The sequence below is a fragment of the Stagnimonas sp. FW305-C-60 genome (genome assembly GCF_058782965.1).
Genome location: NZ_JBYSYF010000002.1, coordinates 340,113 through 395,844, shown reverse-complemented (window position 1 = coordinate 395,844; position 55,732 = coordinate 340,113). Strand labels below are relative to the sequence as shown.

51 protein-coding genes and 2 tRNA genes (2 of these 53 only partly in view) are annotated in these 55,732 nt (G+C 67.7%); 28 read left to right on the top strand and 25 right to left on the bottom strand.

Annotation, left to right across the window (positions count from 1 at the left end; all coding sequences use genetic code 11):
• From AC3WT6_RS08700 to chrA, 4 genes are all read left to right on the top strand, one after another.
• On the top strand, nucleotides 1-728 hold the 3' portion of the coding sequence (locus tag AC3WT6_RS08700; RefSeq protein ID WP_492653185.1) for an acyl-CoA dehydrogenase family protein. It extends 412 nt beyond the left edge of the window; 728 of the gene's 1,140 nt are visible here — the last part of the coding sequence; its start codon lies off the left edge, out of view; it ends in the stop codon at nucleotides 726-728.
• Between the two features lie 11 nt (nucleotides 729-739).
• Nucleotides 740-1,540 carry an enoyl-CoA hydratase-related protein gene (locus tag AC3WT6_RS08695; protein ID WP_492653184.1) on the top strand — a complete coding sequence of 267 codons (801 nt, stop codon included), beginning with the start codon at nucleotides 740-742 and terminating at the stop codon, nucleotides 1,538-1,540.
• Between the two features lie 2 nt (nucleotides 1,541-1,542).
• Nucleotides 1,543-2,814, top strand: a complete 1,272-nt coding sequence (locus tag AC3WT6_RS08690) for a CaiB/BaiF CoA transferase family protein (protein ID WP_492653183.1) — start codon at nucleotides 1,543-1,545, stop codon at nucleotides 2,812-2,814.
• 124 nt (nucleotides 2,815-2,938) lie between these two features.
• A complete protein-coding gene (gene chrA / locus AC3WT6_RS08685) occupies nucleotides 2,939-4,282 on the top strand; it encodes a chromate efflux transporter (RefSeq protein WP_492653182.1) in 1,344 nt (447 codons plus the stop codon).
• A 17-nt stretch (nucleotides 4,283-4,299) separates the two neighbouring features.
• Here chrA and AC3WT6_RS08680 read toward each other — a convergent pair whose 3' ends face one another.
• Complete coding sequence (locus AC3WT6_RS08680) at nucleotides 4,300-4,905, bottom strand: TetR/AcrR family transcriptional regulator (RefSeq protein WP_492653181.1); 606 nt, start codon at nucleotides 4,903-4,905, stop codon at nucleotides 4,300-4,302.
• 246 nt (nucleotides 4,906-5,151) lie between these two features.
• Between AC3WT6_RS08680 and AC3WT6_RS08675 the strand changes: the two genes are divergently transcribed.
• From AC3WT6_RS08675 to dmpG, 6 genes are read left to right on the top strand one after another with little or no spacing between them, the layout of a single operon-like run.
• A complete protein-coding gene (locus AC3WT6_RS08675; RefSeq protein WP_492653180.1) occupies nucleotides 5,152-6,033 on the top strand; it encodes an alpha/beta fold hydrolase in 882 nt (293 codons plus the stop codon).
• A gap of 9 nt (nucleotides 6,034-6,042) precedes the next feature.
• A complete protein-coding gene (locus AC3WT6_RS08670) occupies nucleotides 6,043-7,050 on the top strand; it encodes a VOC family protein (protein WP_492653179.1) in 1,008 nt (335 codons plus the stop codon).
• Nucleotides 7,051-7,063: 13 nt separating this feature from the next.
• Nucleotides 7,064-8,779 (top strand): bifunctional 3-(3-hydroxy-phenyl)propionate/3-hydroxycinnamic acid hydroxylase MhpA, encoded by a 1,716-nt coding sequence (gene mhpA, locus AC3WT6_RS08665; protein WP_492653178.1) that lies wholly within the window; start codon nucleotides 7,064-7,066, stop codon nucleotides 8,777-8,779.
• A gap of 27 nt (nucleotides 8,780-8,806) precedes the next feature.
• Nucleotides 8,807-9,601 (top strand): 2-keto-4-pentenoate hydratase, encoded by a 795-nt coding sequence (locus AC3WT6_RS08660; protein ID WP_492653177.1) that lies wholly within the window; start codon nucleotides 8,807-8,809, stop codon nucleotides 9,599-9,601.
• 3 nt (nucleotides 9,602-9,604) lie between these two features.
• On the top strand, nucleotides 9,605-10,546 hold the full coding sequence (locus AC3WT6_RS08655) for an acetaldehyde dehydrogenase (acetylating) (protein ID WP_492653176.1): 942 nt from the start codon (nucleotides 9,605-9,607) through the stop codon (nucleotides 10,544-10,546).
• A 14-nt stretch (nucleotides 10,547-10,560) separates the two neighbouring features.
• Complete coding sequence (gene dmpG / locus AC3WT6_RS08650) at nucleotides 10,561-11,616, top strand: 4-hydroxy-2-oxovalerate aldolase (protein ID WP_492653175.1); 1,056 nt, start codon at nucleotides 10,561-10,563, stop codon at nucleotides 11,614-11,616.
• Here dmpG and AC3WT6_RS08645 read toward each other — a convergent pair.
• Complete coding sequence (locus AC3WT6_RS08645) at nucleotides 11,592-13,268, bottom strand: AMP-binding protein (RefSeq protein ID WP_492653174.1); 1,677 nt, start codon at nucleotides 13,266-13,268, stop codon at nucleotides 11,592-11,594. The genes dmpG and AC3WT6_RS08645 overlap by 25 nt on opposite strands.
• Entirely contained in the window at nucleotides 13,265-13,960 is a 696-nt protein-coding gene (locus tag AC3WT6_RS08640; RefSeq protein WP_492653173.1) for a TetR/AcrR family transcriptional regulator, read from the bottom strand. Before AC3WT6_RS08640 ends, AC3WT6_RS08645 begins: the two co-directional genes overlap by 4 nt.
• A 173-nt stretch (nucleotides 13,961-14,133) precedes the next feature.
• Between AC3WT6_RS08640 and AC3WT6_RS08635 the strand changes: the two genes are divergently transcribed.
• The 4 genes from AC3WT6_RS08635 to AC3WT6_RS08620 are packed head-to-tail and all read left to right on the top strand — an operon-like array spanning nucleotide 14,134 to nucleotide 18,557.
• Complete coding sequence (locus tag AC3WT6_RS08635) at nucleotides 14,134-14,649, top strand: TlpA family protein disulfide reductase (RefSeq protein WP_492653172.1); 516 nt, start codon at nucleotides 14,134-14,136, stop codon at nucleotides 14,647-14,649.
• A complete protein-coding gene (locus tag AC3WT6_RS08630; RefSeq protein ID WP_492653171.1) occupies nucleotides 14,646-14,864 on the top strand; it encodes a DUF4266 domain-containing protein in 219 nt (72 codons plus the stop codon). Before AC3WT6_RS08635 ends, AC3WT6_RS08630 begins: the two co-directional genes overlap by 4 nt.
• Before the next feature lie 10 nt (nucleotides 14,865-14,874).
• Entirely contained in the window at nucleotides 14,875-16,158 is a 1,284-nt protein-coding gene (locus AC3WT6_RS08625; RefSeq protein ID WP_492653170.1) for a DUF3570 domain-containing protein, read from the top strand.
• Nucleotides 16,155-18,557 carry a c-type cytochrome gene (locus AC3WT6_RS08620; protein ID WP_492653169.1) on the top strand — a complete coding sequence of 801 codons (2,403 nt, stop codon included), beginning with the start codon at nucleotides 16,155-16,157 and terminating at the stop codon, nucleotides 18,555-18,557. Before AC3WT6_RS08625 ends, AC3WT6_RS08620 begins: the two co-directional genes overlap by 4 nt.
• 3 nt (nucleotides 18,558-18,560) lie before the next feature.
• Here the strand turns inward: AC3WT6_RS08620 and AC3WT6_RS08615 are convergent, their stop codons facing one another.
• A complete protein-coding gene (locus tag AC3WT6_RS08615) occupies nucleotides 18,561-19,592 on the bottom strand; it encodes an AraC family transcriptional regulator (RefSeq protein ID WP_492653168.1) in 1,032 nt (343 codons plus the stop codon).
• Between the two features lie 114 nt (nucleotides 19,593-19,706).
• Between AC3WT6_RS08615 and AC3WT6_RS08610 the strand changes: the two genes are divergently transcribed.
• The 6 genes from AC3WT6_RS08610 to AC3WT6_RS08585 all read left to right on the top strand — a co-directional run bounded on the left by AC3WT6_RS08610 (nucleotide 19,707) and on the right by AC3WT6_RS08585 (nucleotide 24,862).
• A complete protein-coding gene (locus AC3WT6_RS08610) occupies nucleotides 19,707-21,179 on the top strand; it encodes a flavin-containing monooxygenase (protein WP_492653167.1) in 1,473 nt (490 codons plus the stop codon).
• Nucleotides 21,180-21,252: 73 nt separating this feature from the next.
• Nucleotides 21,253-22,866 carry a GMC family oxidoreductase gene (locus AC3WT6_RS08605; protein WP_492653166.1) on the top strand — a complete coding sequence of 538 codons (1,614 nt, stop codon included), beginning with the start codon at nucleotides 21,253-21,255 and terminating at the stop codon, nucleotides 22,864-22,866.
• Nucleotides 22,867-22,919: 53 nt separating this feature from the next.
• A tRNA-Leu gene (locus tag AC3WT6_RS08600) sits at nucleotides 22,920-23,006 on the top strand.
• A gap of 128 nt (nucleotides 23,007-23,134) precedes the next feature.
• A complete protein-coding gene (locus tag AC3WT6_RS08595; RefSeq protein WP_492653165.1) occupies nucleotides 23,135-23,665 on the top strand; it encodes a cytochrome b in 531 nt (176 codons plus the stop codon).
• A gap of 17 nt (nucleotides 23,666-23,682) precedes the next feature.
• Entirely contained in the window at nucleotides 23,683-24,231 is a 549-nt protein-coding gene (locus AC3WT6_RS08590; RefSeq protein ID WP_492653164.1) for a YceI family protein, read from the top strand.
• Nucleotides 24,232-24,298: 67 nt separating this feature from the next.
• Nucleotides 24,299-24,862, top strand: coding sequence for a YceI family protein (locus AC3WT6_RS08585; protein WP_492653163.1), 564 nt, complete (start codon nucleotides 24,299-24,301; stop codon nucleotides 24,860-24,862).
• Between the two features lie 65 nt (nucleotides 24,863-24,927).
• Here AC3WT6_RS08585 and AC3WT6_RS08580 read toward each other — a convergent pair whose 3' ends face one another.
• Entirely contained in the window at nucleotides 24,928-25,275 is a 348-nt protein-coding gene (locus tag AC3WT6_RS08580; protein ID WP_492653162.1) for a hypothetical protein, read from the bottom strand.
• Between the two features lie 52 nt (nucleotides 25,276-25,327).
• Entirely contained in the window at nucleotides 25,328-26,605 is a 1,278-nt protein-coding gene (locus AC3WT6_RS08575) for an ammonium transporter (protein ID WP_492653824.1), read from the bottom strand.
• A gap of 268 nt (nucleotides 26,606-26,873) precedes the next feature.
• On the opposite strand from AC3WT6_RS08575, the gene htpG reads away from it, so the two are divergent.
• The gene (htpG, locus tag AC3WT6_RS08570; protein WP_492653161.1) at nucleotides 26,874-28,739 is read left to right on the top strand and encodes a molecular chaperone HtpG; all 1,866 of its coding nucleotides are present in this window, start codon (nucleotides 26,874-26,876) and stop codon (nucleotides 28,737-28,739) included.
• 8 nt (nucleotides 28,740-28,747) lie between these two features.
• Here htpG and AC3WT6_RS08565 read toward each other — a convergent pair whose 3' ends face one another.
• The 6 genes from AC3WT6_RS08565 to AC3WT6_RS08540 form a co-directional block, all read right to left on the bottom strand.
• Nucleotides 28,748-29,560: an ion transporter gene (locus AC3WT6_RS08565; protein WP_492653160.1), complete on the bottom strand. Its 813-nt coding sequence runs from the start codon at nucleotides 29,558-29,560 to the stop codon at nucleotides 28,748-28,750.
• On the bottom strand, nucleotides 29,557-30,333 hold the full coding sequence (locus AC3WT6_RS08560) for a sulfite exporter TauE/SafE family protein (RefSeq protein WP_492653159.1): 777 nt from the start codon (nucleotides 30,331-30,333) through the stop codon (nucleotides 29,557-29,559). The genes AC3WT6_RS08565 and AC3WT6_RS08560 overlap by 4 nt, the downstream gene beginning before the upstream one ends.
• A 19-nt stretch (nucleotides 30,334-30,352) precedes the next feature.
• Complete coding sequence (locus tag AC3WT6_RS08555) at nucleotides 30,353-30,685, bottom strand: hypothetical protein (RefSeq protein ID WP_492653158.1); 333 nt, start codon at nucleotides 30,683-30,685, stop codon at nucleotides 30,353-30,355.
• Nucleotides 30,686-30,712: 27 nt separating this feature from the next.
• Nucleotides 30,713-32,152: a PhoH family protein gene (locus AC3WT6_RS08550; protein ID WP_492653157.1), complete on the bottom strand. Its 1,440-nt coding sequence runs from the start codon at nucleotides 32,150-32,152 to the stop codon at nucleotides 30,713-30,715.
• Between the two features lie 134 nt (nucleotides 32,153-32,286).
• A complete protein-coding gene (locus AC3WT6_RS08545; protein ID WP_492653156.1) occupies nucleotides 32,287-32,754 on the bottom strand; it encodes a peroxiredoxin in 468 nt (155 codons plus the stop codon).
• Between the two features lie 9 nt (nucleotides 32,755-32,763).
• On the bottom strand, nucleotides 32,764-33,300 hold the full coding sequence (locus AC3WT6_RS08540) for a glycine cleavage system transcriptional repressor (protein ID WP_492653155.1): 537 nt from the start codon (nucleotides 33,298-33,300) through the stop codon (nucleotides 32,764-32,766).
• 127 nt (nucleotides 33,301-33,427) lie between these two features.
• On the opposite strand from AC3WT6_RS08540, the gene dapA reads away from it, so the two are divergent.
• From dapA to AC3WT6_RS08510, 6 genes are all read left to right on the top strand, one after another.
• Nucleotides 33,428-34,312: a 4-hydroxy-tetrahydrodipicolinate synthase gene (gene dapA, locus AC3WT6_RS08535; protein ID WP_492653154.1), complete on the top strand. Its 885-nt coding sequence runs from the start codon at nucleotides 33,428-33,430 to the stop codon at nucleotides 34,310-34,312.
• Entirely contained in the window at nucleotides 34,309-34,635 is a 327-nt protein-coding gene (locus AC3WT6_RS08530; RefSeq protein WP_492653153.1) for a hypothetical protein, read from the top strand. Before dapA ends, AC3WT6_RS08530 begins: the two co-directional genes overlap by 4 nt.
• 28 nt (nucleotides 34,636-34,663) lie before the next feature.
• Nucleotides 34,664-34,753: transfer RNA gene (locus tag AC3WT6_RS08525), tRNA-Ser, on the top strand.
• A gap of 310 nt (nucleotides 34,754-35,063) precedes the next feature.
• Complete coding sequence (gene mgtA / locus AC3WT6_RS08520) at nucleotides 35,064-37,556, top strand: magnesium-translocating P-type ATPase (RefSeq protein ID WP_492653152.1); 2,493 nt, start codon at nucleotides 35,064-35,066, stop codon at nucleotides 37,554-37,556.
• 70 nt (nucleotides 37,557-37,626) lie between these two features.
• Nucleotides 37,627-38,067: a MerR family transcriptional regulator gene (locus tag AC3WT6_RS08515; protein WP_492653151.1), complete on the top strand. Its 441-nt coding sequence runs from the start codon at nucleotides 37,627-37,629 to the stop codon at nucleotides 38,065-38,067.
• Nucleotides 38,064-40,409: a copper-transporting P-type ATPase gene (locus AC3WT6_RS08510; protein ID WP_492653150.1), complete on the top strand. Its 2,346-nt coding sequence runs from the start codon at nucleotides 38,064-38,066 to the stop codon at nucleotides 40,407-40,409. Before AC3WT6_RS08515 ends, AC3WT6_RS08510 begins: the two co-directional genes overlap by 4 nt.
• Here AC3WT6_RS08510 and AC3WT6_RS08505 read toward each other — a convergent pair.
• The 11 genes from AC3WT6_RS08505 to AC3WT6_RS08455 form a co-directional block, all read right to left on the bottom strand.
• Nucleotides 40,406-41,347, bottom strand: a complete 942-nt coding sequence (locus AC3WT6_RS08505) for a ribose-phosphate pyrophosphokinase (RefSeq protein ID WP_492653149.1) — start codon at nucleotides 41,345-41,347, stop codon at nucleotides 40,406-40,408. The two genes, AC3WT6_RS08510 and AC3WT6_RS08505, sit on opposite strands and share 4 nt — an antisense overlap.
• On the bottom strand, nucleotides 41,348-42,859 hold the full coding sequence (locus AC3WT6_RS08500) for a thymidine phosphorylase family protein (RefSeq protein ID WP_492653148.1): 1,512 nt from the start codon (nucleotides 42,857-42,859) through the stop codon (nucleotides 41,348-41,350).
• Nucleotides 42,856-44,232: an MBL fold metallo-hydrolase RNA specificity domain-containing protein gene (locus AC3WT6_RS08495; RefSeq protein ID WP_492653823.1), complete on the bottom strand. Its 1,377-nt coding sequence runs from the start codon at nucleotides 44,230-44,232 to the stop codon at nucleotides 42,856-42,858. Before AC3WT6_RS08495 ends, AC3WT6_RS08500 begins: the two co-directional genes overlap by 4 nt.
• 128 nt (nucleotides 44,233-44,360) lie before the next feature.
• On the bottom strand, nucleotides 44,361-45,062 hold the full coding sequence (locus AC3WT6_RS08490) for an alpha/beta fold hydrolase (protein WP_492653147.1): 702 nt from the start codon (nucleotides 45,060-45,062) through the stop codon (nucleotides 44,361-44,363).
• Nucleotides 45,063-45,067: 5 nt separating this feature from the next.
• Nucleotides 45,068-45,436 carry a VOC family protein gene (locus tag AC3WT6_RS08485; protein WP_492653146.1) on the bottom strand — a complete coding sequence of 123 codons (369 nt, stop codon included), beginning with the start codon at nucleotides 45,434-45,436 and terminating at the stop codon, nucleotides 45,068-45,070.
• A gap of 22 nt (nucleotides 45,437-45,458) precedes the next feature.
• Complete coding sequence (locus AC3WT6_RS08480) at nucleotides 45,459-46,232, bottom strand: glutathione S-transferase N-terminal domain-containing protein (RefSeq protein WP_492653145.1); 774 nt, start codon at nucleotides 46,230-46,232, stop codon at nucleotides 45,459-45,461.
• Complete coding sequence (locus AC3WT6_RS08475; RefSeq protein ID WP_492653822.1) at nucleotides 46,229-47,182, bottom strand: MBL fold metallo-hydrolase; 954 nt, start codon at nucleotides 47,180-47,182, stop codon at nucleotides 46,229-46,231. Before AC3WT6_RS08475 ends, AC3WT6_RS08480 begins: the two co-directional genes overlap by 4 nt.
• A 20-nt stretch (nucleotides 47,183-47,202) precedes the next feature.
• Nucleotides 47,203-47,844 carry a lysophospholipid acyltransferase family protein gene (locus AC3WT6_RS08470; protein WP_492653144.1) on the bottom strand — a complete coding sequence of 214 codons (642 nt, stop codon included), beginning with the start codon at nucleotides 47,842-47,844 and terminating at the stop codon, nucleotides 47,203-47,205.
• Between the two features lie 105 nt (nucleotides 47,845-47,949).
• Entirely contained in the window at nucleotides 47,950-48,270 is a 321-nt protein-coding gene (sugE, locus tag AC3WT6_RS08465) for a quaternary ammonium compound efflux SMR transporter SugE (RefSeq protein ID WP_492653143.1), read from the bottom strand.
• Nucleotides 48,271-48,318: 48 nt separating this feature from the next.
• A complete protein-coding gene (locus tag AC3WT6_RS08460) occupies nucleotides 48,319-49,761 on the bottom strand; it encodes an alanine/glycine:cation symporter family protein (RefSeq protein WP_492653142.1) in 1,443 nt (480 codons plus the stop codon).
• Between the two features lie 164 nt (nucleotides 49,762-49,925).
• Nucleotides 49,926-52,847, bottom strand: a complete 2,922-nt coding sequence (locus tag AC3WT6_RS08455) for a CehA/McbA family metallohydrolase (protein ID WP_492653141.1) — start codon at nucleotides 52,845-52,847, stop codon at nucleotides 49,926-49,928.
• A gap of 127 nt (nucleotides 52,848-52,974) precedes the next feature.
• On the opposite strand from AC3WT6_RS08455, the gene AC3WT6_RS08450 reads away from it, so the two are divergent.
• Nucleotides 52,975-54,672 (top strand): proline--tRNA ligase, encoded by a 1,698-nt coding sequence (locus tag AC3WT6_RS08450; RefSeq protein ID WP_492653140.1) that lies wholly within the window; start codon nucleotides 52,975-52,977, stop codon nucleotides 54,670-54,672.
• 98 nt (nucleotides 54,673-54,770) lie between these two features.
• Here the strand turns inward: AC3WT6_RS08450 and AC3WT6_RS08445 are convergent, their stop codons facing one another.
• Nucleotides 54,771-55,112 (bottom strand): 4a-hydroxytetrahydrobiopterin dehydratase, encoded by a 342-nt coding sequence (locus AC3WT6_RS08445; protein WP_492653139.1) that lies wholly within the window; start codon nucleotides 55,110-55,112, stop codon nucleotides 54,771-54,773.
• 33 nt (nucleotides 55,113-55,145) lie between these two features.
• On the bottom strand, nucleotides 55,146-55,732 hold the 3' portion of the coding sequence (locus AC3WT6_RS08440) for a trans-sulfuration enzyme family protein (protein ID WP_492653138.1). It continues 571 nt past the right edge of the window; the window shows 587 of its 1,158 coding nt (coding positions 572-1,158); its start codon lies beyond the right edge, outside the window; the stop codon is at nucleotides 55,146-55,148.

The following is a 55,732-nucleotide window of genomic DNA, read 5'->3' as shown; positions in this document are numbered from 1 at the left end:
TGAAGGCCCGCGCGGAGGACAAGGGCGACCACTGGCTGCTCAACGGGGCCAAGACCTATATCTCCAACGGCATCCTCGCCGATCTGGTGATCGTCGCCGCCCGTACCCAGCCGGACAATCCGCACGGCGTGACCCTGTTCCTGATCGAGCGCGGCATGGAGGGCTTCGAGCGCGGTCGCCTGCTCAAGAAGATGGGCATGAAGTCACAGGACACCGCCGAGCTGTTCTTCCGCGACGTGAAAGTGCCCAAGGCGAATGTGCTCGGTCAGGCGCACGCCGGCTTCTACCAGTTGATGAAGGGCCTGGCCGAAGAGCGGCTGATCGCCGCCTGCGGCAATGTCGCCGCTGCCAGGGTCGCGCTCGATCTCACCCGCGAGTTCGTCAAGCAGCGCAAGGTGTTCGGCAAGCCCTTGTCGAAGATGCAGAACACCCGCTTCAAGCTGGCCGCGCTGGATGCCGAGCTGGACCTGGCCCAGGTCTATGTCGACCGCTGCGTGGAGCAGCACAACCTCGGCAAGCTCGATCCGGTGGACGCCGCCCGCGCCAAGCTTTTCACCAGCGAGCTGAATGGCCGCATGGTCGACGAGGGCGTGCAGCAGCACGGCGGCGCCGGCTACATGGAGGAATACCCGATCTGCCGGCTCTACCAGGACGAGCGCATCCACCGCATCCTGGCCGGCACTTCGGAGATCATGAAAGAAATCATTGCCCGTTCCACTTTGGACTAAGCCGCCTGCCCATGAACTTCCAGGACATCCTCTACAGCGTTGAGGACCGCGTCGCCCTCATCAAGCTCAACCGGCCAAAGGCGCTCAACGCCATGACGCTGCCGCTGATGGAGGAGCTGGGCCAGGCCTTCGACCAGGCCGCCACTGATCCGGCAGTGAAGGTGATCGTGCTCACCGGCGAGGGCCGTGGTTTCTCCACCGGCGCCGATCTCGCGGCCACCGCCGCCAAGCCGCCGCTGGATGTGCAGGGCCGGCTCGATCTTGGCTACGCGCTGGATCGCTACTACAACCCGCTGATCCTGAAGATGCGCAGCCTGCCCAAGCCGGTGATCGCGGCGGTCAATGGCGTTGCCGCCGGGGCCGGCGCCAATCTGGCGCTGATGGCCGATCTCACCATCGCCGCGCGCTCCAGCTACTTCCTCCAGGCCTTCGTCAACATCGGCCTGATCCCCGATGCCGGCGGCACCTGGATCCTGCCGCGCGCGCTCGGTCAGCAGCGGGCGATGGGCCTGGCCCTGCTGGGCGAGCGCCTGCCCGCCGAACAGGCCAGGGACTGGGGCCTGATCTGGGAGGTCATGGACGACGAGCAACTGCTGCCCGGCGTGCTGACGCTGGCGCGCCGTCTGGCCGACGGCCCGGCCATCGCCATCGAGCGCATCAAGCGCGCGGTGCACGCCGCGGCCGGCAACGACCTCGCCAAGCAGCTTGATCTGGAAAGCGATCTGCAACGCGAATGCGGACGCTCGCTGGACTTCCAGGAAGGCGCGATGGCCTTCGTGCAGAAGCGCAAACCCAACTTCAAGGGGCGTTGAACATGAGTAACCCCCTGCTTGCCGGCCTGCGTGTGCTCGATCTCTCGCGCCTCTTGCCCGGTCCGTTCTGCACGCTCTACCTGGCGCAGATGGGCGCCGAGGTCATCAAGATCGAGGAGCCCGAGGGCGGCGACTATGCGCGCGGCTCGCGCGAGATGTTCGCGCTCATCAACCGTGGCAAGAAGTCGGTGACCATCGACCTGCGCCAGCCCGAGGACCAGGCGCGCTTCAAGGAGCTGGTGAAGACCGCCGACGTGCTGATCGAGTCCTTCCGCCCTGGCGTGATGGCGCGCTTCGGCTGCGACTACGAGAGCCTGAAGGCGATCAACCCCCGGCTGGTCTATGCCTCGCTCACCGGCTATGGCCACAGCGGCCCCTACCGCGACTGGGCCGGCCACGACATGAACTACCTGGCCATCGCCGGCGTGCTCGACCAGATCGGCCGCGCCGGCGGCGGGCCGGCGCTTTCCAACCTGCAGGTCGCCGATCTCGCCGGTGGCGCACTGACCTGCGCGATGGGCGTACTGGCGGCGGTGCTGGGCGCGCGCGCCAGCGGTGAAGGCAGCTTCGTCGATGTGGCGATGATGGACGGCGCGCTGGCCTTGCAGCCCATCGCCCTGGCCAGCTTGCGCAGCGAGGGCCGCGCGCCGCAGCGCGGCGCCGATCTGCTCACCGGTGCCTTGCCCAACTACAGCCTCTACCGCTGCCGCGACGGCGGCTATCTGGCGGTGGGCGCGCTGGAGCCGAAGTTCTTCACCGGCCTGCTCAAGGCCCTGGCCGAGTCGGCGCCGGCGCCCCTGCGCAAGGGCCTGGAGCGGGCCCTGGCCGGCGGCGGCGCGCGCAAGCCCAATGCTGGCAGTGCCGGCAAGCCGGGGGAAAACAAGAAGAGCGATCCCTTCGGCAAGCTGCAACAGCTGTTCGGCGATCCGCGCCGCGCGCGGCTGACCACCGCGCCGATCCGCTGGGCCTTGCAGGCGGTGTTCCTGACCCGCAGCCGCGACGACTGGGCGCGACTGTTGGCCGGGCGTGATGTCTGCGTCACGCCCATCCTCAACATCGAGGAGGCACTGAAGAACGAGCAGGTGCTGGCGCGCGGCATGGTCGAGGACGATGGCGGCAAGCCGGCCTTCGCGCTGCCGGTGCAGTTCAGCCTGCCGCGTCCGAAGCTGGGGCCAGCGCCGGAGCTGGGTGCGGACAACGCGGCGGTGCTGGGCGCCTTGCGCGGCCAGGTCAAGACCAAGACCAAATCGCCGGCGAGCAGGGCGCGGCGCTGACCGCCTGCTGGCGGCGCCGCCAGCAAGTGCCAGCCGCTAACATCGCGGCTCGGCGCCGTGGCCAAGCTGTAGTACAAGGCTTTAGGCGCCGAATCTGCCGCCAAGCTCGCCACCGCTCCCGCTCATGAACTCACCAGCCCACATGTCGCCGCCAGTCCCGTTCTGGGAGGCGTTTCGCGTCTGGCTGCGGATCGGCTTCATCAGCTTTGGCGGTCCGGCCGGGCAGATCGCGCTGATGCACAAGCTCCTGGTCGAGGAGCGTCGCTGGCTCAGCGAGACGCGCTTTCTGCACGCGCTCAACTACTGCATGTTGCTGCCGGGCCCGGAGGCGCAGCAGCTCGCGGTCTACATCGGCTGGTTGCTGCACAAGACCTGGGGTGGTCTGGTGGCGGGCCTGCTGTTCATCCTGCCCGGTTTCCTGCTGATGGTCGGCATCGCCATGCTCTACGTGAGTTTCGGCGAACTGGACTGGATGCAAGGCCTGCTCTACGGCATGCAGGCGGCGACGCTCGCCATCGTCGTCGAGGCGCTGTTGCGCGTCGGCAAGAAATCGCTGAAACAACGCGGGTTGTATGTGCTGGCGGCCTTGGCCTTCATCGCCATCTTTTTCTTCGCACTGCCGTTTCCGCTGGTGGTGCTCGGCGCCGGCCTGATCGGCCTGCTGGGCGCGCGCTGGCGGCCGGAGCTGTTCCGGCCCTCCGGGAAAACTCCGGACCTCGATGCGGCGGAGCCGGTGCCCGCGCATGCGCGACCGCGGCTGTCTTGGCTGCTGGGCGTGCTGGGCATTGGCCTGCTGCTCTGGTTCACGCCGCTGGTCCTGCTCTGGCTCAGCCTGGGGCCAGACCATGTTTTTACCCAGGAAGCGCTGTTCTTCAGCAAGATGGCGGTGGTCACTTTTGGCGGCGCCTATGCGGTGCTCGCCTACATGGCCCAGCAGGCGGTGCAGCATTATGGCTGGCTGGCGCCGCAGGAAATGGTGCAGGGCCTGGCGCTGGCCGAGACCACACCGGGGCCGCTGATCCTGGTGCTGAGCTATGTCGGCTTTCTCGGCGCCTACCGTGCGCCGGGCGGGCTGGACCCGCTGCTGGCCGGTGTGCTGGGCGCGACGCTGTCCACCTGGGTCACTTTCGTGCCCTGCTTTCTGTGGATCTTTCTGGGCGCGCCCTACATCGAGCGTCTGCGCGGCAATCGCTGGCTGTCGGCGGCGCTGACCGGCATCACCGCCGCGGTGGTGGGCGTGATCGCCAACCTCTCGCTGTGGTTCGCGCTGCATGTCTTGTTCAAGCGCGTCGACAGCTGGCAGGGCTATGGCCTGTCGCTGCCGCTGCCGCAGCTGGCGACGCTGGACTGGACGGCGCTGCTGCTAGCCACCGGCGCGATGCTGGCCATGCTGCGCTTTCACATAAGCCTGATCCGCACCCTGCTGGCCTGCGCGGCGCTGGGCTGGGCCTTGCGCCTGGCAGTTTGACCAGGGCAGTCCCGAGGTCAGCCCGATTCGGGTAGGGCCGGGAGTTCGCCGCTGGCCACGCGTCTAGCCTCGTCGGCCGGCAGTCCCATGCCCCGCAACACCAGCTCGGCGATGTCGCTGCCGGCCTCGCGCCAGGTGCGGTGTCCTTCCAGCACCAGCAGCATCGAGGTCAGCACGCCACCGGTAATCATCGCGATCACCGCCGGCAACTGCTCGGGCCGGAAGTTGTAGCGGCCCTGGCTCATGCCGTTCAGCACATCGCTCATCGGCGGGCCGTTCCACAGTCCCTGGAGGCCGGTGTTGTTCATCGCAAAGCGGACCACGAAGCGGCCCCAGTGCGGCTCCTCGTGCGCACGGCGGATGAAAAAGCGCATGCCGTTGGCGAGCCGCTGCGCCGGGTCCTCGACGGTCGCGAAGCTGGCGACCACGCGCTCCACCATCTCGGTGGCCAGCTGGCTGGCGACGTTCTCGAACAGCGACTCCGGCGATTCCAGGTTGTTGTAGATCGTGCCGCGCGCGATCCCGGCGGCGGCGGCCAGCTCGCTGACGGTGATCTGGCTCGAACCCTTTTCGGCGAACAGCTGCAAGGCAGCGCGGTGAATACGGATCTGGGCGGGGGTCATGGTGGCGGCAGGAGCTAGGGAAATCTGGCCGCGCACATTGGACAAGCATGTCCAAGCCAAGTCAAACGAGTAGTAAATAGATACTCAGTGTTTGACAATATTGAACAATACTGTTCAAATCGAGTCATCGAATCAGGGCCGAGGAGCCCGAAGACCTGCCAACTAGGAAACCGGCCCGCCTGCCGGCCCGGTTTACGCGGCGCGCCTGGTCGCCGCCCAAAAAGACCAATCGAGGAGACCCCCATCATGAGCACAGAGAACGCCATCCCCGGCCTGCAATCGCGCACGGTGCGCTTCGGCAGGCGCCATATCCATGTCAGCGAGCTTGGCTCCGGCTACCCGCTGCTGATGCTGCACGGCGGCGGCCCCGGCGCTTCCGGCCTGTCCAACTACTCGCGCAACATCGAGGCGCTGGCACGGCACTACCGGGTGCTGGTTGCCGATATGCAGGGCTATGGCCAGTCCAGCAAGGGCGTGAATCGCCAAGACCCGTTCGGCGATCTCGCCGAGGCGATGCTGGGCCTGCTCGATGAACTCGGCATCGAAAGCGCCCATGTGATCGGCAATTCCCTGGGCGGCGCCTGCGCCCTGCGCATGGCGCTGGACCAGCCCAAGCGCGTCTCGGCCATGGTGCTGATGGGGCCGGGCGGCATCAACACCACCCGCGCGCTGCCGACCAAGGGTTTGAAGCTGCTGCTCAACTACTACACGGGCGCGGGGCCCTCGCTGGAAAAGCTGCGCAGCTTCATCCGCGAATACCTGGTGTACGACGGCAGCCAGGTCAGCGAGGCGGTGATCAAGGAGCGCTACCAGGCCAGCCTCGATCCCGAGGTCGTCGCCGCGCCGCCACTGCGGCGTCCGCAGAACCTGGCCGCGGCGATCCGCATGGACTTCACCCGCGACTCCCGCCTGGCCGACTGCAAGGCGCCGACCCTGGTGCTCTGGGGCTGCGAGGACAAGGTCAATCGCCCCAGCGGCGGCCCGACGCTGCAAAGGATTTTGCCCAACTGCGACCTCTACCAGTTCAGCAAGACCGGCCATTGGGTGCAGTGGGAGCGCGCCGAGGAATTCAATGCGGTGGCGCTGTCGTTTCTCTCGCGGCACACGCCCACGAGCGCTCGCGGCTAGGGGGCGGCCATGACCAAGACAGCGACTCCGGCCGCGGAGCTCGACCTCTTCGGCGCGACCCGTCTGGGCTATGTGCTCATCGAGTCCGAACGCCTGGAGGCCTGGCGCCGCCTCCTGCTCCAGGGCCTGGGGCTGCATCTGGAGGCCGAGAGCGAGCAGGAACTGGCGTTCCGGATCGACGACCACGCCCGTCGGCTCATCATCCGCAAGGGGCCGGCAGAGGACTTCGTCGGCCTCGGCTGGCAGCTCAGCGACGCGGTCGCGCTGCAAGCCGTCCTCGCGCGCCTGGACGAGCGTGGCATCGCCTACCGGCTCGTCGGTGGTGAGGAGGCCGCGCAACGCGGCGTCGCCTCCTGCTGGCGGCTCGTCGGCCCCAAGGGCTTGCCGATCGAGCTGTACACGCAGCCGATCCTGACTCCACGCCCGCTGCGCATGCTGACCTCGGCCTTTGTCACCGGCGCGGAAGGGATGGGCCATGTCGCGATCACCTCGAAGCGGCCGGAGAAGCAGCTGCGCTTCTGGCAGGAGCTGTTCGATGCGCGCCTGAGTGATCGAATCTCGCAGCGGATGCCGGGCGCGATGCTGGACATCAGCTTTCTGCGGCTCAACGCGCGGCATCACTCGCTGGCGATCGCCGCGACCCGCGGCCTGCGTATCGACCCGATCCGCACCCAGGTCCAGCACCTGAATCTGCAAGCCGCGACCCTGGACGACCTCGCCTCGGCCTTTCGGCGTTGCCGCAGCCTGGGTTTCGAGATGGCCCACGAGATCGGTCAGCACCCCAATGACCTGGAGCTGTCGTTCTATGTGCTGAGCCCCTCCGGCTTCGAGATCGAGCTGGGCTGGGCGCCGATCACGGTCGACGAGTCGCACTGGCAGCCCAGCTCCTACAACGCCATCAGCCTCTGGGGCCACAAGCCGCAGAACCATGGGCTCGCCCACGGCGCCATCACCAATCTCGGCAACTTCGGACGCGGCGCCCGATCGCTGCTCCGCCCCGAGTATTCACCGATCTGAGGCTCAAACCGCCATGAACAGCACTGCATCCGCCGATTCGGCGGACGTCATCATCTGCGGCCTGGGCCCCACCGGTCTGGTCCTTGCCCACCTCCTGGGCATGCGCGGGCACCGGGTGGTGGTGCTCGAACGCGAGCCGGTTTTCTACGGCAATGCGCGCGCCGTCTACACCGACGACGAGTGCATGCGGATCTTCCAGTCCGCCCAGCTCGCCGAGGAGCTGCAAGCGCGGATGCTGCCGGAAACCCCGGTGCAGTTCGTACGCCCGGACGGCCGCGTGATGGGGCAGTACATCCCGCTGCGGCGGCCCTTCGGCTGGCCGGTCGTCAACTTCTTCTACCAGCCCTATCTGGAGACGACGCTGACCGAACTCATGAGCCGCTACCCCAAGGTCGAGGTCCGTCGCGGCCGCGAACTGGTTTCCTTCCAGCAGGATGCGAGCGGGGTGACGGTGCGTCACCAGGCGACCCAGGTGGTCCGCTACACCGACAGCAGCGACGCCAAGGTCGAGCGCGGCGGCGATGCCGATGTGCAGAGCCTGCGGGCCCGCTACCTGATCGGCGCCGACGGCGGGCGCAGCGCGATACGCGCGCAGCTGGGTATCGAGATGACCGGGCAGAACTTCCCCGAGCCCTGGCTGGTGGTGGACCTCAGGCTGAAGGCCGGCGCCGAGGCGCTGCGCCACATCCCCTATTTCAACTTCGTGGTCGATCCGAAGATGCCGGTGGTGAGCTGTACCCAGCCCGATGGCTTTCATCGCTTCGAGTTCATGCTGATGCCGGGCGTGACCAAGGAGCACATGGAGAAGCCGGAGACGGTGCGCGAGCTGATCTCGCGCTGGGTCGACCCCGACCAGTTCGAGGTCAAGCGCAAGCTGGTCTACACCTTCAATGCGCTGATGGCGACGCGATGGCGCGAGGGGCGGGTGCTGCTGGCCGGCGATGCCGCCCACATGACCCCGCAGTTCATGGGTCAGGGTGCCAGCTCCGGCGTGCGCGATGCCTGCAACCTGGCCTGGAAGCTGAGCGCGGTGCTGAACGGGCAGGCGGGCGAGGCGCTGCTCGACAGCTATCAGCGAGAGCGGCAAGACCACGCCCAGGCGATGATCGACATCTCGGTGCTGCTCAAGAACGTGGTGTCGATGACCAATCCGGTCTCGACCACGCTGCGCGACTTGGCACTCCGGGCGATGCAGGCGATCCCGGCGACCCGGGCTTGGTTCCAGGAAGGCGGCTTCAAGCCGATGCCGATCTACACCCAGGGCCGGTACCTGGGTCTGCCGCGCCGGCGCCGCAAGGGGCCGGAAGGCGCGCTGGCGCCGCAGCCGCTGGTGCGGCGCTCCAACGGCCGGCGGGTGCTGCTCGACGAGCTGCTCGGCAACGACCTCGCCCTGGTCGGCTACAACTGCGATCCGCGCGCGAGTCTGTCCGACGCCAGCCGCCAGCTGCTGGCCTCGATGGGCGCGAAATACCTGACGCTCTATCCCTACGCCGGCCGGCCGCAAGGCCAGAAGGCGCTGGGGCGCGGCGCTGCGGCCGAGCTGGACGAAGTCGAGGATGTCGATGGCGACATGGTCGGCTGGTTCCGCAAGGCGGGCTGCAAGGCCAGGGGCGTGGCGGTGCTGCGGCCCGACAAGTTTGCGTTCGCGGTGGTGGCGCCGCAGGGCCTCGACGCCGCCATCGCCGAGCTAGCCCGGCAGTTGCACTGGCAGGCCGGCCAGGCCGCCTGATCCCGCCGACCATCAACCGAGACTCCCATGTCCAATCGACTCCCAGAGGCGCGGATCAGCGTCGCCGCCGATGCCCTGCGTGAGGCGCGCACCAGCCGCAGGCCGATCGCGCCGGTTTCCGCCAGCCACGGCATCGTCGGGTTAGCCCAGGCCTATGCCGTCGCCGAATTGAACACCGCGGCGCGGGTCGCCGGCGGTGCCCGCATCGTCGGCAAGAAGGTGGGGCTGACCTCCCGCTCGGTGCAGCAGCAGCTCGGCGTCGATCAGCCCGACTTCGGGGTGCTGTTCGACGACATGGAGTTTCTGGCTGGCGATGAGGTGCCGATGGCGCGCCTGATCCAGCCCAAGGCGGAAGCCGAGGTGGCCTTCGTGGTCGGCCGCGATCTCGGCGGCGACAGCCCCAGCTATGGTGAGTTTCTCGCGGCGCTGGCCTATGCGCTGCCGGCGCTGGAAATCGTCGACAGCGCGATTGCCGACTGGAAGCTGAGCCTGGTCGATACCGTCGCCGACAACGCCTCCTGCGGCCTCTACGTGCTCGGCAACCAGCCGGTGAGCCTGGGCCAGCTGGCGCTGGGCGAACTGGGTCTGCAACTCGACAGGAATGGGCGCACCGAATCGCTGGGCTGCGGCGCCGCCTGCCTGGGGCATCCGCTGCGCGCCGCCTACTGGCTGGCCCGCACCATGGCGCAGCGCGGCGCCGGCCTGCGCGCCGGCGAGCTGATCCTGTCCGGCGCGCTGGGGCCGATGATCGCAGTCGCCGCCGGCGACCAGTTGCAGGCCCGCATCGGCGCACTCGGCAGCGTCGCCTGCCGCATGGTCTGAAGTATGAGCAGCAAGAAGATCAAGGCCGCGATCATCGGCAGCGGCAATATCGGCAGCGATCTGATGATCAAGATCCTGCGCCACGGCCAGCATCTGGAAATGGCGGCGATGGTCGGCATTGACCCCGCCTCCGACGGCCTCGCGCGCGCTAAGCGCCTGAACGTCGCCAGCACTCACGAAGGGGTGGACGGCCTGCTGCGCCTGCCCGACTTCGGCGAGATCGACATCGTCTTCGACGCCACCTCGGCCGCCGCGCACCTACAGAACGACGCCGCGCTGCGTCGCCGCAGGCCCGGCATCCGCCTGATCGATCTCACGCCTGCGGCCATCGGCCCCTACTGCGTGCCGGTAGTGAATCTCGATATCCACCTGGACCAGCTCAACGTCAACATGGTCACCTGCGGCGGCCAGGCCACCATCCCGATGGTGGCGGCGGTATCGCGTCTGGCGAAGGTGCATTACGCCGAGATCGTCGCCTCGATCAGCAGCAAGTCCGCCGGCCCCGGCACCCGCGCCAATCTCGACGAGTTCATCGAAACCACCGCCAAGGCCATCGAGGTGGTTGGCGGCGCCGCCAAGGGCAAGGCGATCATCGTGCTGAATCCGGCCGAGCCGCCGCTCATGATGCGCGACACCGTCTATGTGCTGTCGGAGGCGGCCGATCCGGCGGCGGTGGAGGCTTCGATCCTGGCGATGGTGGCGGCGGTGCAGGCCTATGTGCCGGGCTACCGCCTCAAGCAGGCGCTGCAGTTCGAGGTGATCCCCGAGCAGGCGCCCCTGCATCTGCCGGGCATCGGCCGGTTCAGCGGCCTGAAGACCACGGTGTTTCTCGAGGTGCAGGGCGCGGCGCACTACCTGCCGGCCTATGCCGGCAACCTCGACATCATGACCTCGGCGGCGCTGGCCACCGGCGAGCGCATGGCCGCCGCCATGCGTGGCGTTTAAGCAGGAGTCCGCACATGGCTTTTATGCCCGGCAAGAAGCTCATCATCTCCGACGTGACCCTGCGTGACGGCAGCCACGCGATTCGCCACCAGTATTCGATCGCGAACGTGCAGGACATCGCCCGCGCGCTGGACCTGGCCAGAGTCGACAGCATCGAGGTGGCGCACGGCGACGGCCTACAGGGCTCCAGCTTCAACTATGGTTTTGGCGCCCACACCGATCTCGAATGGATCGCCGCGGTGGCCGAGGTCGTCAGCCACGCGAAAATCGCCACCCTGCTGCTGCCCGGCATCGCTAGCGTTCACGATCTGAAGGCGGCCTACGATGCCGGCGCGCGGATTGTCCGGGTGGCGACCCATTGCACCGAGGCGGACATCTCCCGGCAGCACCTCGAGTACGCAAGGAAGCTGGGCATGGACGCGGTCGGCTTTCTGATGATGAGTCACATGACCAGCCCCGAGGCGCTGGCCGAGCAGGGCCAGCGGATGGAGAGTTACGGCGCCGAGTGCATCTACGTGGTCGACTCCGGTGGCGCCTTGAGCATGCAGGACGTCCGCGAGCGCTTTCGCGCGCTCAAGGCGGTGCTCAAGCCCGAGACGCAGACCGGCATCCATGCCCACCACAATCTGAGTCTCGGGGTCGCCAACTCCATCGTCGCGGTGGAGGAGGGCTGCGACCGCATCGACGCCAGCCTCGCCGGCATGGGCGCCGGCGCCGGCAACGCGCCCCTGGAAGTGTTCATCGCCGCGGCCGAACGCCTGGGCTGGAACCACGGCACCGACCTCTACGCCCTGATGGACGCGGCCGAGGATCTCGTGCGCCCCTTGCAGGATCGCCCGGTGCGGGTGGATCGCGAGACCCTGGCCTTGGGCTATGCCGGCGTGTACTCCAGCTTTCTGCGCCACTCCGAGGCGGCGGCGAAGAAGTACGGCCTCAAGACCGTCGACATCCTGGTCGAGCTCGGACGGCGGCGCATGGTCGGCGGCCAGGAAGACATGATCGTCGACGTCGCGCTGGACCTGCTGCGCCGCCAGTCCGCTAGCTCTCAGCTATCCCAGACCACCGCCTGACGCTGCTGGTACCAGCGCTCCAGCTGCGGCTCGTAGTGCTTCTCGATGATGTTGCGGCGGATCTTCATGGTCGGGGTGAGAAAGCCGTTGTCGATGGTCCAGGGCTCCCGCACCACGGTGATGAATTGCAGCTGTTCGTGCGGGTCTAGGCTGGCGTTGACCTCGTCCATCAGCGAGCCCAGCTCGGTCTCGATGGCGCCACGGTCGCCGCCGCCGGCCAGGTGCTTGCGGGTGTCTTCGGAGAGCAGGGCGAGGGCGAAGGTCGCTGGCTGGTTGGCGCCGCCGACGCAGACCACTTCCAGCTTCGGGTGGGCGCCCAGCTTGTTCTCGATCGGCACCGGTGCGACGTACTTGCCCTTGCTGGTCTTGAACAGCTCCTTGACCCGGCCGGTGATGCGCAGGCGCTGCCGCTCGTCGAGTTCGCCCATGTCGCCGGTCTTGAAGTAACCGTCTTCGGTGTAGGCCTCGGCGGTGGCCTCCGGCGCCAGGTAGTAGCCCATCATCTGTGCCGGGCTCTTCACCAGAATCTCGCCGTTGTCGCCGATGCGGCAGTCGACGCCCGGATTCGGCGGGCCGACGTAGCCGGTCTTGGCGTCGCCCGGGCGGGTGAAGTGCGAGTAGGCGAAGTTCTCGCTCATGCCGTAGGCCTCCAGCAGATCCAGGCCCAGGCTGCGGTACCAGGCGACGATGGGCGCCGGCAGCGGCGCGGCGCCGGTGACCGCGATGCGCACATGCTCCAGGCCCAGTTGTTCGAGGATCTTGCGCTTGAGCTTGCGGCCGAGCAGGGGGATGCGGAACAGCAGACGCTGCTTCTTCAGCGGCAGCTTGGCGCAGACGCCCAGGTGGAACTTGGTCCACAGCCGCGGCACCGAGAAGAACATGGTGGGCTTGGCGCGGCGCAGGTCGTTGACGAAGGTCTCCAGCGACTCGGCGAAGTACACCTTGAAGCCGTGATAGGTGGAGGCGTTCTCGACGATCAGCCGCTCGGCGACATGGGCCAGCGGCAGGTAGGAGAGCATGCGGTCCTGCTCGGTGAGCGGGAACAGCTCGTTGAGCAGGCTGCCGCAGAGCTGGAACGAGCGGAAGCTCTGCATCACGCCCTTGGGCTGGCCGGTGCTGCCCGAGGTGTAGACGATGGTGGCGAGCTCGTCGAGCGCGCGGTCCGGCTCGCCCTTGAGCGGCACGCTGCGGGCGATCAGCTCACTCCAGCTTTCGCCGCGGGCTTGTGGCGATAGCGGCAGGCGGATGATCGGCATCTGCGCCGGCACGCCCGACTGCATCGCCGGCCAGTCGTCGAGCTTGCCGAGGAACAATAGCTGCGCGCCGCTGTGCTCCAGGATGTAGCGCACGGTGTCGGCGTTGAGGGTGGGGTAGAGCGGCACGCTGACGTGGCCGGCCATCCAGATCGCCCAGTCGGCCATGATCCAGTGCGCGCTGTTTTTACCTAAGAGGGCGATATGGCTCTGCGGCGGCAGTTGCAGCGATTGCAGGTGCGCGGCCATGCGCCGCACCTCGTCGAGGATCTGCGCCCAGTTGTATTCGCTGACCTGTCCGCTGCCGGTGGGCTGGACGAAATGCACGGTCTGCGGCTGGGTCTTTTCCCAGTGGTAAAGGCAGGCCAGGGGGCTGCGTTGCTGCAGGCCAGATGTCATGGGTTTCTCCTCGTGATTTTCTGTACGGCTGGTTTGGGTGTCGTGCTGCGGATGCTGCTGCCTGGCGCGGCCAGCGCTTGCGCGTAGGCGGACAGGAAACCGGTCATCGCCCGCGCCGCGGCCTCGCGGTAGGGCGGCGTGATCTCGCCGTGCTCGAAATAGGAGCGGCGGAAGCAGGCGGTGCCGAGGTCGGCCGCCAGGGTGGTGATGTCGGGCAGGCCGGCCGGCAGCGCCGCGCCGCCGTACCAGACCATGCGACCGAGGTCGCCGAGACGCTTGTTGGTGCGCTCCTGAGCGCGGTAGCTGTCGTCGGTGACCGCGCCGCCCAGGATCAGCAGGCGCGCGGCCGGGTGGGCGTTGTGGAAGTCGGCGGCGTGCTTGACGATCATCCGGATGCCCTGGTTCAGTCCGACGCGGCGCAACTCCTCGCTGCGTGAATAGAACACCGCCTCCAGTTGCACCAGGTAGCGACCGACCAGTTCGTTGAGGATGGCGTAGGGCGTAGGGAAGTAGGCGTAGACGCTGCCGCGGGTGTAGCCCAGGCGCTCGGCCAGTACCGGGATGGAGAAACCCGAGAGGCCCTGCTCGATCAGCAACTGCTCGCCCTCCAGCAGGATGCGGTCGAAGCGCTCCCGGGCTCGCTGCTGGGTGGGTTGCTTGGCGATCGCCGCCGGGTCGAGGGACTCCTGCATGGCGGCGAGAGTAGCCGTGGGGTATTGAGCTGACAAATGTCAATAATGGCCAAAAGGCTGACTGTTCCGGCCACCGGTCAAAACTATCAACGCCCTGGCCGCTAACGCTATGGGCAGCCGCCTGTTGCGGGCGGAGTATGGTCGTCACAACGAGAACCACGTAAGGAGAGAGCGTGAGTATCCGCAGCGCCGCCGCCTGGCTGCCGGCTCTGGGCCTGCTGCTGGGCGCCGCCGCCGCCGCTGCGCCGCCGGAGCTGGGCGCCACGGTGCCGGAACTGGTGGCCGAGCCACTCGCGGGCGGCGCGCCGCAGCACTTGGCCGACTATCGCGGCCGCGTCGTCTATCTCGACTTCTGGGCCAGCTGGTGCGCGCCCTGCCGCATCTCGCTGCCCCTGCTCGACGGACTGCGCGAGGAATACGCCGCGCGCGGCTTCGAGGTCGTCGGCGTGAATCTGGACGAGGAGCGCGGCAAGGCCTTGCAGGTGGTGCGCCAGCTGGGCCTGCGCTACCCGCAACTCGCGGCGCCGGAGCCGGCCAGCCTCCTGGCCTTCGGCATCGGCCAGATGCCCTACGCCTATCTGCTGGACCGCCAGGGCCGACTGCGTTACATCCATCAGGGCTTTCGTCGTACCGATGTACCAACGATCCGTGCCGAGATCGAAAAATTATTGCTGGAGGAGAAACCATGAAGACCAAGAGCCTGCCCCTGGCGGGCGTGCTGCTGCTGGCCGGTTGCGGTCTGCAACCGGTGCAGCCCTGGCAACGCGAGGATCTGGCCCGGCCGGAGATGGCCTGGGAGCGCGGCCTGGTCGAGGAGGGCGCGATCCGCAGCCACACCTACCAGAGCAAGGAAGCCGCCATCGGCGGCCCGGCCCTGGGCGGCGGCGGCTGCGGCTGCAACTGAGCGCCGGCCCATGAGCACACCCAAACCCTCGCGCGCCCTGCTGGCCTTGAGTGCGGCAGCCGCCGCGCTGCCCGGCTATTCCAGCGAGGCGCAGGCCTGGGCCGAGGAACAGGCCGACGCCGGTTATCGCTATTCGCACTACCAGGAGGCGAGCCTGCCGGCCAGCGCCACCAATGGCGGTGCCGGCGAGCGCTACGAGGTCGACAGCCATCAGTTCCACCTGCTGCATCCCTACGGCGAGGCCTGGGATTTCAGCGCCGACCTGATGCTGGAAACCATGTCCGGCGCCTCGCCCTGGTATGTCGCTCCTGGCAGCGGCGGCCAGGCCATCCAGGTGCTCTCCGGCGCCAGCATCCGCGATCAGCGCACGGTGTTGCAGGGACGCGCGCGCCAGCATCTGGAACAGGGCCGGCGTGCGCTGAGCCTGGGCGTTTCCAAGGAGGACGACTATCTCGCCTATTCCGGCGGAGTTGAAGCCGAGTGGGATTTCAATCAGCGACTCAACACGCTGTCCGCCGGTCTGGGTTACTCCTACGACCAGTTGAAACCCACCGACGGCGGTAGTGCGCGCTTCCCCAACCGTATCGCCAAGGCCGACAAGGACAGCTTCACCGCCTATGCCGGCCTGAGCCAGGTGCTGACGCCACAGACGGTGGCGCAGCTCGGGCTGTCGTACAGCTACAGCGACGGCTATCTCTCCGACCCCTACAAGCTGGCCTATGTCGATGCCAACCTGCTGCCGGACTCGCGGCCGCCGGATCGCAATCAGTGGGCGCTGACCGGCCGTCTGCGCCACTACCTGCGCTCCTTGCAGGCGGCGCTGCACGTTGATGCCCGCTATTACACCGACAACTGGGGCGTGGCCTCCGACAGCCTGGAAGTCGCCTGGGTGCAGAAGCTGCCGTCCGATTGGCGTCTCACGCCCAGCCTGCGTTGGTATCAGCAGGGCCACGCCAACTTCTACCGGCCCTACTACAACGCCACCCGCGAGGACGGCTTTTACAGCAGCGACTACCGGCTCTCCGCCTACGGCGCCCTCAGCGGCCGTGTCGCGGCGGAGAAGAGCTGGCGGGGTTTTTCCTTCTCGGCCGCCGTCGAGGCCTACCAAAGCGATGGCGATTTCGCGCTGCGCTCGGTCAGTGATGAGAGTCCCGGTCTGGTGGACTTCCTGGCGGTCAGCGCCGCGCTCAGCTATCGCTGGTCGCTGGCACCACCGGCGCCGCGTAGAGACGGCGCGCTACAACCGGAGCCGGCCCTGCCGCCGCCGGTGCAGATCGTCCCGGCGACGCCATGAAGCGCGCCGGCGCGGCGGCGCTGCTCGCCCTGCTGCTGGCTGGCTGCGGCTCGGCCGGCAATTACGATCTGCCGTCCGAGCCCAAACCGGATGCAGGTGGCGGCAGCACGGTGAAGGACTGCGCGACGCTGTTCAGCGAACGGGTGCAGCCTCGGCTGGACTACTGCCGCACCTGCCACGTGCCGGGCGGGCTGGGCGATGTGCCCGACGGCCGGCTGTTCCAGCTCAGTAGCGATCCCGCGCAGGACGCGGCCAAGCTCAAGGCCTTCTGGGAGGCGCTGGGCGGCGCGGCGAGTACGCCCTCGCGCATTCTGCGCATGGCGTCCGGCACCGACAGCCGCAGTCACAGTGGCGGCGCGCCCTGGCCGGTGGGCTCGGCGGCCTATGTGGAAATGGCGGCGCTGTTGCAGGGCTATGTGGACCCATCCGCCTGTCTGTTGAACGGCGATGGTGACGGCAACGTGGACCTGCCCTTGCTGGGCAGTGCGCGCGGCGGGCACGCCTGGTTCGATTTCTGCGCCGGCAAGGCCGACGACACGCCGCTGCCGACCGATCCACGGGCGCTGATCCGCCCCGGTGTCAACGCCGGCAAGGCGGTGTACTTCAACGCCTACTGGAAGGACTGCCACGCCGACCCCGCCCTGGTCGGTGAGGAGCCGGCGGCGAAGACCTGCGGCGAGCTGCGCGACTTCGCCGCGCGCGGTGAGGCGCTGATCCTGGGCAACGGCGGCGCCGGTGCCGGCAGCTTCTTCGCTGGCACCGATACCGACGGCTTCCTGTCCTTCAGCGCCGACACCTATGCCGGCCTGTGGAGCAAATGGGGTCTGAGCGCGCGGCCGGACAACTACGACCGGCTCGCCGCCGAGCGTTACGGGCTGTCGCTGGCGAATGCCCGCAATCCTTATCCGCTGCCGGGTGAAGACCCCAATGCCAGCAACGGCGGCAGCGGTCAGTTGCCCACCGCGCTTACGCAGTTGCGCACGGCCGATGGCCGCTACAGCGGAACCATCGGCGTCACCTGCCACGTCTGCCACAGCGGTGCCGGCGGCAGTGATGCCGAGGGCCGCAACGCGATCTACGGCAACAGCAACAGCCTCAGCGAGTTTCCACTGCTGCTCAACGAGACCGGCATGGGGCTGAACCTGCCTGGCGCCGGCTCGCTGGGGGCGATCAGCGTCGGCAAGACCCGTGGCACCAACAATGCCCTGGCCCTGCAGATCATCGTGCTGCTGACCCTGGACGCCCAGCTCAGCGCCGAGGCCTTCCAGTTCTTCTTCACCGCGCCCAATGGCGGCTCGCTGGACGCGCCGGCCTGGTGGAACATGGGCCACCGCGCGGTGAAGTTCCAGGACGGCTTCCTGGCGATGGACGCGCTGCGCTCCGACCTCGGCTTCTTCATCCCGATGATGGATGCGCCGGTTCCTTTCGACACCGCCGCCGCCACCGCCTGGGTGCAGGCGCATGCGCGCGCCGGCGATACCTATCTGATGTCGCTGAAGTCGCCCGAGTACCCGCTGGCCGTGGACCAGGCGCTGGCCGAGCAGGGTGCGATCCTGTTCCATGCCAAGGATCTCTGGGGGGCGGGCCTCGACAATCCGGTGCCACGGCCGGCCGGCGGCAACGGCTCCTGCGCCAGTTGCCATGGCGTCTACTCGCCGCGCTACGCGCACGACCCGGCCTATCTCGACAGCCCGGTGCTGGAAGGCCAGGCCAGCTACATCGTGCCGCGCGATCTCATCGGTACCGATCCGGCGCGGGTGGACAGCGACAACGAGGCCGCCGAGGTCTACGGCAAGAAGGACTTCTTCGCCTACCCGGAAACCGTCGATGGTCCGGTGGAACTCGATTGCGGTCCGCAGAATCGCTCGGAGCTGCGTGGCAGCCGCCCGCCCGGTTATCTGGCGCCGCCGCTGTACGGGGTCTGGGCCAGCGCCCCGTACTTTCACAACGGCGCGGTACCGGATGTCTGGGGGGTGCTAGCCCCCGACAGCCGACCGGTGATCTGGCGGCGGCTGTCGACGCCCGCACGCGCCGATCAGGCAGGGCAGGTGGTGATGGGCTACGACAGCGATCTGGCGCGTGCCTACGACCCGGCCCGTCTGGGCTGGAAGTATGAGGCGCTGGCCTGCGACGTCGCCGGTGCGATGCCCTATGTGGACTGCAACCCGGGCGACCCGGAGGCACCGACCCTGTTGCAGCTACTGCTGTCCGGCATCTACGGCAACAACCCTTTGCTCTGGTATCTGCCGACGCAGCCACTGATGAGCACCGCCGAGATTGAGCGCCGCAAGATCTACAACACGCTGGCCTACAGCCAGGGGCGCCAGGGCCACGAGTTCAGCCGCGTGCTCAGCGATGCCGAGCGGCGGGCGCTGATCGAGTATCTGAAGACGCTGTAGCGCTCAGCGGCCGGGCGCGGTCTTGCGCTGCTGCTCGCGGTAGGCGTTGGGCGAGATGCCCTTCCAGCGCTTGAAGGCGTGGATGAAGCTGGCCGGTTCGGCATAGCCCAGACGCTGGGCGACCTCCTCCAGCTTCATGTTGGCGACGATCAAAAGCTCTTCGGCCAGGGTCTCCAGCACCTCGTCGGCGAGCGCGCGGAAGCTGGTGCCCTCCTGCTCCAGATGCCGGCGCAGGCTGCGCGGTGCGAGTTGCAGCTCGCCGGCGATGCGGTCCAGCGAGGGCATCTGGCCGGCCAGCTGGAACAGCCGGTCGCGCACCTGGCCGGAGACGCCGCTGCGCCGCTTGCGCTTCTCCAGCAGCTGCCGGCACTGCTCCAGGCAGAGCTGGGCGATCAGGGCATCGCCCTGGGGCAGGGGGGTGTCGAGCAGGGCGGGGTCGAGGTGGATGCGGTTGGACTCGGCGTCGAAGCGCGGCTCCACCCCGCAGAGCGCGATATAGCGCCCGGCGTCGTCCGGACGCGGCAGGCGCAGTTCCGCGGCCAGCACCGGCAGGCCCTGCGGTTGCAGCTCGCGCATGGCGTTGGACCAGGCGGCGAAGTCGCGCTCCAGAAAGAACGGCCGTACATCCTCGGGCAGGGTGCTGTCGTCGAGCAGGATCTGCAGCACGCCGGGTTCGATCCGGGTGCGGAAGCGGATGAAGGCATAGCTCAGGTCGAGATAGCGCTCCACCACCTCGGCCACCGCGCGGAAGTTCTTGCAGCTGAGCAGGGCGAAGCCCCAGATGCCGTAGGTGGACAGGTGGTAGCGCAGGCCGGCCTCCAGGCCCAGGCCTGGGCGTGGTCCTAGGCCGCACAGCAGATTGCGCACCAGCTGCAGCTCCTGCTCGGCGCTGATCTCGCTTTGTGGATCGGCGAGCGCCTCGGGGCTGATGCCGGTGTCCGCCAGGCAGGCTGCCTGCGAGAGGCCGCGCTCGGCGGCGAAGCGGGCCAGCACCTGCGCGCTGACCATGTTGCGGCGCACTTCGGTCAGCGACATGGGCGGGGGAGTGGGAAACTGGCCCGGATTATCAATCGAATGTCCGGGGCCGTCATCCACGCCGCCGGCGAATGCGGTGATGCTGACCAAACTAGCAGGAGGAGAGCTTAAAAAATGACGGCGGAGACTAGCAGCGCCAGCACGGTCGCGATCATTGGCACCGGCTTCGGTGGCCTGGGCATGGCCTGGCATCTGAAGCAGGCCGGTATCGACTCCCTGGTGATCTTCGAGAAGGCCGACGATGTGGGGGGTACCTGGCGCGAGAACCGCTATCCGGGTTCCGGCTGCGACGTGCCCTCGCACCTCTACTCGTTTTCCTTCGAGAGCCATTATCCCTGGGCTTGGCGCTATGCCCGGCAGCCGGAAATCCTCGATTACCTGCGCCATTGCAGCCGCAAGTTCGATTTGCAGAGGCACATCCGCTTCCGCACCGAGGTGGAGGGCGCGGACTTCGACGCCGCGCGCGGCGTCTGGCGCATCCGCCTCGCCGGTGGTGGCGTGCACGAGGCCCGGTTTCTCGTCAGCGCCGTCGGCCAGTTGCATCGGCCGGCCTATCCGCGCATCCCGGGCGGCGACCAGTTCGCCGGCAAGGCCTTCCACTCCGCGCACTGGGATCACGACTACGACCTGAAGGGCAAGACCGTGGCGGTGATCGGCACCGGCGCCAGCGCCGTGCAGTTCGTGCCGGAAATCGCCAAAGAGGTACAGCAGCTCTACCTCTACCAGCGCACGCCGGGCTGGACCATCCCCAAGGTCGAGCGGCCGATCTCGCCGTTCATGCGCGGCCTGCTCAACCGCCTGCCGGTGATCGAGAAGCTGGACCGCCTGCGCATCTACGCCATCACCGAGCTGCTCGCCTGTGCCTACATGGGCCATCGCTGGCTGGAACGGCTGGTGACCGGGCTGGCCAGGTTCCAGCTCTGGCGGCAGGTCCGCGACCCGGCGCTGCGCCGTCGGCTGACGCCGGACTTTCCGGTGGGCTGCAAGCGCATCCTGCTCAGCAACGACTGGTATCCGGCGCTGACCCGGCCGAACGTCGAAGTGGTCAGCGAGGCGGTGCAGGCCTTGGAGCCCGGCGGCGTGCGCACGGCGGACGGCAAGCTCCGCGAGGTGGACGCGGTGATCTACGGCACCGGCTTTGCCGCCACCGAGTTCCTGGCGCCGATGCAGATTCGCGGCCTGGATGGCCGCGAGCTGCGCGAGCAGTGGCGGCGCGGGGCGGAGGCCTATCTGGGCATCAGCGTCAGCGGCTTTCCCAATCTGTTCCTGCTCTACGGGCCCAATACCAATGTCGGCTCCGGCTCCATCGTCTACATGCTGGAAAGCCAGCAGCGCTACATCGGCCAGCTGATCGCCGCCCAGCGCGCCGGCGCCTGGCGCTATGCCGATCTGCGGCCCGAGGTGCAGGCCGAGTTCGTCGCCGAGGTGCAGCGGCGCAGCGCCGAATCGACCTTCGAGGGCAGTTGCCAGTCCTGGTACAAGACCGCCGAGGGCCGCAATACCAACAACTGGATCGGCCTGATGCGCGAGTACCGCCGGCGCACCGCCAAGCCCGATCTGGCGCACTACCAGCTGGCCGGGCCTTGAGGCCCCGGCGGCCCGAGGCTTGCGACCGCCGCCCCGGCGGCGCCACCCGAAAACAACAAGACGAGGAGAGCGCATGTACGACTACGTGATCGTCGGTGCCGGTAGCGCCGGCTGTGTGCTGGCCAACCGGCTGTCCGCCGACCCGGCGATCCGGGTGGCGCTGATCGAGGCCGGCCCGGACGACCGCAATCCGCTGATCCACCTGCCGTTCGGCGTGGTGGCCCTGGTGCGTGGCTGGTTCGCCAACTGGAAGTTCTGGAGCGAGCCACAGCCCCAGCTGGGCGGCCGCCGCACCTATCAGCCGCGCGGCAAGACCCTGGGCGGTTGCAGCAGCATCAACGCCACCGTCTGCACCCGCGGCCATGCCTGGGACTACGACCACTGGGCCAGCCTGGGCTGCGAGGGCTGGTCCTACGCCGAGGTGCTGCCCTACTTCAAGCGCTCGGAGAGCTACCACGCGCCGCTCTCCGAGGCCGACCGGCCGTTCCACGGCCACGACGGTCCCCTGCAGGTCAGCGAGCGCCGCTACACCAATCCGCTCAGCGAGGTCTTTGTCAGCGCCGCAGTGCAGGCCGGGCATCGCCGCAACGAGGACTTCAACGGCGCCGAACAGGAGGGGGTCGGGCAGTTCAAGGTGTTCCAGAAGGACGGCCTGCGGTGCAGCAATGCCCGCGCCTATCTGGGCAAGGAGGTCCGGCGCCGGCCCAATCTCGACATCCTCACCGGTGCGCAGGTGACGCGGGTGCTGATCGAACAGGGGCGGGCGGTGGGCGTGCGCCTGCGGGTGGCCGGCGACGAGGAACAGGAGCTGCGCGCCCGCCGCGAGGTGATCCTGAGCGCCGGCGCCTTCCAGTCGCCGCAGTTGTTGATGCTCTCCGGCATCGGCCCGCGCGCCGAGCTGGAGCGGCACGGCATCCCGCTGGTGCAGGAGCTGCCGGGCGTGGGCGAGAACCTGCAGGACCATCTGGAGGTGATCGTCGAGACCCGCGAACGCAGCCGCCTGGCGCTGTCCTTCCATCCCACCGCCTTGCTGCGTTCGCTGTGGGCGCTGCTGCTGTTCCTGTTCGCGCGGCGCGGTTCGCTGACCAGCAATGGGCCGGAGGCGGGCGGTTTCTTCCGCTCCACGCTGGAGGAGCCGCGGCCGGACCTGCAATGGCATTTCGGGCCTTTTCCCAATCTCAGCCACGGCCTGAACCTGCGGCCGATGCTGCGCGGCTATGGCTACATCGCCTACCTCTACGAACTGCGTCCACGCTCGCGTGGTCGGGTGGGTCTGCACAGCGCCGATCCGCTGGCGCCGCCGCGTATCGACCCCAACTACCTCGCCGAGGACGGCGATGTGCGCAAGTTGGTGGCCGGTCTGCGTCGCACCCGTGAGGTGTTGGCGCAGCCGGCCTTCGCGCCGCACCGTGGCGAGGAACTGAGCCCGGGCGCGGCCCTGCAGACCGATGCCGAGCTGGCCGACTGGGTGCGGCGCAATGCCGAGACCACCTACCACCCGGTGGGGACCTGCAAGATGGGTGTCGATGCGATGGCGGTAGTCGATCCGCAATTGCGGGTGCGAGGTATCGCCGGCCTGCGGGTGGTCGATGCCTCGGTCATGCCGACCCTGGTCGGCTCCAACACCAATGCGCCGACCACCATGATCGCCGAGAAGGCCGCCGACCTGATCCTCGGCGTGCACTGAACGGGCTCGTCTGGCGCGAGCCGCTGCCGCCGCTGCCGGTACAATGGCGGCGCGCGACTGTGGCGAAATCGGTAGACGCCCGAGACTTAAAATCTTGTGCCAGCAATGGCGTGCCGGTTCGAGTCCGGCCAGTCGCACCAGGCTATACGGCCACGCGCTCCCGATGCGCTGATTCAAACCAACTGAATGAAGGGCTCAAAACATTCCGCTTACTAAGCGGCTGAGCCAAGGCCTAAGCTGCTGCGCATCGTTCAACTGGAGTGAAGCGATGACACAGCGCTACACCCGCACCGCCGTCAGCCTGCACTGGCTGATCGCGCTGTTGATTGCCGGGGGCTTCGGGCTGGGCTGGTTCATGACCGATCTGCCGCTGTCGCCGGCCAAGCTCAAGTACTACAGCTGGCACAAGTGGATCGGGGTGACGGTGTTCCTGCTGGCGCTGCTGCGCCTGACCTGGCGCCTGACGCATCGCCCGCCGCCGCTACCCTCCGGCATGCCCGCCTGGCAGCAACAGGCTTCGGAATGGGGCCACCGCGGGCTCTACCTCCTGATCTTCATCCTGCCGCTATCCGGCTGGTTGTACAGCTCGGCGTCTGGCTATCCGGTGGTCTATCTGGGTCTGGTGCAGTTGCCGGATCTGGTCGGCCGCGACAAGGCGCTGGCCGGGGTGTTGCACGAGATGCACGAACTGCTGGCGACCGGCTTGCTGGTGCTGGTGGGCGTGCATGTGCTGGCGGCCTTCAAGCATCACTTCCTCGACCGTGACGGCCTGCTCGGCCGCATGTGGTTCGGGGCCTGAACCGGAGAGGAAACCCCATGAAGATCATCCCGAAATCCCTGTTGGCGCTGAGTCTGTTGAGCTTAGTCGCACTGGCGCCGGCGGCGCTGGGCATCGACTCGGCCAAGAGCAAGGCCACCGCGACGTTCAAGCAGATGAACGTGCCGGTCGACGGCGAGTTCACCAAGATCGCCGGCACGGTCAGCTTCGACCCCGCCAAGCCCGAGGCGGCGAGCGCCAGCATCGAGATCGAGACCGCCGGCTTCGACCTGGGCATGGAGGACTACAACGCCGAGGTGCGCAAGAAGGAGTGGTTCGACAGCAAGGCCTATCCCAAGGCGACGTTCCAGTCCACCGCCTTCAAGGCTCTGGGCGGGGACCGCTACCAGGCCAGCGGCCGGCTCAGCATCAAGGGCAAGACCACCGACATCAGCTTGCCGGTGACGGTGAAGCGCGAGGCTGCCACCACGGTGTTCGAAGGCAACCTGCCGGTCTCCCGTAAAACCTATGGCATCGGTGACGCCTCCTGGGACGAGGTGGTGGAAGACCTGGTCACCGTGAAGTTCCACATCGTGCAGCCACGCTGAGGTCGCGTGGCGGCTCGCCCCATCCCCAAGACCCCGACAACCCTAGCCACACTGGAGCAACAAACCCATGAAACGCAGCCTGATCGCCGCCCTGCTGGCCAGCACCTCTCTTGCCGCCTTCGCGGCGCCGGAGAACTACACCATCGAGTCCAACCACACCTACCCCAGTTTCGAGGTGCCGCACATGGGTGTGTCCTGGTGGCGCGGCAAGTTCAACAAGACCAGCGGCAAGGTGGTGCTCGACAAGGCGGCCAAGACCGGCTCGGTGGACATCAGCATCGATGTCGCCAGCATCAACTTCGGTCACGACAAGATGAAGGAGCACGCGCTGAGCGAGGACTTCTTCAATGTCGCCAAGTACCCGACCGCGACCTACAAGGGCAAGCTGCTGTTCACCGGTGACAAGCCCTCCGCGGTCGATGGTCAGTTGACCCTGCTGGGCGTGACCAAGCCGGTCAAGCTGGAGATTACCGAGTTCACCTGCATCACCCATCCCTTCTTCAAGAAGGAAGATTGCGGCGGTGACGCTTACGGCGAGTTCAACCGCGCCGACTTCGGCATGACCACGTACGCCGATGGCCTGGCCGGCAAGGTGCGTCTGCGCATCCAGGTCGAGGCGATCAAGGACTAATCGGCTGCTGCCATAACGCAAACGCCCCGCGAAGCGGGGCGTTTTGCTTTGGGTGTCCGGGTGGTCTAACGCAGGGCGCCGACGTAGTGACGCCCGACTTCCGGGGCCACCGTCTCCTCGCTGGCCGCCGCGGCGGCACCACCGGCGGTGGTGAAGGCGCCGGTACGCGCGAACATCGCGCCGCCCTGGGCCGCCGGTGCCGCCGCCTTGCCGGGCCGTGCGCGCAGCAGTGCCTCGTAGCGGTTGGCGAGCTCGGCGCTCTCGGCGTCGGCGGATCGCGCCACCCGCAGCACTTCCAGCGCGTACATCTCGTTCTCCAGCATCCAGGTGACGTCGATCACCCGTCCGGGGCTGCGTTTGAGGCGGATGAACAACTGGGCCGCAATGGGAAACTTGTCGTCGTAAACCATCACACTGGACTCCTAGTGGACTCGCGTGAGAAGGGTTTCCTGCGCACCGGGCGGCTCAGATGAGCTGCTCGGAGTGCAGGGAGAGGTCCAAGCCGCTGCGCTCCTCATCGGTGCTCACGCGCAAGCCGATGGTGTAGCGAATGGCCAGCAGGATCACGAAACTGACCGCTGCGCTGTAGATCAGGGTGCCGAAAGCGCCGATGGCCTGGATGCCGAGGTTGCCGCTGACACCACCGATGTTCTTGTCGGCGAGCACGCCGGTGAGCAGGGCGCCGACCAGGCCGCCGATGCCGTGGATGCCGAACACGTCCAGCGAATCGTCGGCGCGCAGCAGGCGCTTGAGGCCGGTGGCGCCCCAGAAGCAGGCGATGCCGGCGGCCAGGCCGATCACCAGCGCGCCGCCAACATTCACGAAACCGGAAGCCGGGGTGATGGCGACCAGGCCAGCCACCGCGCCCGAGCAGGCGCCGAGCATGGTGACCCGCGAACGGGTCATCCATTCCACCGTGATCCAGACCAGCACCGCGGTCGCGGTCGCCACCTGGGTGACCAGCATGGCCATGCCGGCGCGGCCGTCGGCGGCCACCGCCGAGCCGGCATTGAAGCCGAACCAGCCGACCCAGAGCAGGGAGGCACCGACCATGGTCAGGGCCAGGTTGTAGGGCAGGAAGGCATCCTTGCCGTAGCCGGCGCGCGGGCCGAGCATCCAGGCGCAGACCAGGCCGGCGGCGCCGGCGTTGATGTGCACCACGGTGCCACCGGCGAAGTCCAACGCCCCCAGCGAAGCCAGCCAGCCGCCCGGTTCCCAGACCCAATGCGCCACCGGCACGTAGACCAGGAGCGACCAGAGGGTCATGAACACCATCAGCGAGCCAAAGCGCATGCGCTCGGCGAAGGCGCCGGTGATCAGCGCCGGGGTGATGATCGCGAAGGTGAGCTGGAACATCACGAACACCGACTCCGGGATGGTCGGAGCGATGTGGCTGACGCTCAGCTGCGAGGTTTCCTTGATGTAGACCATGCCGTCGAGCAGCAGGCGGTCGAGGCTGCCGATCCAGGGCGTGCCGGGGGTGAAGGCGAGGCTGTAGCCGATGAACACCCAGAGCACGGTGATCAGCGCGCAGATGCACAGGCTCTGCAGGGCGGTGGCCAGCACGTTCTTCTTGCGCACCATGCCGGCGTAGAACAGCGCCAGGCCGGGGATGGTCATCAGCAGCACCAGGGCGGTGGAGCTGAGCATCCAGGCGGTGTCGCCGGCGCTGATCTGGTCGAAGCCGACCGTGGTCGGCTGGGCATAGGCGGGGGAGGCAAGTGCGATCAGCGTCAGGCTCATCAGCCGGCTGAAGGCGGTGCGATTGCTCACTGGCAGTCCTTGAACAGTGTCTGTAGGTACAGATTTGGTGCAATGCAGCAGCTACACCGGAAAGCAGAGCAAATTGGGTGCCAACTGGTCTGCGTTTTTCCTCCGGCGGTGCCGGGCCGGCGCCGCCAGGCGGGTCCGCCTGCGCCCAAGGACTTGCGACGCGGCTCTTGAACGGCGCGCCGCCATCCCCAAAACAGCAAGCAAATCAATCATCAACCCTAAAAGTCGCGTGCCTGCCATGACGGAAACCATAGAAACCAAAGAATTCCAGTCCGAAACCCGCCAGGTTCTGAAGCTGGTGATCCACTCGCTGTACTCCAACAAGGAGATCTTCCTGCGCGAGCTGATCTCCAATGCCTCCGATGCCTGCGAGAAGCTGCGCTTCGCGGCGCTGGCGCGGCCGGAGCTGCTGGGTGGCGATACCCCCGGCGTGGAGCTGATCCCGGATGCCGCCGCCGGCACTCTTACCGTCAAGGACAACGGCATCGGCATGTCGCGCGAGGAGGTGGTGGAGAACCTCGGCACCATCGCCCGCTCCGGCACCAAGAAGTTCTTCGAGGCGCTCACCGGCGACTCCGCCAAGGACTCGCAGCTCATCGGTCAGTTCGGGGTCGGCTTCTACTCCGGTTTCATCGTCGCCGAGCGCATCACCGTGCTGACCAAGAAGGCCGACGGCGAGGCGGTGCGCTGGGACTCCGACGGCGAGGGCAGCTATCAGATCCAGCCGCACCACAAGGCCGACCGTGGCACCGAGGTGATCCTGCATCTGCGCGCCGAAGACAAGGAGTTCCTCGACGCCGATCGCCTCACCGGCCTGGTGCACAAGTATTCCGACCACCTGGCGCTGCCGGTGAGTCTGGTCAAGGACGGCAAGGCCGAGGTCATCAACCAGGCCAAGGCGTTCTGGACCCGGCCCAAGTCCGAGCTCAGCGACGAGGACTACCAGGCCTTCTACAAGCACCTCTCCCACGACTGGGACGAGGCGCTGGCCTGGGCCCACCACAAGGTGGAGGGCAATCTCGAATACACCTCGCTGCTCTACATCCCCAAGCGTGCGCCCTTCGATCTGTTCAACCGCGAGGAACAGAGCGGTGTGCAGCTCTACGTGAAGCGCGTGTTCATCATGGACAAGGCCGCCGAGCTGCTGCCGCCCTGGCTGCGCTTCGTGCGCGGCCTGGTCGACTCCGCCGACCTGCCACTCAATGTTTCGCGCGAGCTGCTGCAGGGCAACCGCATGGTCGACAAGATCAAGACCGCCCTGGTCAAGCGCGCGCTGGATCTGCTCGACGATCTCGCCGCCAACAAGCCCGAGCAGTACGCGGAATTCTGGAAGACCTTCGGCTCGGTGCTGAAGGAAGGCGTGATCGAGGACGACGGCAACCGCGAGCGGGTCGCCAAGCTGCTGCGCTTCGCCAGCAGCACGCATCCGGACGGCCAGACGGTGACGCTGGCCGATTACGTCGCACGCATGAAGCCGGAGCAGAAGAGCATCTACTACATCACCGCCGACACCCTGGCGGCGGCGAAGAACAGCCCGCATCTGGAAGGCTTCGTGGCCAAGGGCTACGAGGTGCTGCTGCTCAGCGACCGCATCGACGAATGGCTGACCAGCCATCTGCGCGAGTTCGAAGGCAAGAAGCTGGACAGCGTCGCCCGCTCGGCGAAGGACATCGAGTCGGCGATCGAGACGCCGGAAAAGGCCGCCAACGAATCCGCCTACAAGGACACCCTGGAGCGCCTGAAGAAGGTGCTGGCCGGCAAGGTCGGTGACGTGCGGCTGTCGGCGCGGCTGACCGAATCACCGGCCTGCCTGGTCGCCGACGAATACGGCATGTCGCTGCGCATGGCGCGGATGATGAAGGCTGCCGGTCAGAATATGCCCTTCGGTGGTCAGCCGATCTTCGAGATCAATGCCGGGCATCCGCTGGTGGCCAGGCTCAAGGACAGCGCCGACGAAGCCAGCTTCGCGGAACTGGCGGAGCTGCTGCACGACCAGGCGGTGCTGGCCGAGGGTGGTCAGCTCGACGATCCGGCGAGCTTCGTGAAGCGCCTCAACAAGCTGATCCTCGACGGCTTGAGCGACAAGCCGCGCCTGATCCTCTGAGTCGAACTTCAGCTACCCGGAGTCGGCGGTAGCCGCTGCTCCGGGTGGTTGGCGGCGACCGCGACGCGGATCTGCTGGATGTTCTCGCGCAGCACGTCGGCGACGAACTCGTCGGTGCGCGGGTCGTGCAGCAGCTCGGTGGCGACCCGCAGGCTGGCTTCCACCGCGGCATTGCTGATGTCGTTGAAGAAGGGGATGCGCTGGAAGCGGCGCATCTGCGGATCCGCCAGCACCTTCTCCAGCGCCATCGCCCGCAGCGCCTCGCGGTTCTCGTCCAGCGCGCGGGCGACGTTCTTGGTGTAGTGGCCCTTCTGCAGCACTTCGCAGACCTCGTCGAGCACCGCCAGAGTGATGCGCGCGCTGATCAGATTGACCAGCCGCTCGCTGAGGCGGTTGACCAGGCGGTAGGTAAAGCCACGTCCCAGCGCGCGATCGGCGGCCATGCCGAAGCGGCTGAGCAGGATCAGGATGCGGATCACCCGGAACAGCCGGAAACCACGCAGCGCCGGGCTGGATACCGGGATCATGCCGAGAATCTCGTACCAGTTGCGCAGCAGATAGCCGCGCTGCCAGCCGGCGAGCCGCCATTCCCAGAGAAACTCGGCGGCGAAGATCGCGCACACCGCGTAGTCGGCGCCGAGTATCCAGGTTCGCTGCGAGGCGCTGACCGTGCCCCAGGTCTCCCAGCTCAAGAGGCCGATGGAGAACAGGGCCAGCAACAGCATCAGCCAGTCGCGCGGGCGCACCGCGCGCGGCGCTTCGGGGCCTGCGGCCAGCGGTGCGACCGGTACGTCCTTGAGGCCAGGTTCCAGCTGGCTCATGCGCTCCTCCAGAGGTCATAGGCCATGCGCGCCATCAGCGCCGCGACGATCAGGATGAACAGGCTGCGCACGAAACCGCTGCCTTTCCTGATTGCCAGATGCGAGCCCAGCCAGGAACCGGCGATGTTGCAGACCGCCATCGGCGCTGCCAGCCGATAGACCACCTGGCCGTGGGGGATGAACCAGGCCAGCGCCGCCAGATTGGTTGCCAGATTCACCAGCTTGGCCGCCGCCGAGGCGGCCAAAAAGGAAAAGCCGAACAGGCCGACGAAGGCGAAGATCAGGAAGCTGCCGGTGCCGGGACCGAAGAAGCCGTCGTAGAAGCCGATCAGTGCGCCCACGGCAACGCCGGCCAGCGTTTGCTGACGCGGGCTGAGCTTGGGCGCGTGCAGGCTGCCGAAGTCCTTCCTCCACAAGGTGTAGACGAACACCAGCACCAGCAGCGCCAGTACCAGCGGGCGAAGCAGTGCCGGGTCGAAGACGCTGACCGCGCGTGCGCCAAGTACCGAGAACACGAAAGCCGTGGCGGCGGTCAGGCCCAGCACCCGCCAGGGCAGTTGCACCCGGCGCGCGTACTGCCAGGCGGCGTTGGCGGTGCCGAACACGCTGGAGAACTTGTTGGTGCCGAACAGCGTCGCCGGCGCCAGCTGCGGTTGCAGCACGAACAGGGCCGGTACCTGCACCAGGCCGCCGCCGCCGACCACGGCGTCGATGAAGCCGGCCACAAAGGCAAAGCCGCAGAGCGCGGCCAGGGTGGTGTCGAGCGCGCCCAAGGTCGCAGCCGATCCGGCTTCAGAGCAGCTTGGTCACCGCCGTGGGCAGCTTGTAGCGCTTGTCGGTGAAGAAGCGCTGCAGCACCAGGGTCAGCCATTCCCGTGAACTGGAAAACTGCTTGAGCACGATGTATTGGTCCGTGCCCTCGCGTTCCAGGTCATAGCGCTCGATGGCGGCGGTGACCGTGTGCGCCTCGCCCTTGAGATGGGCCTTGAGCATCACCCGGTTGGACTTGGTATCCACCGAGCATTCGAGAATCTCGCCGTACATCCCGAGCTTGTCGTTGAGAAAGGCCTTCATGGACATCGCCAGGGCGCCATCCTTGGCGCCGCGGACTAGGGAAGAGAGCATGACAACTCCGTGTGATTGGTCTTCGCCCTAGAGAATATCCGAGGCGTGGGCCGCCAGACGCGAGCGCTCGCCGCGCGCCAGGGTGACGTGGCCGCCATGCGGCCAGCCCTGAAAACGGTCGACCACGTAGGTGAGGCCGCTGGTGGTTTCCGACAGATAGGGCGTGTCGATCTGCGCCAGATTGCCCAGGCAGATCATCTTGCTGCCGGGGCCGCAGCGGGTGATCAGGGTCTTCATCTGCTTGGCGGTGAGGTTCTGCGCCTCGTCGATGATGATGTAGCGGTTGAGGAAGGTGCGGCCGCGCATGAAGTTGAGCGAGCGGATCTTGATGCGCTTGGAGAGGATGTCGTTGGTGGCCTGGCGCTCCCAGTCATTGCTGCTGCCACCGCCATGCGGCTGGGTGAGCACTTCCAGGTTGTCCATCAGCGCGCCCATCCAGGGCGTCATCTTTTCCTCCTCGGTGCCGGGCAGAAAGCCGATGTCCTCGCCCAGAGGCACGGTGACGCGGGTCATGATGATCTCGCGGTAGCGGGTCTCGTCGAGCACCTGGGCAAGACCGGCGGCCAGCGTCAGCAGGGTCTTGCCGGTGCCGGCGGTGCCGAGGATGGTGACGAAGTCGATCTCGGGATCAAGCAGCAGGTTGAGCGCGAAGTTCTGCTCGCGGTTCTTGGCGTGGATGCCCCAAACCGGGGTCTTGCCGTGCTGGTAGTCACGGATCACCCGCAGCGTCGCGCTATTGCCCTCGACCGCCTGCACCACCATGTCCAGGCCGACGTCATCGGCATCGTCGGGCAGGTGCAGGAACTGGTTGACGTGCCAGTTCTTCACCAAGGGACCGCGGATCTTGTAGCAGGCGCGCGCGCGCTCGTCCTGCCAGCTTTCCATCTTGTCGCTGTGCTTGTCCCAGAAATCGTCGGGCAGGGTGGTGTAGCCGGTGTAGAGCAGGTCGGTGTCTTCCAGCACCTGGTCGTTGTGGTAGTCCTCGGTGTGGACGCCGACGATGGCGGCCTTGATCCGCAGGTTGATGTCTTTCGACACCAGGGCTACCGAGCGGCCGGGATGCGCGGCCTGCACCGCCAGCGCGGTGATGAGAATGGAGTTGTCCGGCTTGTTGCCGGGCAGGATGCCGGGCAGCGAGGTCTCGGTTGGCTGGGTCTGGAAGAACAGCTTGCCGGTGGAAGCCGCACCGTGGCGGCCACCGCCGTTGCCGTTCTTCTTCAGCGCGGTGGTCGGCAGCGCGATGCCCTTTTCGATCTGCGCGTGGTCCTTGCCGGCGACCAGATCGTCGAGCAGGCGGCTGACCTGGCGGGCGGTGCGCGCCGTCTCGCTGGTGCCTTTCTTCAGTCCGTCCAGCTCCTCCAGTACCACCATCGGGATGAACAGATCGTGTTCCTCGAAACGGAACAGGCTGCTCGGGTCGTGCATCAGCACGTTGGTGTCGAGGACGAAGATCTTCTTCTTGGACATGCGGGCTCGGTGCGTGGGGCTGGATCGGTGGGCAGGGCTTGTGCGGGAAAACACTCAAGCAAGAAAAAAGCCGGCGACGCTGAGCGTCCCGGCTTTCGGGAAAACGGACGGCGTTGCGACTAGGCGCAAGGGGCTTAGAGCTCCTGCACCGCGGCCAATACCTCTTCGGCATGGCCCTTGGCCTTGACGCTGCGCCAGGCCTGCACCAGCTTGCCCTTTTCGTTGAACAAGAAAGTGCAGCGGTCGATGCCCAGGTACTTCTTGCCGTACATGCTCTTCTCGACGATGGCGCCAAAGGCGGTGCAGGCCTCTTCCTCGGTGTCGGAGATCAAGAGGTAGGGAAAGCCGAACTTGGCGCAGAAGTTGTCGTGCGACTTCACGCTGTCCTTCGACACTCCGACGATGTCGGCGCCGGCCTTCTGGAACGCCGGGTACAGGCGGGTGAAGTCCTGGCCTTCCAGCGTGCAGCCGGGGGTGTTGTCCTTGGGGTAGAAGTACAGCACCAGCTTCTTGCCGGCGTAGTCCTTGTTGAGCGTAATGGTATTGCCGCCACTGGCCGGCAGGCTCAGGGGCGGTAGCTTGTCGCCAATTTCTATGCTCATTGTCGGCCCTTAAGTCTTGATCGGGTCCAGCATGCCGTCGGCGTTGAGATCGTCGCAGAGATCCATGAAGGATTCGCGTAGGGCCTGCGGGTGCTGGTTGACCGGCACATGCAGCACCAGCTGCACGCTGCACATCGAAGCGCCGGTGTGGCCGGAGGCGTATTTCTGCGAGTTCATCTCCGCCACCTGCACGTCCTGCGAGCCGAAAAACTCCAGCAGGTGCACCAGGAGCTCCGGCTGTTGCGGGGCGATCACGTCGGCGGCGTAGGGGCGGTAGGCGGGATTCTGCTCGCGGGCGCCACAGCGCTCGAAGCGGACCTGCAACTCCAGTTTTTCGGCGATGCCGGGCAGGGCGGTTTCAAGTCGGCCCAGGGTGCTCCAGTTGCCAGAGACCACGAGGTTGGCGGTGAGCCGGTCGCCGATGGGGGCGATCCGGCAGTCCTCGACTTCGCCGCCCCGCTCGCGGATGGCCCGGAACAGTTCCAGCGCGATCTGCGGGCGCGGGGCTGCCAGTACGGAAATGCTTAGGAATTCGGAAGAGAGCATGTGAGGTGATCTTGCCGCGAAGTCGCGGCGTTCTGAGTTTAAGCCGCTTTGAGCGTCGCGCAAGGCGCGGTGGCGGCGCAGGGTCGTGGGCTATACTGGCGATCCTTTCCAGAAACTCAATGATCCCATGCAAATCCGGGGCAGCATCGTCGCGCTAGTGACGCCGATGCACGACAGTGGCGAAGTGGACTGGACCAGCCTGGACGCGCTGGTCGAGTGGCACCTCGCCGAGGGCACCAACGCGCTGGTCGCGGTGGGCACCACGGGTGAGTCCGCCACCCTCGATGTCGACGAACACCTGGACGTGATCAAACGCGTGGTCAAGCAGGCCCGCGGCCGGGTGCCGGTGATTGCCGGCACCGGTGCCAATTCCACCCGCGAGGCCATCGAGCTGACCCGCGCCGCGCAGGAGGCCAAGGCCGACGCCTGCCTGGTGGTGACGCCCTATTACAACAAGCCACCGCAGGAAGGCCTGTACCGTCATTACAAGACGCTGGCCGAGGCTACCGGCGCGCCGATCCTGCTCTACAACGTGCCCGGCCGTACCGGCTGCGACCTGCTGCCGGAAACCGTCGCGCGCCTGGCGCCGATCGCCAACATCATCGGCCTGAAGGAAGCGGTGGGCACGCCGGAGCGCCGGCAGGCGCTGCTGGGCCTGGGCCTGCGCAAGGACTTTGCGCTGCTCTCCGGCGACGACGAGACCGCGCGCGAGGCCATCCTCGCCGGCTTTGTCGGCGATATTTCGGTCACCGCCAATGTCGCGCCCGGTCTGATGAGCCGCATGTGCGCCGCGGCGCTGGCCGGCGACGCCACGCTGGCGGCACAGCTCGATGCGCAATTGCTGCCGCTGCATCAGAAGCTGTTCGTGGAACCCAATCCCATCCCGGTGAAGTGGGCCCTGCACGCCATGGGCCGCATCCCCGCCGGCCTGCGGCTGCCGCTGGTGCCCTTGTCGGCTGCCCAACAACCCGTTGTCCGCGAGGCGCTGCGCGCTTCTGGAGTGCTTGCATGAGTGTTTCCCGCTACCTCACCACCCCCGTGCTGGCGCTGCTGGCCCTGAGTCTGGTGGGCTGTGCCACCAATGGTGAGTGCACCGACAAGGCCAAGTATCGGCAGGCGGAGTCGATCCCGGTGATTCAGGGGACTGGCGATCTGCGCCTGCCGGAGTCGCCCTCGGCGCTGCGCATCCCGCCATTGACCGAGGCCGCCCAGGCCGCCGCCGCCGAACCGGTGGCGCATGGCAAGGGCCGGCGTGGCGCCTGTCTGGATGTGCCGCCGCCGATGCCGCCGCAGGAGCCAGAGCCGACTCCGGCCGCGCCGCCGGCTGCCAAATAAGGGCGTTTGAAGGTAAACTAGCGAATCTGGACAGGTGTCCGAGTGGTTTAAGGAGCAAGCCTGGAAAGTTTGTAAACGGGTAACCGTTTCGCGGGTTCGAATCCCGCCCTGTCCGCCAAAGTTTGCAGCATCAGCAGTTCTTAAAAAACCCCGGAGCGATCCGGGGTTTTTTGTTGTTCGCCCCCTGTGGCCGCCGGTCGTGGCCGGTGTATACCTAGCAGCGCGGCGGATCGCCTGTTCCCGAGATTCCGCCCTGCTGGCGATGGGCTAGGGCCTAGCCGGCGGCGGGCTCACTGGCCTGAGACCTCGGGAAGCACTTTGGGGGCGGGCCGGTGCACATCTTCTCCAAGCTCATTCGGCCTGCGCCCGCATCCGGGCCCGGCGCTGGCGCCATCCCGGATGCCTATTGGAGCTTGCCGGCAGAGCGCTTGTTGGCGGCGCTGGACTCCGAGGCTGGCGGCCTCTCGCAGCCTGCGGCGGCGGCGCGGCTCAAGCGCGATGGCCTCAATGCGTTGGATGCGAAGAACCGGGCCACGGCATTCGGCCTGTTCGCAAGCCAGTTCAAGAGTCCGCTGATTCTGATTTTGATCGTGGCCTCGATCATCTCGCTGGTCGCGGCGGAATGGATAGACGCGGGCGTGGTGCTGGTGATCGTGTTCGGCAGCACGATCCTCGGCTTCGCCCAGGAGTACATCGCCGGCAATGTGATCGAAAAGCTGCGCTCGAAGACCACCATCCATTCGAGTGTCCTGCGCGACGGGCAGCTGCAAACGCTGCCTTCCAGCGAGGTGGTGCGTGGCGATGTGCTGCTGCTCTCCGCCGGTAGCTTGATACCCGCCGATGGCGTGGTTCTGGAGACGAAGGATCTCTACGTCAATCAGGCGGTGCTCACCGGCGAGACCTTTCCGGTGGAAAAAAACGCTGTCCCGGTTGCCGAGAATGCCGGCCTGGCCGAGCGCGCAAACTGCGTGTACATGGGCACCAATGTGCGCAGCGGCACCGCGAAGGTGCTGATCGTGCGGACCGGCAAGGCCACCGTGTTCGGGCAGATCGCCGGCAAGCTGGCGCTGCGTCCGCCGATGACCGAGTTCGAGCGCGGCATCCAGCGCTTCGGCTACCTGCTGACGCGGATCATGCTGACCATGGTGGTGATGGTCCTGGCCATCAACATCTTCATGGACAAGCCGCCGATCGCCTCACTGCTATTCGCCCTGGCGCTGGCGGTGGGCCTTACCCCCGAGCTACTGCCGGCCATCATCAGCATCACGCTTTCGCACGGCGCCAAGCGCATGGCCAAGCTGGGAGTGATCGTGCGGCGGCTGAACTCGATTGAAAACCTCGGCAGCATGGATGTGCTGTGTACCGACAAGACCGGCACCCTGACGGTGGGCGTGGTGGAGTTGGGCGCCGCGGTCGACCCCCTGGGGCAGGACAGTGTCGAGGTCTTGCGCCTCGCGGGCATCAACGCGCAGCTGCAGTCGGGGCTGGTAAATCCGCTGGACGAGGCCTTGCGCGCCGCCGCCAAGCGCGCCGGTCTGGACTACAGCGCGACGCAAAAAATCGATGAAGTCCCTTACGACTTCGTGCGCAAGTGCTTGTCGGTGGTGGCCGCCGATGCCAGCGGCAGCCGCCGGCTGATCATCAAGGGCGCGCTCGACAACATCCTGGCCCTATGCACCACCGTGGGAGATGCGGGCGCGGCGCTGGATGCCAGCCGGCGTGCCCGCATCGAAGCCAGCTATGGGCAATGGAGCGCGCAGGGCTATCGGGTGCTCGGGGTTGCCTGGCGGACCGTGGCGGCGCGCGCGGCGCCTTATACCCGTGCCGACGAATGCGAGCTCTGTTTCGCCGGCTTCCTGCTGTTTCTCGACCCGCCCAAAGCGGATGCGCGCCAGACTATTGCTGACCTAGCGCAGCGTGGAGTGCAACTCAAGATCATCACCGGCGACAACCGCAAGGTGGCGCGGCATGTGGCCGAGGCGGTCGATCTGCCGGTCACCGGCATCATGACCGGTGCCGAACTGGATGCGATGGGCAACGAGGCCCTGCTGCACGCCGCCGGGCGCACCACGGTGTTTGCCGAGGTGGACCCCAACCAGAAGGAACGCATCATCCTCGCTCTGCAGAAGAGCGGTCATGTGGTGGGTTACATGGGCGATGGCATCAACGACGCGCTGGCCCTGCACACCGCCGACGTCGGCATCTCGGTGGATACCGCGGTGGATGTCGCCAAGGAGGCCGCCGACTTCGTGCTGCTGAGCAAGGATCTCGGGGTGCTGCGGCAGGGTATCGACGAGGGCAGAACCACCTTCGCCAACACGCTCAAGTACATCCTCACCACCATCAGCGCCAACTTCGGCAACATGTTCAGCATGGCGGCGGCGTCCGTCTTCCTGCCGTTTCTGCCGCTCCTGGCCTCGCAGATCCTGCTCAACAATTTCTTGTCGGACATCCCGGCCACCACCATCGCCAGTGATCGGGTGGATCCGGAATGGGTGGCGAAGCCGCGCCGCTGGGATGCGCTGTTCATTCGCGATTACATGGTGCTGTTCGGCCTGCTGAGTTCGGTCTTTGATCTGCTCACGTTTGGCGTGCTGCTGTGGCTGTTCGAAGCCGCGCCGGAGGAGTTCCGCACCGGCTGGTTTCTCGAATCGCTGCTGACCGAGCTGGTGATCGCCCTGGTGGTGCGCACCCGCCGCCCGTTCTACCGCAGCCGGCCCGGGAACTGGCTGCTGGTCAGCACCGGCGTCGTCATTGCCATTGCGCTGCTGATTCCCTACTTGCCACTCAGCTCGATGCTGGGCTTTGTGCCGCTGCCGGCGCCGCTATTGCTGGCCATGATCGGCCTGACCCTGGCGTATGTATTGGCGGTCGAGCTGGCAAAAAAGCGGTTCTACGCACACGCGATTGGCGACAGATAGGCGCCCGGGCTTGACTCTGGATATTGGTCCGGGGTTTAGCCTGCGCTCCCCACTCGAATCTGGAGTACGCATGGACAGCCTGACCATAGGCAAGCTCGCCGAGGCTAGCGGTGTCGGCATCGACACGGTGCGCTTCTACGAACGCACCGGTCTGATCCGCAAGCCGGCCCGCAGCGCCGCCGGCTATCGGCTGTACGCGGCGGCCGAGATCAGCCGTCTGCGCTTCATCCGTCGCGCCAAGGCCCTGGGTTTCTCGCTGGAAGAGATCGCCGAGCTGCTGCGCCTCAACGACGGCCAGGGGCCGCGCGCCTCGGTGCGCGAGCTGGCCCGGCGCCGGCTGGACGAGATCGAGCGCAAGCTGCGCGAGTTGCAGGCCCTGCAACACAGTTTGCAGGGGCTGGTGCAGCACTGCGACGGCGAGGGTGGCCTGGTTGGCTGCCCGATCATCGAGGCAGTGCTGGAGCCCTCGGCCGTCGCCCATCACCCCATCTCGGTACGGAGCGCCGCATGAACCACGATCATTCCGGCAACAACAAGTCCGGCGAACACAAATGCGGTGAAGGCCGCTGCGGGCAGCCGCCGGCCAAGCCGGCGGTGGTGCCCGTCGCCGCGCCTACTCCAAGCTCTGCTCCGCCGGCCGCTGCCTGCTGTGGCGGCGGCCAGGCCGACAAGCACTCGGGACATGCCGGCCATGGCGGTCAGGCGCCGTCGGCCGCGCTGGCACCGGCCGCCGCCGCGGCCGCTACGGTCTGGACCTGCCCGATGCACCCGGAAGTGCGCCGCGACCGCCCCGGCACCTGTCCGATCTGCGGCATGGCGCTGGAGCCGCTGGCGCCCAGTGCCGAGGCCGAGGACCACAGTGAGCTGGACGACATGCGCCGGCGCTTCTGGATCAGCGCCGCCCTGAGCCTGCCGCTGCTCTGGGCCATGCTCGGCGAGCTGCTACCGGCAGTGGACCCGATGCGCCTGTTCGGTCATCGCACCGTCGCCTGGGCGCAGCTGCTGCTGGCGACGCCGGTGGTGCTCTGGGCCGGCTGGCCGTTCTTCGTCCGTGGCTGGGACTCGCTGCGTCACCGCAGCCTCAACATGTTCACCCTGATCGCGCTTGGTACCGGCGCCGCCTGGACCTACTCGGTGCTGGCCACCCTGTTCCCTGCGGCGCTGCCGGACTCGTTCCGCACGCCGATGGGCAGCGTGCCGCTGTACTTCGAGGCGGCGGCGGTGATCGTCACCCTGGTGCTGCTCGGCCAGGTGCTGGAGCTGAAGGCCCGCTCGCAGACCTCCGGCGCGATGCGCGCGCTGCTCAAGTTGGCACCACGCATCGCCCACCGGCTGAAGGACGGCCAGGAGGAGGAAGTCGGCATTGAACTCGTGCAGGCCGGCGAGCAACTGCGGGTGCGTCCGGGCGAGAAGATTCCGGTCGATGGCCGGGTGCTGGACGGCAGCAGCCATGTCGACGAGTCCATGCTCACCGGCGAGCCGCTGCCGGTGCGCAAGCAGGCCGGCGACGCGGTCTCGGCCGGCACCGTCAACGGCAGCGGCAGCCTGCTGATGCAGGCCGAGCACGTCGGTGCCGAGACCCTGCTGGCGCAGATCGTCCAGATGGTCGCCCAGGCGCAGCGCAGCCGCGCGCCGATCCAGCGCCTGGCCGACGTGGTCGCCGCCTGGTTCGTGCCGGCGGTGGTGCTGGTGGCCCTGGTCGCCGCCCTGGTCTGGGCGTTGGTTGGACCGCCGCCGGCGCTGGCGCACGCGCTGCTGGTGGCGGTGTCGGTGCTGATCATCGCCTGCCCCTGCGCGCTGGGCCTGGCAACGCCGATGTCGATCATGGTCGGCGTCGGTCGTGGCGCCCAGGAAGGCGTGTTGATCAAGGACGCGGCGGCGCTGGAGGCGCTGGAGAAGGTCGATACCCTGGTGGTCGACAAGACCGGCACGCTGACCGAAGGCCGGCCCTCGCTGCGCCAGGTACTGGCCCTGGCGGGCGACGAGAACGAGCTGTTGCGCCTGGTCGCTTCGGCGGAGAGCGCCAGCGAACATCCGCTGGCGCGCGCGGTGGTCGAAGGCGCGGCCGCACGCGGTCTGAGCCTGGCGCCGGCCAGCGACTTCGGCTCCGACCCCGGTCGCGGTGCCTGGGCGCGGGTCGAGGGCCGGCAGGTGCAGGTCGGCAACCAGCGCCTGGTCGAGGAGCTGGGGCTGGATGTCGCAGCACTCTCGGCGCCGGCTGCGCAGCATCGCGCCGAAGGCTCGACGGTGATCTATGTGCTGCTCGACCGCCAGCTCGCCGGCCTGTTGGTGGTCGCCGACGCGGTCAAGCCGACCACGCCGGAAGCGGTGCAGGCGCTCAAGTCCCTGGGCATCCGCCTGATCATGCTCACCGGCGACAACGCCGGCACCGCCGCCGCGGTCGCCGCCCGCCTGGGCCTCGACGAGGTGATCGCCGACGTGCTGCCGCAGGACAAGGCGGCGGCGGTCCGGCGTCTGCAAGGCGAGGGGCGGGTGGTGGCGATGGCCGGCGACGGCGTCAACGACGCGCCGGCGCTGGCACAGGCGGCGGTGGGCATCGCCATGGGCACCGGCACCGATGTGGCCATGGAGTCGGCCGGCATCACCCTGGTGAAGGGTGATCTGCGCGGCATCGTCAAGGCGGTGCAGTTGTCGCGGCACACCATGCGCAACATCCGCCAGAACCTGTTCTTCGCCTTCGTCTACAACGCGCTTGGGGTGCCGGTGGCGGCCGGCGTGCTCTACCCCTTGTTCGGCCTGCTGCTGTCGCCGGTGATCGCCAGCGCGGCGATGAGCCTGTCCTCGGTGTCGGTGATCGCCAACGCGCTGCGCTTGCGCAAGCTCGGGCTCTAAGCCGGCACCGCCGCTGCCGCACTGGCGCTGACCGGCCTGACGATGGGGGCTGGCAGCAGCAGCTCGGCGACGGTTTCGGCGATCAGGCCGTGCACGTCGATGGCATTGCTGGCGTGCGCGATGGTGTTGCAGCTGAGCACCCGCGCGGCGCCGGCCTGGATCAGATCCTGGTAGGCGCTGCCGGCGAAGATCGGATGCACGCCGATGCAGGTCGGTGCCGGCAGTCCGGCCTGACGCAGGCGGCCGACGGTTTCGATCATGGTGCCGGCGCTGGCGATGATGTCGTCGATCAGCACCGGCTGGTGGTCGCGGTGCTGCTCCATCTCCGGGAGGCGCAGCGCGACCTTGCGGTCACCGAGGCGCTCTTTGGTTAGCACCAGATAGGGGCAGCCGGCCTCGCGGGCGATGCGCGATACCCATTGCTCGCTTTCCTGGTCGGGGCCGATCAAGAGGCTGTTCGGCTGGCTGCGGCGCAGCCACTGGGCGATGGCGGGTGCTGCCGCCGCCACCCGGGTCGGAATCGAATAGATGTCGCCCAGCTGGCGGATGCGGTGCAGATGCGGGTCCACCGTCACCAGGCCGTCGAGGAAGGACGACAGCCAGCGCGCATAGTGCTGGGAGGTCAGGCCTTCGCCTTCTTGGAAAATCTTGTCCTGGCGCAGGTAGGCCAAGTAGGGCGCCACCAGCAGGATGCGCTGGGCGCCGTGCTCGCGCAGGGTGGCGGCGGCGAGGTACAGCGGCAGGCTCTTGGCATTGGGCTGGTCCAGCCCGCAGACCAGGATCGCGGTGCGACCCCAGACCGCGCTGCCGATGCGCACATAGGTTTCGCCGTCAGGGAACTGGCGCAGGTTCAATTGGCCGGTTTCCGCGTGCAGAGCGGAGACAAGATGGGCGGCCAGAGCTTCCTGGCCGGGCAGTGAAAAGACGATGGCGGTCATTTAGTCGTCCTCGACGTGGATGGTTTCCGGATGGGCTCCGGCGTAGGCGGCGGCATAAGCGAGTTCACCCGGCGACTGCGCGTGCAGGCGGTACAGCCGCTGGCCGGGCTCCACCCGGTCGCCGCAACGCACCGCCATTTCAATGCCGGCGGCGGGCGAGGCAGGTGCGCCGGCCAGCTTGGCGATGCGCGCCAGCCGGCGGTTGTCGATGCTCTGCACCCGGCCGTCGCGGCTGGCCAGGAAATCCTGGGTATGGGCCGCACGCGGCGGTTCGCGCAGGCCGCCCTGGGCCAGGCAGATCGCCTGGAACTTGCGCCAGGCGGCACCGCTGCGCAGCAGCTCACGGGCCTGGCCCAGACCTTCGCCAGCCACCGCCTTGCCGCCGATTTCCAGCAGATGGCCAGCCAGCAGCAGCGAGCGTTCGGCGAGATCGGCCGGCGCATCGGCCTGGTTCTGCAGCACCGCCAGCACATCCCAGGCTTCCAGCGCCGGGCCGATGCCGCGACCCACCGGCTGACTGCCGTCGGTGCGCAGCACCCGTACGCTCAGACCCAGCGCCTCGCCGACCGCGTGCAGGCGCCGGGTCTGGGACTCGGCACTGCGCGCGCTGCGCACCTTGGCGGTGGGTCCGACCGGCATGTCGATCAGCAGATGGCTGGAGCCGGCGGCGACTTTCTTGGAGATGATCGAGGCGGCCAGCTGGCCCTCGCTGTCGAAGTCCAGCGGCCGCTCGACGCGGATCAGCAGATCGTCGGCCGGCGACAGCCCCATGGCGCCGCCCCAGACCACGCAGCCGCCCTCGCGCTCCACCACCCTTCGCATCGCGTCCAGGTCGAGATCCACCGGCGCCATGGTCGCCATGGTGTCGGCGGTGCCGGAGGGCGAGGTGATCGCCCGCGACGAGGTCTTGGGGATGACCAGGCCGGCGGCGGCGGCGATCGCCACCACGATCGGCGTGGTGCGGTTGCCGGGCAGGCCGCCGACGCAGTGCTTGTCCACCACCAGCGGCGCCGACCAGTGCAGGCGCTGGCCGACGCCGATCATGGCCTCGGTGAGGGCGATGGTCTCGTCCAGCGACAGCGCGTCACCGGCGCAGGCGGTGACGAAGGCCGCCATCTCCAGCTCCGAGTAGCGGCCAGCGGTGATATCGGTGACGACCGCCTGCAGGCCGCTGCGGGAAAACGAGTGACCGTAGACCTTGCTACGCACCTGCGAGAACGACTCCAGCGGTTCCGGATGCGAGAGCTGGGCGCGGTCGTCTTCCTTGCCGCCTAGCGCCCGCCAGGCGGCGTCCGAGAGGCCGACATGGTCCGCTTCCAGCAAATGCGGGGCGACGATATTGAGCGTGGCGATCACCGAATGGCCATCGAGGCTGATGCGAATCCGCGAATGGGTGTCGAAGCCCTGGGCACGGCAGACATGGCAGTCGGTGCGCAGATAGGCCACCGGCTCCTGATAGGTGTTGATGCCCATCGGATGGATGCGCAGGGTCGGTAGCGCGCCGCTGCTCATTTGCGCTTGGGCGGGGTCAGCGCCACATGTTCCTGGTAGTCGGGCACCTGGCAGGTCCAATGCAGCTGCTCCTCGATGCGCTGACGGAGGGCATCGGCGGCGGCCGGTTCGCCGTGGGTGATGAAAGTGCGCAGCGGCGGCTGTTTGCAGGGCTGCAGCCAGTCGAGGGTTTCCGCGTAGTCGGCGTGGGCGGAGAGATTGTTCAGGTTCACCACCTCGGCACGTACCGCCACGTATTGGCCGTGGATCTTGATGCTCTCCGCCCCGTCCCGCAGCGCCGCGCCGCGGGTGCCGCCGGCCTGGAAGCCAGCCAGGACGATGGTGTTCCTCGCGTCCCCGGCAAAGGCCTGGAGGTGGTGGATCACCCGGCCGCCGGTGGCCATGCCGCTGCCGGCAATGATCAGCATCGGGCCGTGACGCTCGTTGAGTGCCTTCGACTCCTCGACGGTGTTGACGTAGTGGGCGGCATGGCACATGGCGTTGCACTCCTCGCCGCTGAGCCGGTGCTCGCGGCGGAAGCGCCGGTAGGCGGCGGTGACATCCACTGCCATGGGGCTGTTCAGATATACCGGCAGCTTGGCCGGAATCTGGCCCTCGGCCTTCAGGCGGTGCACCGCCCACAGCAGGCCCTGGGCACGGCCGACCGCGAATGAAGGCACGATCACCACGCCGCCACGGGCGGCGGTGCGACGGATCACCTCGCCGAATTCCTGCTGCGGGTCGGTGGTCTCGTGACGGCGATTGCCGTAGGTGGACTCGACCACCAGATAGTCGGTTTCCGGCAGCGGCGTCGGCGCGCGCATGATCGGGTCGTGCGGGCGGCCGAGGTCGCCGCTGAACAGCAGTCGGGTCTTGCCGTCGGTGAACTGCACCATCGCCGCACCAAGGATGTGGCCGGCCGGCAGAAAGCGCGCATGCAGGCCCTTGACTGGCTCGAAATCGTGGTCGAAGGGCAGTGGCTCCAGACGCTCCAGCGCCTGGAAGGCATCCGCCTCGGTATACAGCGGCAGCGCCGGCGCATGCTTGGACCAGCGATGGCGGTTGGCGTTTTCCGCCTCCTCCTCCTGCAGGCGGCCGCTGTCGGGCAGCAGGATGCGACACAGCGCCTCGGTGCCCTCGGTGCAGTAGATCGGCCCCTGATAGCCCTTCTTCACCAGCAGCGGCACATAGCCGCTGTGGTCGAGGTGGGCGTGGGTGAGCACCACTGCATCGAGCTGGTCGAGGTCGAACGGCGGCGGCCCCCAGTTGCGCAGCCGCAGCTGCTTGTAGCCCTGGAACAGACCGCAGTCGACCAGCACCTGGGCACGACCGCTACGCAGTAGGTACTTGGAGCCGGTGACGGTGCCGGTGGCGCCGTAGAAACCCAAGTCCATCATGCTCGGCCCCGGGCAAGTCGCGGGCGCGATGTCGCGGTGGCTAGCATGCGGAATGGCTCCAGGCGGTGCGGCATGAGGATATTAATCATGCTGCGCAGCCGACGCCGATCACACATTGACCTGGGTCAAGCCCGGGCGGAATCCTTCAACCAGGTGGCGAGCACGGTGGTGAGCAAGGGCAGGGGCAGCGCGTCGATGGGATGGGCCCGGCCGGCGAAGGTGAAGGCGTGGCTGCCGGGGATCAGCCGGTGCAGGTCCAAGAGCTCCTGCCAGGGCAGCAGCTGGTCGGCATGCGCCGACATCAGCAGGGTCGGCACCCGGATGGCGCGGAAGTCCTCATCACTCAGCGCCGGCTGCTCGCCCAGGCGACGGTAAAGATCGGCCAGCCGGGTCGCCAGCGCCCGCCAGTCCTGGCCTGGATGCAGGCTGGCCTGGATCGCCGGTTGCGGGCTGCCGGGCGCGGTGATGCGTTCGAGACTGGAGAGGTGGGTGAAGTGCGAGACCGTCTCGGCGTCGTAGCGCACCTTGGTGGCCAGGGTGCAGACGCCGGCCAGCCGCTGCGGGTGATGGCGCGCCAGCCAGAGCGCGACATAGCCGCCAAAGCTGTAGCCGAACAGCCGCGCGCGCTCCAGGCCGCGTTCGTCCATCTGTTGCAGCACGTCGGCGGCCAAGGCTTCCACGCTGAACTGCTCGGGGATGGCGCGGCCGCCATGCCCCAAGAGGTTCAGGGCTTCGATCTGGCCGGCGGGCCGCAGCGCATCCACCAGTGGCCGTAGCGCCGAGGCGGCGCCGCGCGAGCCGTGCAGGATCAGCAGCGGCGTTGCCATGCGCTTTAGCCGACGTGGACGAAGGCGAGCTTGTTGCCGTCGAGGTCGCGCCAGTAGCCGGCGTAGAAGTTGGCACTGCGCGCGCCGGCCGGGCCTTCGTCGGTGCCGCCCAGGTCCAGCGCCTTCTGGTAGAGCCGGTCGACCTCGGCCTTGTCCTTGCAGGTCAGCGCGATCATGGTGCCGTTGCCGGCAGTGGCCGGCTTGCCGTCATAGGGCAGGGCGATGCCGAGCAGGGGCTGGCCCGGCTTGGTGCCCCAGAGCACGAAGCGCTCGGTCTCCATGTAGTGCTGGGCGCCGACTTCGCCCAGCAGGGCGTCGTAGAAGGCCTTGGCGCGGGGCAAGTCCCGGGTGCCGAGAGTGACGTAGCTGATCATGAGGTTCTCCTGGTGGTGCGGCTCAGGCCGCATAGTTCTGGTTGAGGTAACGCAGGATGTGGCGCGACTCATACATCGCCGTGCCGGTGTTGGGGTCGATCAGATAGGGGACCTGCACCTTGCCGGTGTGCTCGGCCAGCCAGCGGCGGTTGCGGCTGGTGCCCATATCACCCTTGAACAGGCGGTCGCGGAAGCTCGGCGGCCCCATGTCCTTCCAGGCGCCCTTGCCGGTGTTGCGCAGCAAATAAGGCAGCTCCAGCTCGCAGAGCCGCGCCCGCACCGGTTTGGAGAATGGACTGGCCTCGAAGCTGTACAGCTCCAGCGGCTGGGCCGGCGCCTTCGAGGGCCGCGCGTTCAGGCCGCGCACCCCGGCCCTGGGCCGCCACTGGGTGGTCGAAGCCAGAAACGAGCCTGCCACCGCCAGCGGCCGCAGCAGGCCAGGGCCGCGCACCCGGCGGCCATAGGTCTTGCCCAGGTAGTCGATGATGTCGGCGCTCTCGTAGAGACGGGTGCCGGTGTTGTCGTCGACCAGCAGCGGAAACTGCTGCTTGCCGCCGAGACGCTCGGCTTCCGGCCGGAAGCGCTTGCCGCCTATGGGACAGGGCAGGATCAGCACGTCGAGATCCAGCTCGGTGAGCACCTCGCGCACCAGCCGGCAATAGGGGCTGGCCTCGATGTCATAGAGCTTGAGCGGCTGCGCCGGCTGCCGCGGCGCCGGAGCAAAGGCCTGGGTGCCGCGCCAGCCGCGCAGGCTGCCGGCGAGCAGATTGAGGTAGACGTCGGTCTTCAGGCTCATGAGGGTTTCTGCGCGTCCAGCCACACACCCAGACCCTGGGCATTGAGTTCGAGATCGGTGGCGAGCAGGGCATCGACCTGCGCCACCGGCATTTGATGACCGCGGGCGGCGAGATCGGCTAAGAGGTCGGCGCGCAGCGCGGCCTTGATCGCCTGGTGGCGATCCGGCGCCTGCGCCAGACCACGCGCCAGCGCCGCGTAGCGGGCGATGCCGGCGCGCAGGCGCTCGGCCAGCAGCAGCACCTGGTCCACCGCGCCGTAATGGGTCAGGTACATGCGCCGTGGCGCGTAGCTCAGATAGCGGTCCAGCGTCTGGTACCAGGCCTCGGGCTCGAACTGCACCGGCGTGGTGGTCGGGATCAGCCAGGGGCCGGCGGCGTCGTCGAAGTCGCGGTAGGACAGGCCGAAGGTGTCGCCGGTGAAGAAGCCGCGGCTCTCGGCATCCCAGATGCTGAAGTGGTGACGGGCATGGCCGGGCGAGTCGATGAATTGCAGCGCGCCATTGCCGAACGGCAGGGACTCGCCATCGGCGGGAGCGATCACCCGCTCGGCCGGCGCGGCGACGATCTCGCCATACATCGCCGCCACCGCCTCGGCGCCGTAGACCGCGGTAGCGCCGGCGATCAGCTTCGAGGGGTCGATCAGATGCCGCGCCCCACGCGGGTGCACCACCAGCTTGGCCTTGGGCAGCTGGCTCAGCAGCAGGCCGGCGCCGCCGGCGTGATCCAGGTGCACATGGGTGACGATCACATAGCGCACGCGCTCTCGGGCCAGGCCGCGGGCGTCGAGTTCGGTCAGCAGGCGCGGCACGCCGGGCGAGGTGCCTGCCTCGATGAAGGCGAGATCGTCGCCGCGTTCCAGCAGATAGCAGCAGGCCATGCCGGGCCGCTCTTGCAGGGTGTCGAGGCAGGTGATGCCCTGGCCGAGGTCCAGGGCGGGGAAAGGCGTCATGTCCATGGGGCTTTGCGTGTTTAGTCCTCGTCGGCTTCCGGCCGCCAGGGCAGACCGGCCAGCTCGCAGAGCGGCTTGGACAGCCGCTCCGGATGCTGCGGGGCCAGGTGCTGGCCGTAGAAGGCGAGCAGCTTGGCGAAGTCGGCCGGGTAGTCGCCGCTCGGGTACAGCGGTGGCCCGAAAGTGACCACCTTCTTGCGATAGTCGGCGGCGGCCGGCAGCACCGGCACCTGGGCGCCGAGGGCGATGTGGTAGTAGCCGCGCTTCCACTCCGGAGCGGCGTGGCGGGTGCCTTCCGGAGCGATCAGCAGCAGCAGCGCCGGCTTGCTGTTGAAGGCGTCGACGCTCTGCTCGATCACGCCCTTGGGGCTCTTGCGGTTGATCGGAATGGCGCCGAACCAGCGCAGCAGCGGACCCATGACGCCCTTGAAGGCGCTGTCCTTGATCATGGTGCCGGCATCCAGGCCTAAGGCCATGAGCGTGCCGAGGCCGATCACGCCGTCCATGTTTGAGGTGTGCGGGGCGCCGATCAGCACCATCTTCGGCAAGTTGGGGATGTCGCCTTCCAGGCGCCAGCCCATCAGGCGCAGAACCAGGCGGGCAAAGCCGCGGGAAAGCAGGTTGCCGCGTCGCGGAACCTGCGCACCGATGTGCAGGTTCATGGGAACAGTCTCATGGGTTGAAAGCCGGGTAATAGTTGGGGATGGGCCGCGCGTATTGTGCGCGAAGCCAAGGCCCGACTTTTCTGCTAGAGAGGCGGCGCCTGCCTAGGCTGGGGTGGACAGCTTCAGGCCGACGATGCCGATCAGGATCAGGCCTAAGCTCAGCAGCCGTCCAGCGTTGGCCGGCTCGTCCAGCCAGACGATGCCGACGACGGCGGTGCCGATGGCGCCGATACCGACCCAGACCGCATAGCCGGTGCCCACCGGCAGGGTCTTCAGCGCCAGACTCAGCAGGCTGAAGCTGGCGGCCATCGCCGCCAGCGTCCACAGGCTGGGCCAGAAACGGCTGAAGCCCTCGGTGTACTTGAGGCCGATGGCCCAGACGATTTCCAGCAGTCCTGCCAGTACCAGCCATGCCCAGGCCATACGCAAAGTCTCCGGTCGCGATGGCTGGAGACTAACGACTTTCGGTGGCTACTTGGGCGGGTTGATCTCATTCCACAACTCGGCGTTCTTGATGCCGAGCGCGTCGGGGTCGAACACCGGATCCTTGCCGGCTTTCTTCTGCGCCTCGTAATCCTTCAGCGCCAGCAGCGCCGGTTTCTGCAGGATCAGGATGGCGACGATGTTCAGCCAGGCCATCAGGCCGACGCCGATGTCGCCCAGCGCCCAGGCGGTGCCGGCGCTGCGCACAGTGCCGTAGACCACCGCGACCAGGATGCCCACCCGCAGCGCCAGGATCATCCAGGGGCGGTGGATCTTGCGGTTGATGTAGGCGATGTTGGTTTCCGCCATGTAGTAGTAGGCGACGATGGTGGTGAAGGCGAAGAACAGGATCGCCAGCGCCACGAAACCCGGGCCCTGGCCGGAGAGCACGGTGCTCACCGCGTACTGGGCGTAGCCGGGGCCGGGTTCGATGCCGGGCAGGGCTTCCACCAGCAGGCCGCCGTTGGGGTTGATGACGTTGTACTTGCCGGTGGCGAGGATCATGAAGGCGGTCGCCGAGCAGACCATCAGGGTGTCGACGTAGATCGAGAAGGCCTGCACATAGCCCTGCTTGGCAGGGTGGCTGACTTCCGCCGCCGCCGCCGCGTGCGGGCCGGTGCCCTGGCCGGCCTCGTTGGAATAGATGCCGCGCTTCACGCCCCATTCCACCGCCAGACCGAGCACTGCGCCGAACGCCGCCTCGGCGCCAAAGGCGCTGCGGAACACCAGCGAGATCACTTCCGGCACCTTGGCGGCATTGACGATCAGGATCGCCAGCGCCACCAGGATGTAGGCCAGCGCCATGAACGGCACCGCCAGTTCCGCGAAACCGGCGATGCGACGCAGACCGCCGAAGATGATGAAGCCCAGCGCCAGGCCGACGCCGATGGCGGTCGCCAGCGGCGGCACGCCCCAGGCGGCGTTCATGCTGGAGGCGATGCCATTGGCCTGCACGCCCGGCAGCAGCAGACCGGTGGCGAGTATGGTCGCCACGGCGAAGATCCAGGCGTACCACTTTTGGCCCATCGCCTTTTCGATGTAATAGGCCGGGCCGCCGCGGTACTGGCCCTGCTCGTCCTTTTCCTTGTAGATCTGCGCCAGCGTCGATTCGATATAGGCGGTGGAGGCGCCGAGAAAGGCCACCGTCCACATCCAGAACACCGCGCCGGGGCCGCCGTAGGCGATGGCGGTGGCGACACCGGCGATGTTGCCGATGCCGACGCGGCCGGACAGCGACATCGCCAGCGCCTGGAACGAGGAGACGCCGGAAGCCGAAGCACTGCCCCGGAACATCAAGCGCAGCATCTCGGCCAAGCCGCGCACCTGCATGAAGCGCGTGCGGATCGAGAAGTACAGACCGGTGCCCAGGCAGAGCGCGATCAGCGCCTTGCTCCAGATCAGGTTGTTGACGGCGTTGACGAGGGCATCCACGGGGTAAGGGCTCCGGTTCGGCTAAGGGCGGGTTTGCGGCCGAGAGTACGGACGCGGGCCTTCCACTAGCAAGAACCGCGGCGAAACCGGGCCTGATCGCCACTGCGGGCGAAAATTACCAGCGCCTGCAGGGGCAGGCGCTGGCTCATCGTCGCCGCGAGGGCTCAGGGCAGTGGTCGCAGGAACACCTGCTGAGTGGGGTCGCGCTGCAGACGCTGGGCGTTGCGGCTGCTGGCGAACACGAGCTGGCCGCCGGCCAGCGCCGGCCAGCTGTTGTTGCCGGGGCCGCCCAGCAGCTGCCCGGCGCTCCAGTCCTGGGCGGTGTCGAATACCGCGGTCATGGTCTTCCAGCGCCAGTCGGCCGAGCGGTTGTCGGTCCACGCCGCGCGCACCCGGCCGTCGGCGTCGACGCCCAGGCGCGGGTACTGGCTGAAGGCCTGCTCCTCGCCGCCGAGCAGGGTCTCGGCGGTGAGGAAGCTGGCGCCGTCGTCGGTGGAGCGCGCGTGGCGGATCGAGAGATTGGCGCCGGCGGCGTCGAGGGTCTTGCTGTCCCAGACGCAGATCAGGCTGCCGTCGCCGGCGTAGGCCAGCGCCGCGTGGCGGTCGGCGCGGTCGTCGGCGCCCAGGCTGGCCGCCTCGCTCCAGTCGCCATCGACGGCGCGGGTGTGGACGCGGATCTGCCAGTTGTCCACGTCGCTGCTGTCGCCGCTCAGGCTTTGGCCGGTCCACAGCGGATCGGGGTCGGTACGGTCGTCGTGGTAGGCCAGGGCGATCCGGCCGTCGGCGCGCACCGCCAGCGTCGGCCACACCGAGGCCGGGTAGATGGCGCTGCGGCTGTCGAACAGATTGGCGGCCTGGAAGCTCTTGCCGACGCGGCTGACGTTCACCGGCTCGGCATCCACACCCAGCAGCTGCACGAACACGTCCATCGGTTCGGCGGCGCGGATTTCCTGCCAGGCCACCACCGGCTTGCCATCCGGGCGCAGCGCGATCACCGGTCGCTCGGCGCGACCGGCGATGGCGCGCAGCGCCTGTTCCGGCTGCCAGCTCAGGCCGCCGTCGCTGGAGTGACGCAGATAGACCGCCGGCCGGCGCGGCACCTGGCCTGCGCGCTCATCCTGCCAGACCACCCAGACCTCCGCGCCCTGCGCGGCGATGCGCGGAAAGCGCGCACTGCGGCTGGCGGGTGCGAGGTCCAGCGCAGGGGCGGCGCGGCCGTCGGCGGCGACGCGGCGGTACATCACCTTGGTGCTGCCTTCCTCGTGTACTTCGGCGACCAGATGGCGCAGGCCCTCGCTGACCGCGAGGTCGGGAAAGCCGGCGAATCGGCCGAGGCCGCCGAACATTCGACGGGCGCCGTCGTCGCCAGCGGTTTCGGCCGGGATTGCCTCGGCCGGCTGCGGGCTGGCGAGGCTGGGGCCGATGAAGATCGGCGCGGTGATCGCCTGGCGGGCATCGACCAGACGCACCGGGTTGAAGATGCTGGCGATGTCGTTGGTGTTGAGGCTGTCGAAGCCCAGGCCGCGCGCCTCGGCGTAGTACCAGCTGTGCGTGTCCCCGGCCTGGATGTCGATCTCGTGGATCTGTTCGAGCTGGAACGGCGTGTAGCTGGCGACCACCGCGCCGGCGTTCTTGCCCGGATTGCGGTAGAGCGTGACGGTGCTGCCGATGGCGTTCTGGATGCGCAGGCGCAGCTTGCCGCTGCTGCCGGGCGCGGCCACCACTTCATCGCCGGCCATCGCCTCGTAGACGCCGTCGCCATCAAAATCGGCTTCCAGGCTCAGTGTCGGGAACAGTGCGTTGTTGCCGCCCTTGAGATGGACCCGGCCGCGTTGCAGGCCCTGCAGGATGGCGCGCTCGCTGGCTTCGGCGGCATAGGCCTGGGTGGCCGGCTGGCCGGGGCCGGCGAGCAGCCAGAGTTCGCGGAAATGGTTGTCGGAGCCGCCGACGCCGCTGAAGCGGTAACCGGCGTTCCACAGGCCCTCGGCGTACTTCAGTTCGGCCTCGATGCCGCTGCCGCGGTTCCAGATTTCCATCGCGTCGGCACCGATGGCGTTGGCGCGCTCGTTGGGCGTGCCGTCGTCATTGAGATGGCCGTCGTCCGGGTGGTTGTGGCTCCACACCGCGCCCTGGCTGTGGGCGTCCCAGATCGAGGTCTGCAGCACCGCCCAACCCGGCCGGCCGGGATAGTTGGCGCCCTGCACCACCCAGTCCACCGCGCCGATGGGGTTGGCGTGCGGGCTGCCGTTGGCCTCCTCGCCGGGGATCAGCAGCAGCTGGTCGCTGGTCCACAGCGGGTCGTAGTGCTGGTCGTAAGTGCGGTGATCGGTGATCGGCATCCAGTCGAGGCCGGAGAGCGCGCCCTGGCCGATCTGGTCGGCGACGCTGACATTGCCGGCGCCACGGCCATCGAGCAGCTGGCGCGGCAGCGAGCCGTCGGCGGAATGGTCGGTATGCACATGCATGTCGCCGGCCAGCCAGCTGCCCTGCGGCGCGGTAGTGGGCAGGGTAGTGAAGCGGGCGCCGACATTGCGTGCGGCGTTCATGGCCAGACGGCATTCGGTGCTGCCGCTGCAATCGCCACTCCAGCCGGCGAACTGCCAGCCGGCCGCGGCTTCGGCACTCAGGCTCACCGTGCTGTCGGTGGCGAAGCCGGCTTCGCAGCGCTCACCGCAGTCGATGCCGGGCAGATCGCTGCTGACCGTGCCCTGGCCCTCGCGGCTGAGCTTGAGGACTTGCGCGCTGTTGCTGCTGAAGCGGGCGCTGACCGTGGTGTCGGCGTGCAGCACCAGGGTGCACAGCGGGCTGCTGCCGGCGCAGGCGCCGCCCCAGCCGAGAAAGCTCTGGCCGGCGTCCGGACTGGCGGTGAGGCTGATCACCGCGCCATCGGCATAGCTCTCGCTGCAATCGCTGCCGCAGGCGATGCCGGAGGGTGCGGAGACCAGCTGGCCTTTGCCCTCGACACTGACCGTCAGCTGGTAACGGCGCGGGTCGCCACCTTGGCCGGGCTGGCCGCTGTCACCGCTGGGCGAGTCGCTGCAGGCGGCCAGCAGCAGGGCGAGGGCGAAGGCGGGCAGATGGCGCATGGAGACGGTCCGTCGAGGCTGATGAACCCGCCATGCTAGGGGGGCAAGGTCACGGTTCGATGACGAAGGTGGGCTGCCTGCCCGCCGCGTCCGCTAGAATCCGCGCGCTTTCCATCCGGACCCCGCCATGCGCCTCTCCCGCTTCCCGCTTGCCACCACCAAGGAAATGCCTGCCGACGCGCAGGTGATCAGCCACCAGTTGATGCAGCGCGCGGGCTATATCCGCAAGCTCGGCGCCGGCCTCTACACCTGGATGCCGATCGGGCTCAAGGTGCTGCAGAAGATCGAGGGCATCGTCCGCGAGGAGATGAACCGCGCCGGCGCGCTGGAAACCCTGATGCCGGCGATCCACCCCGCTGAGCTCTGGCAGGAGTCCGGCCGCTGGGAAATCATGGGTGCGGAGATGCTGCGCCTGAAGGACCGCCACGGCGCCGAGTTCTGCTACGGGCCGACACACGAGGAAGTGATCGTCCACACCGCGCGCCAGGACATCCGCAGCTACAAGCAGCTGCCGATCAACTACTACCAGATCCAGACCAAGTTCCGCGACGAGCGCCGGCCGCGCTTCGGGGTGATGCGCGCGCGCGAATTCATCATGAAGGACGCCTACAGCTTCCACATGACGCACGAGGACTTGGCGCGCGAGTACGACAACATGCGCCAGGCCTATACCCGCATCTTCACCCGCCTGGGTGTGGACTTCAGGGCGGTACAGGCCGACAGCGGCAACATCGGCGGCTCGGCCTCGGAGGAATTCCACATCCTCGCCGGCGCCGGTGAGGACCTGCTGGCGGTGGCCGAGGGCGGGAGCTACGCCGCCAACATCGAGGCCGCCGCCACCCTGCCGCAGCCGGCGCCGGCCGCGCCTTCGGCGATGCTGAGCAAAGTCAGCACCCCGGGCCAGAAGACCTGCGAGCAGGTGTCGAACTTCCTCAAGGTGCCGCTCAGCGGCAAGGTGAAGTTGCTGGTGGTGAAGGGCGCCGAGGGCGGCCTGGTTGCCATCGCCCTGCGCGGCGATCACCAGCTCAACGAGGTGAAGGCCGGCAAGCATCCGAAGATCGCCAGTCCGCTGACCCTGGCCGACCCGGCCGAGGTGCAGCAGGCCTTCGGCGCCGAGGTCGGCTATCTCGGCCCGGTGGGCTGCCCGGTGCCGGTGATCGCTGACTACGCGGCGGCGGCGGTGGCGGATTTCGTCTGCGGCGCCAACGAGAACGACCACCACCTGGCCGGCGTCAACTGGGGCCGCGACTGCAGCTATGTCGAGCAGGCCGACCTGCGCAATGTCGTCGAGGGCGATCCCTCGCCGGACGGTGTCGGCACCATCAAGTTCTACCGTGGCATCGAAGGTGGTCACATCTTCCAGCTCGGCCGCAAGTACACCGAGGCGATGCGCTTCACCGTGCTCAATGAGGCGGGCGAGGCGGTGACGCCCTATATGGGTTGCTACGGCGTCGGCGTCTCGCGCCTGGCGGCGGCGGTGATCGAGCAGAAGCACGATGCCAACGGCATCATCTGGCCGGACGCGGTGGCGCCGTTCCGCGTGCTGATCTGCCCGATCGGCAGCGACCGTTCGCCGGCGGTGAAGGACGCCGCCGAGGCGCTCTACGCGGCGCTACAGGCGCAGGGCATCGACGTCGCCCTCGATGATCGTGGCCAGCGTCCGGGCTCGATGTTCGCCGACGCCGACCTGATCGGCATCCCGCACCGCATCGTCATCGGCGACAAGGGCCTGGCGACCCAGCAGTACGAGTACAAGCAGCGCGCCGCGGCCGCTGCCGAGATGATCCCGGCCACGGTCGAGGCCGTGCTCGCCAAGCTGGCCTAGCCCGCACTTCAAGTTAGAAGCTGATTCCCTCCCCCGCGACGCGGGGGAGGGCCAGGGTGGGGGCGTTCGCGGCCGGCGAGACGCTCCCGCGATCCGCTTCAGCGATTCAGCAGCGCGTCGATCTTCGCCGCGCAGATGAAATCGTTCTCGGTGAGGCCGTTGGCGGTGTGCGTCCACCAGCTCATCTGCACGGTCTTGTAGCCGAAGCTGATGTCCGGGTGATGGTCTTCGCGATGGGCGACGTAGACCGCCGCGTTCACGAAGGCGGTGGTGTGGTAGTAGTTCTTGAACTGGAAGGTTGCCACCAGCTTCCGGCCTTCGTCGGCGAACTCCCACTCGCTGCGCAGTTCCTTCTTCAGCGCCTCGGCCTCGGCGGCCGGCAGCGGTGGCGTCTTGCCCTCGCAGGGGATGCAGCGCTTTTCGGCGAGTTTGCTGGTCATGATTGCGGGGCTCCTGGAAGTTCGGCGCGGAGTTTAGGCCAGAGCGTCGGCCAGGTCTGCTCGCAAATCGCCCACATCCTCGATGCCCACCGACAGCCGGCACAGCGAGTCGGAGATGCCCAGCGCCGCCCGCTGCGCGGCCGGCACGCTGGCGTGGGTCATGATCGCCGGGTGCTCGATCAGGCTTTCTACTCCGCCCAGCGACTCCGCCAGGGCGAACAGCCGCGTACGTTCGAGAAAGCGCCGCGACTCCTCCAGGCCGCCCTTCAGCTCGATGGAGATCATGCCGCCGTAGCCACGCGGCATCTGCTGCCTGGCGAGCGCGTGCTGCGGATGCGAGGGCAGGCCGGGGTAGTGGACCCGCGCCACTTTCGGGTGTGCTTCCAGCCACTCGGCCAGGGCCTGCGCGTTCTCGCAGTGGCGCTGCATGCGCAGGGCCAGGGTCTTAACTCCCCGCAGCGCGAGATAGCTGTCGAAGGGGCCAAGCACCGCGCCGACTGCGTTCTGCAAAAACGCCAGCCGCTCCTGCAAGTCGGTATCGGCGCCGGCGATCAACAGGCCGTTGACCACGTCGGAATGGCCGTTGATGTACTTGGTGGCCGAGTGCATCACACCGGCAA

Coding starts and splice junctions, on each gene's coding strand:
- AC3WT6_RS08480 (WP_492653145.1), bottom strand. CDS start 46,232: ATGAGCCTGAAGACCGACGTCTACCTCAATCTGCTCGCCGGCAGCCTG.
- AC3WT6_RS08475 (WP_492653822.1), bottom strand. CDS start 47,182: ATGACGCCTTTCCCCGCCCTGGACCTCGGCCAGGGCATCACCTGCCTC.
- AC3WT6_RS08690 (WP_492653183.1), top strand. CDS start 1,543: ATGAGTAACCCCCTGCTTGCCGGCCTGCGTGTGCTCGATCTCTCGCGC.
- AC3WT6_RS08505 (WP_492653149.1), bottom strand. CDS start 41,347: ATGACCGCCATCGTCTTTTCACTGCCCGGCCAGGAAGCTCTGGCCGCC.
- AC3WT6_RS08585 (WP_492653163.1), top strand. CDS start 24,299: ATGAAACGCAGCCTGATCGCCGCCCTGCTGGCCAGCACCTCTCTTGCC.
- AC3WT6_RS08605 (WP_492653166.1), top strand. CDS start 21,253: ATGTACGACTACGTGATCGTCGGTGCCGGTAGCGCCGGCTGTGTGCTG.
- AC3WT6_RS08510 (WP_492653150.1), top strand. CDS start 38,064: ATGAACCACGATCATTCCGGCAACAACAAGTCCGGCGAACACAAATGC.
- sugE (WP_492653143.1), bottom strand. CDS start 48,270: ATGGCCTGGGCATGGCTGGTACTGGCAGGACTGCTGGAAATCGTCTGG.
- AC3WT6_RS08540 (WP_492653155.1), bottom strand. CDS start 33,300: ATGCTCTCTTCCGAATTCCTAAGCATTTCCGTACTGGCAGCCCCGCGC.
- AC3WT6_RS08610 (WP_492653167.1), top strand. CDS start 19,707: ATGACGGCGGAGACTAGCAGCGCCAGCACGGTCGCGATCATTGGCACC.
- AC3WT6_RS08660 (WP_492653177.1), top strand. CDS start 8,807: ATGTCCAATCGACTCCCAGAGGCGCGGATCAGCGTCGCCGCCGATGCC.
- AC3WT6_RS08630 (WP_492653171.1), top strand. CDS start 14,646: ATGAAGACCAAGAGCCTGCCCCTGGCGGGCGTGCTGCTGCTGGCCGGT.
- AC3WT6_RS08670 (WP_492653179.1), top strand. CDS start 6,043: ATGACCAAGACAGCGACTCCGGCCGCGGAGCTCGACCTCTTCGGCGCG.
- AC3WT6_RS08455 (WP_492653141.1), bottom strand. CDS start 52,847: ATGCGCCATCTGCCCGCCTTCGCCCTCGCCCTGCTGCTGGCCGCCTGC.
- AC3WT6_RS08575 (WP_492653824.1), bottom strand. CDS start 26,605: ATGAGCCTGACGCTGATCGCACTTGCCTCCCCCGCCTATGCCCAGCCG.
- AC3WT6_RS08555 (WP_492653158.1), bottom strand. CDS start 30,685: ATGCTCTCTTCCCTAGTCCGCGGCGCCAAGGATGGCGCCCTGGCGATG.
- AC3WT6_RS08470 (WP_492653144.1), bottom strand. CDS start 47,844: ATGAACCTGCACATCGGTGCGCAGGTTCCGCGACGCGGCAACCTGCTT.
- AC3WT6_RS08655 (WP_492653176.1), top strand. CDS start 9,605: ATGAGCAGCAAGAAGATCAAGGCCGCGATCATCGGCAGCGGCAATATC.
- AC3WT6_RS08450 (WP_492653140.1), top strand. CDS start 52,975: ATGCGCCTCTCCCGCTTCCCGCTTGCCACCACCAAGGAAATGCCTGCC.
- AC3WT6_RS08590 (WP_492653164.1), top strand. CDS start 23,683: ATGAAGATCATCCCGAAATCCCTGTTGGCGCTGAGTCTGTTGAGCTTA.
- AC3WT6_RS08495 (WP_492653823.1), bottom strand. CDS start 44,232: ATGGACTTGGGTTTCTACGGCGCCACCGGCACCGTCACCGGCTCCAAG.
- AC3WT6_RS08445 (WP_492653139.1), bottom strand. CDS start 55,112: ATGACCAGCAAACTCGCCGAAAAGCGCTGCATCCCCTGCGAGGGCAAG.
- AC3WT6_RS08640 (WP_492653173.1), bottom strand. CDS start 13,960: ATGCAGGAGTCCCTCGACCCGGCGGCGATCGCCAAGCAACCCACCCAG.
- AC3WT6_RS08680 (WP_492653181.1), bottom strand. CDS start 4,905: ATGACCCCCGCCCAGATCCGTATTCACCGCGCTGCCTTGCAGCTGTTC.
- AC3WT6_RS08490 (WP_492653147.1), bottom strand. CDS start 45,062: ATGGCAACGCCGCTGCTGATCCTGCACGGCTCGCGCGGCGCCGCCTCG.
- AC3WT6_RS08615 (WP_492653168.1), bottom strand. CDS start 19,592: ATGTCGCTGACCGAAGTGCGCCGCAACATGGTCAGCGCGCAGGTGCTG.
- mhpA (WP_492653178.1), top strand. CDS start 7,064: ATGAACAGCACTGCATCCGCCGATTCGGCGGACGTCATCATCTGCGGC.
- htpG (WP_492653161.1), top strand. CDS start 26,874: ATGACGGAAACCATAGAAACCAAAGAATTCCAGTCCGAAACCCGCCAG.
- AC3WT6_RS08625 (WP_492653170.1), top strand. CDS start 14,875: ATGAGCACACCCAAACCCTCGCGCGCCCTGCTGGCCTTGAGTGCGGCA.
- AC3WT6_RS08515 (WP_492653151.1), top strand. CDS start 37,627: ATGGACAGCCTGACCATAGGCAAGCTCGCCGAGGCTAGCGGTGTCGGC.
- AC3WT6_RS08565 (WP_492653160.1), bottom strand. CDS start 29,560: ATGAGCCAGCTGGAACCTGGCCTCAAGGACGTACCGGTCGCACCGCTG.
- AC3WT6_RS08695 (WP_492653184.1), top strand. CDS start 740: ATGAACTTCCAGGACATCCTCTACAGCGTTGAGGACCGCGTCGCCCTC.
- dapA (WP_492653154.1), top strand. CDS start 33,428: ATGCAAATCCGGGGCAGCATCGTCGCGCTAGTGACGCCGATGCACGAC.
- AC3WT6_RS08485 (WP_492653146.1), bottom strand. CDS start 45,436: ATGATCAGCTACGTCACTCTCGGCACCCGGGACTTGCCCCGCGCCAAG.
- chrA (WP_492653182.1), top strand. CDS start 2,939: ATGAACTCACCAGCCCACATGTCGCCGCCAGTCCCGTTCTGGGAGGCG.
- AC3WT6_RS08550 (WP_492653157.1), bottom strand. CDS start 32,152: ATGTCCAAGAAGAAGATCTTCGTCCTCGACACCAACGTGCTGATGCAC.
- AC3WT6_RS08595 (WP_492653165.1), top strand. CDS start 23,135: ATGACACAGCGCTACACCCGCACCGCCGTCAGCCTGCACTGGCTGATC.
- AC3WT6_RS08500 (WP_492653148.1), bottom strand. CDS start 42,859: ATGAGCAGCGGCGCGCTACCGACCCTGCGCATCCATCCGATGGGCATC.
- AC3WT6_RS08675 (WP_492653180.1), top strand. CDS start 5,152: ATGAGCACAGAGAACGCCATCCCCGGCCTGCAATCGCGCACGGTGCGC.
- AC3WT6_RS08645 (WP_492653174.1), bottom strand. CDS start 13,268: ATGACATCTGGCCTGCAGCAACGCAGCCCCCTGGCCTGCCTTTACCAC.
- AC3WT6_RS08620 (WP_492653169.1), top strand. CDS start 16,155: ATGAAGCGCGCCGGCGCGGCGGCGCTGCTCGCCCTGCTGCTGGCTGGC.
- dmpG (WP_492653175.1), top strand. CDS start 10,561: ATGGCTTTTATGCCCGGCAAGAAGCTCATCATCTCCGACGTGACCCTG.
- AC3WT6_RS08530 (WP_492653153.1), top strand. CDS start 34,309: ATGAGTGTTTCCCGCTACCTCACCACCCCCGTGCTGGCGCTGCTGGCC.
- AC3WT6_RS08545 (WP_492653156.1), bottom strand. CDS start 32,754: ATGAGCATAGAAATTGGCGACAAGCTACCGCCCCTGAGCCTGCCGGCC.